Source organism: Pseudomonas sp. LBUM1645 (genome assembly GCF_059716185.1).
The window spans coordinates 5,001,693-5,059,363 of sequence record NZ_CP166811.1; the positions used below are offsets into that span (position 1 = coordinate 5,001,693).

At 59.7% G+C, this 57,671-nt stretch carries 41 protein-coding genes (1 of these 41 only partly in view); 17 read left to right on the top strand and 24 right to left on the bottom strand.

Translation table 11 applies throughout. From position 1 onward, the window contains the following. From ligA to ACA079_RS22610, 4 genes are all read right to left on the bottom strand, one after another. Window positions 1-1,649 carry the 5' portion of an NAD-dependent DNA ligase LigA gene (ligA, locus tag ACA079_RS22595; RefSeq protein WP_497701004.1) on the bottom strand. It extends 709 nt beyond the left edge of the window, so the window shows 1,649 of its 2,358 coding nt (coding positions 1-1,649); its start codon is at window positions 1,647-1,649; its stop codon lies off the left edge, out of view. A gap of 156 nt (window positions 1,650-1,805) precedes the next feature. Further along, window positions 1,806-2,660 carry a cell division protein ZipA gene (gene zipA / locus ACA079_RS22600; protein WP_497701005.1) on the bottom strand — a complete coding sequence of 285 codons (855 nt, stop codon included), beginning with the start codon at window positions 2,658-2,660 and terminating at the stop codon, window positions 1,806-1,808. 258 nt (window positions 2,661-2,918) lie between these two features. Continuing rightward, on the bottom strand, window positions 2,919-6,407 hold the full coding sequence (gene smc / locus ACA079_RS22605) for a chromosome segregation protein SMC (protein WP_497701006.1): 3,489 nt from the start codon (window positions 6,405-6,407) through the stop codon (window positions 2,919-2,921). 2 nt (window positions 6,408-6,409) lie between these two features. Next, window positions 6,410-7,069, bottom strand: coding sequence for a GntR family transcriptional regulator (locus ACA079_RS22610; protein WP_046053172.1), 660 nt, complete (start codon window positions 7,067-7,069; stop codon window positions 6,410-6,412). Between the two features lie 267 nt (window positions 7,070-7,336). Between ACA079_RS22610 and xdhA the strand changes: the two genes are divergently transcribed. The 4 genes from xdhA to guaD all read left to right on the top strand — a co-directional run bounded on the left by xdhA (window position 7,337) and on the right by guaD (window position 13,502). Continuing rightward, window positions 7,337-8,791 carry a xanthine dehydrogenase small subunit gene (gene xdhA / locus ACA079_RS22615; RefSeq protein WP_497701007.1) on the top strand — a complete coding sequence of 485 codons (1,455 nt, stop codon included), beginning with the start codon at window positions 7,337-7,339 and terminating at the stop codon, window positions 8,789-8,791. Then, window positions 8,784-11,183, top strand: a complete 2,400-nt coding sequence (gene xdhB, locus ACA079_RS22620; RefSeq protein ID WP_497701008.1) for a xanthine dehydrogenase molybdopterin binding subunit — start codon at window positions 8,784-8,786, stop codon at window positions 11,181-11,183. Before xdhA ends, xdhB begins: the two co-directional genes overlap by 8 nt. A 126-nt stretch (window positions 11,184-11,309) precedes the next feature. Then, complete coding sequence (gene xdhC, locus ACA079_RS22625; RefSeq protein WP_497701009.1) at window positions 11,310-12,155, top strand: xanthine dehydrogenase accessory protein XdhC; 846 nt, start codon at window positions 11,310-11,312, stop codon at window positions 12,153-12,155. Between the two features lie 42 nt (window positions 12,156-12,197). Further along, entirely contained in the window at window positions 12,198-13,502 is a 1,305-nt protein-coding gene (gene guaD, locus ACA079_RS22630) for a guanine deaminase (protein ID WP_033055675.1), read from the top strand. 154 nt (window positions 13,503-13,656) lie between these two features. Here the strand turns inward: guaD and ACA079_RS22635 are convergent, their stop codons facing one another. Next, a complete protein-coding gene (locus tag ACA079_RS22635) occupies window positions 13,657-14,421 on the bottom strand; it encodes a GntR family transcriptional regulator (RefSeq protein ID WP_046047886.1) in 765 nt (254 codons plus the stop codon). A 250-nt stretch (window positions 14,422-14,671) separates the two neighbouring features. Here ACA079_RS22635 and ACA079_RS22640 point away from each other — a divergent pair, with 250 nt between their 5' ends. Next, window positions 14,672-15,862 (top strand): benzoate/H(+) symporter BenE family transporter, encoded by a 1,191-nt coding sequence (locus ACA079_RS22640; RefSeq protein ID WP_497701010.1) that lies wholly within the window; start codon window positions 14,672-14,674, stop codon window positions 15,860-15,862. Window positions 15,863-16,029: 167 nt separating this feature from the next. Here ACA079_RS22640 and ACA079_RS22645 read toward each other — a convergent pair whose 3' ends face one another. After that, the gene (locus tag ACA079_RS22645) at window positions 16,030-16,374 is read right to left on the bottom strand and encodes a YggL family protein (RefSeq protein ID WP_007896965.1); all 345 of its coding nucleotides are present in this window, start codon (window positions 16,372-16,374) and stop codon (window positions 16,030-16,032) included. Window positions 16,375-16,608: 234 nt separating this feature from the next. On the opposite strand from ACA079_RS22645, the gene dacB reads away from it, so the two are divergent. Next, complete coding sequence (gene dacB / locus ACA079_RS22650; RefSeq protein ID WP_497701011.1) at window positions 16,609-18,069, top strand: D-alanyl-D-alanine carboxypeptidase/D-alanyl-D-alanine endopeptidase; 1,461 nt, start codon at window positions 16,609-16,611, stop codon at window positions 18,067-18,069. A gap of 135 nt (window positions 18,070-18,204) precedes the next feature. On the opposite strand, the gene ACA079_RS22655 is transcribed toward dacB, so the two are convergent. Next, window positions 18,205-20,607: a sensor domain-containing diguanylate cyclase gene (locus tag ACA079_RS22655; protein ID WP_497701012.1), complete on the bottom strand. Its 2,403-nt coding sequence runs from the start codon at window positions 20,605-20,607 to the stop codon at window positions 18,205-18,207. Between the two features lie 142 nt (window positions 20,608-20,749). Next, window positions 20,750-23,020, bottom strand: coding sequence for a bifunctional 23S rRNA (guanine(2069)-N(7))-methyltransferase RlmK/23S rRNA (guanine(2445)-N(2))-methyltransferase RlmL (gene rlmKL, locus ACA079_RS22660; RefSeq protein ID WP_497701013.1), 2,271 nt, complete (start codon window positions 23,018-23,020; stop codon window positions 20,750-20,752). A gap of 529 nt (window positions 23,021-23,549) precedes the next feature. Here rlmKL and rmf point away from each other — a divergent pair. Beyond that, entirely contained in the window at window positions 23,550-23,765 is a 216-nt protein-coding gene (rmf, locus tag ACA079_RS22665; protein ID WP_003223300.1) for a ribosome modulation factor, read from the top strand. Window positions 23,766-24,033: 268 nt separating this feature from the next. Here the strand turns inward: rmf and ACA079_RS22670 are convergent, their stop codons facing one another. After that, on the bottom strand, window positions 24,034-25,053 hold the full coding sequence (locus ACA079_RS22670; RefSeq protein ID WP_033055681.1) for a quinone-dependent dihydroorotate dehydrogenase: 1,020 nt from the start codon (window positions 25,051-25,053) through the stop codon (window positions 24,034-24,036). A 229-nt stretch (window positions 25,054-25,282) separates the two neighbouring features. Here ACA079_RS22670 and ACA079_RS22675 point away from each other — a divergent pair, with 229 nt between their 5' ends. The 8 genes from ACA079_RS22675 (at window position 25,283) to cobA (ending at window position 37,049) form a co-directional block, all read left to right on the top strand. Then, window positions 25,283-26,494, top strand: coding sequence for a CmpA/NrtA family ABC transporter substrate-binding protein (locus tag ACA079_RS22675; protein ID WP_497701014.1), 1,212 nt, complete (start codon window positions 25,283-25,285; stop codon window positions 26,492-26,494). Between the two features lie 15 nt (window positions 26,495-26,509). Further along, window positions 26,510-27,085, top strand: coding sequence for an ANTAR domain-containing response regulator (locus tag ACA079_RS22680; protein WP_008146285.1), 576 nt, complete (start codon window positions 26,510-26,512; stop codon window positions 27,083-27,085). A gap of 357 nt (window positions 27,086-27,442) precedes the next feature. After that, window positions 27,443-28,654 carry a nitrate/nitrite transporter gene (locus ACA079_RS22685; RefSeq protein ID WP_497701015.1) on the top strand — a complete coding sequence of 404 codons (1,212 nt, stop codon included), beginning with the start codon at window positions 27,443-27,445 and terminating at the stop codon, window positions 28,652-28,654. 7 nt (window positions 28,655-28,661) lie between these two features. Continuing rightward, window positions 28,662-30,332: a bifunctional protein-serine/threonine kinase/phosphatase gene (locus ACA079_RS22690; RefSeq protein WP_497701016.1), complete on the top strand. Its 1,671-nt coding sequence runs from the start codon at window positions 28,662-28,664 to the stop codon at window positions 30,330-30,332. Window positions 30,333-30,734: 402 nt separating this feature from the next. After that, on the top strand, window positions 30,735-33,188 hold the full coding sequence (gene nirB, locus ACA079_RS22695) for a nitrite reductase large subunit NirB (RefSeq protein WP_497701017.1): 2,454 nt from the start codon (window positions 30,735-30,737) through the stop codon (window positions 33,186-33,188). Beyond that, entirely contained in the window at window positions 33,185-33,502 is a 318-nt protein-coding gene (nirD, locus tag ACA079_RS22700) for a nitrite reductase small subunit NirD (RefSeq protein WP_008146292.1), read from the top strand. Before nirB ends, nirD begins: the two co-directional genes overlap by 4 nt. Next, the gene (locus tag ACA079_RS22705) at window positions 33,502-36,216 is read left to right on the top strand and encodes a nitrate reductase (protein ID WP_497701018.1); all 2,715 of its coding nucleotides are present in this window, start codon (window positions 33,502-33,504) and stop codon (window positions 36,214-36,216) included. Before nirD ends, ACA079_RS22705 begins: the two co-directional genes overlap by 1 nt. An 11-nt stretch (window positions 36,217-36,227) precedes the next feature. Further along, window positions 36,228-37,049, top strand: coding sequence for a uroporphyrinogen-III C-methyltransferase (gene cobA / locus ACA079_RS22710; protein ID WP_497701019.1), 822 nt, complete (start codon window positions 36,228-36,230; stop codon window positions 37,047-37,049). Window positions 37,050-37,111: 62 nt separating this feature from the next. Here cobA and ACA079_RS22715 read toward each other — a convergent pair whose 3' ends face one another. The 8 genes from ACA079_RS22715 to ppsA form a co-directional block, all read right to left on the bottom strand. Further along, window positions 37,112-38,146: an OmpA family protein gene (locus ACA079_RS22715; RefSeq protein WP_497701020.1), complete on the bottom strand. Its 1,035-nt coding sequence runs from the start codon at window positions 38,144-38,146 to the stop codon at window positions 37,112-37,114. Between the two features lie 107 nt (window positions 38,147-38,253). After that, window positions 38,254-38,844 (bottom strand): RNA polymerase sigma factor SigX, encoded by a 591-nt coding sequence (gene sigX, locus ACA079_RS22720; RefSeq protein WP_008146300.1) that lies wholly within the window; start codon window positions 38,842-38,844, stop codon window positions 38,254-38,256. 89 nt (window positions 38,845-38,933) lie between these two features. Further along, window positions 38,934-39,758 carry a mechanosensitive ion channel family protein gene (locus ACA079_RS22725; RefSeq protein ID WP_008027407.1) on the bottom strand — a complete coding sequence of 275 codons (825 nt, stop codon included), beginning with the start codon at window positions 39,756-39,758 and terminating at the stop codon, window positions 38,934-38,936. Between the two features lie 2 nt (window positions 39,759-39,760). Then, window positions 39,761-40,009, bottom strand: a complete 249-nt coding sequence (locus ACA079_RS22730; protein ID WP_008146303.1) for a hypothetical protein — start codon at window positions 40,007-40,009, stop codon at window positions 39,761-39,763. Between the two features lie 63 nt (window positions 40,010-40,072). Next, window positions 40,073-41,068 carry a divalent cation transporter CmaX gene (cmaX, locus tag ACA079_RS22735; protein ID WP_497701021.1) on the bottom strand — a complete coding sequence of 332 codons (996 nt, stop codon included), beginning with the start codon at window positions 41,066-41,068 and terminating at the stop codon, window positions 40,073-40,075. Between the two features lie 38 nt (window positions 41,069-41,106). Next, window positions 41,107-41,598: a ribonuclease E activity regulator RraA gene (gene rraA, locus ACA079_RS22740; RefSeq protein WP_497701022.1), complete on the bottom strand. Its 492-nt coding sequence runs from the start codon at window positions 41,596-41,598 to the stop codon at window positions 41,107-41,109. Window positions 41,599-41,719: 121 nt separating this feature from the next. After that, window positions 41,720-42,709, bottom strand: coding sequence for an alpha/beta fold hydrolase (locus tag ACA079_RS22745; protein ID WP_497701023.1), 990 nt, complete (start codon window positions 42,707-42,709; stop codon window positions 41,720-41,722). Between the two features lie 91 nt (window positions 42,710-42,800). Then, window positions 42,801-45,176, bottom strand: a complete 2,376-nt coding sequence (gene ppsA / locus ACA079_RS22750; RefSeq protein WP_095128801.1) for a phosphoenolpyruvate synthase — start codon at window positions 45,174-45,176, stop codon at window positions 42,801-42,803. 174 nt (window positions 45,177-45,350) lie between these two features. Here ppsA and ppsR point away from each other — a divergent pair, with 174 nt between their 5' ends. Further along, window positions 45,351-46,169, top strand: coding sequence for a posphoenolpyruvate synthetase regulatory kinase/phosphorylase PpsR (gene ppsR / locus ACA079_RS22755; RefSeq protein ID WP_497701024.1), 819 nt, complete (start codon window positions 45,351-45,353; stop codon window positions 46,167-46,169). Between the two features lie 124 nt (window positions 46,170-46,293). Here the strand turns inward: ppsR and ACA079_RS22760 are convergent, their stop codons facing one another. After that, window positions 46,294-47,703 carry an aminotransferase-like domain-containing protein gene (locus tag ACA079_RS22760; RefSeq protein ID WP_497701025.1) on the bottom strand — a complete coding sequence of 470 codons (1,410 nt, stop codon included), beginning with the start codon at window positions 47,701-47,703 and terminating at the stop codon, window positions 46,294-46,296. Between the two features lie 137 nt (window positions 47,704-47,840). Between ACA079_RS22760 and ACA079_RS22765 the strand changes: the two genes are divergently transcribed. Then, a complete protein-coding gene (locus ACA079_RS22765; protein ID WP_497704364.1) occupies window positions 47,841-48,728 on the top strand; it encodes a DMT family transporter in 888 nt (295 codons plus the stop codon). 117 nt (window positions 48,729-48,845) lie between these two features. On the opposite strand, the gene prpD is transcribed toward ACA079_RS22765, so the two are convergent. From prpD to ACA079_RS22795, 6 genes are all read right to left on the bottom strand, one after another. Continuing rightward, window positions 48,846-50,330 (bottom strand): 2-methylcitrate dehydratase, encoded by a 1,485-nt coding sequence (gene prpD / locus ACA079_RS22770; RefSeq protein WP_497701026.1) that lies wholly within the window; start codon window positions 50,328-50,330, stop codon window positions 48,846-48,848. 188 nt (window positions 50,331-50,518) lie between these two features. After that, window positions 50,519-51,709 carry a 2-methylaconitate cis-trans isomerase PrpF gene (gene prpF, locus ACA079_RS22775; protein WP_497701027.1) on the bottom strand — a complete coding sequence of 397 codons (1,191 nt, stop codon included), beginning with the start codon at window positions 51,707-51,709 and terminating at the stop codon, window positions 50,519-50,521. Between the two features lie 56 nt (window positions 51,710-51,765). Then, the gene (gene acnD, locus ACA079_RS22780; protein WP_497701028.1) at window positions 51,766-54,360 is read right to left on the bottom strand and encodes a Fe/S-dependent 2-methylisocitrate dehydratase AcnD; all 2,595 of its coding nucleotides are present in this window, start codon (window positions 54,358-54,360) and stop codon (window positions 51,766-51,768) included. Window positions 54,361-54,545: 185 nt separating this feature from the next. Continuing rightward, on the bottom strand, window positions 54,546-55,673 hold the full coding sequence (prpC, locus tag ACA079_RS22785) for a bifunctional 2-methylcitrate synthase/citrate synthase (RefSeq protein WP_056744199.1): 1,128 nt from the start codon (window positions 55,671-55,673) through the stop codon (window positions 54,546-54,548). 167 nt (window positions 55,674-55,840) lie between these two features. Further along, entirely contained in the window at window positions 55,841-56,731 is an 891-nt protein-coding gene (gene prpB, locus ACA079_RS22790) for a methylisocitrate lyase (RefSeq protein WP_008146328.1), read from the bottom strand. Beyond that, complete coding sequence (locus ACA079_RS22795; RefSeq protein WP_177327884.1) at window positions 56,728-57,447, bottom strand: GntR family transcriptional regulator; 720 nt, start codon at window positions 57,445-57,447, stop codon at window positions 56,728-56,730. The genes prpB and ACA079_RS22795 overlap by 4 nt, the downstream gene beginning before the upstream one ends. Between the last annotated feature and the right edge of the window lie 224 nt (window positions 57,448-57,671).

Genomic DNA, 57,671 nt, shown 5'->3' on the forward strand with positions numbered 1-57,671 from the left:
GAACGCGCCAGCACCTTGGCCGTCTCTTCACCGACATCGGGAATCCCGAGGGCGTAGATGAAGCGTGCCAGGCTCGGCTTCTTGCTGTCTTCGATGGCGCTGAGCAGGTTCTTGCTCGACAGTTCGGCAAAGCCTTCGAGGTCGACGATTTGCTCGAACGTCAGCGCGTACAAATCGGCTGGCGAATTTACCAGACCTTCATCCACCAGTTGCTCGACGCTCTTCTCGCCCAGGCCTTCAATGTCCATGGCGCGACGGGAGACGAAGTGAATGATTGCCTGCTTGAGTTGCGCACCGCAGGCCAGACGACCGACGCAGCGGTACACCGCGCCTTCGCTGACGGTCTCGCGACCCTTGCTGCGCTTGACCAGTTGCGTGCGCTCGACATGCGAGCCGCAGACCGGGCACTTCTCGGGAATCTGTACTGGCCGTGCGTTGTCCGGACGGCGCTCGATGACCACTTGCACCACCTGCGGAATTACATCGCCAGCGCGGCGGATGATCACCGTGTCGCCAATCATCAGACCCAGACGCGCCACTTCGTCCATGTTGTGCAGCGTTGCGTTGGCCACGGTGACACCGGCCACCTTGACCGGTTTCAAGCGCGCTACGGGCGTCACCGCGCCGGTACGACCGACCTGGAATTCCACGTCGAGCAATTCAGTGAGTTCTTCCATGGCCGGGAATTTGTGCGCGATCGCCCAGCGCGGTTCACGAGCACGGAAGCCCAGCTCACGCTGAGAGGCAATGCTGTTGACCTTGAACACCACGCCGTCGATTTCATAGGGCAGCGAATTGCGGCGTTCACCAATGTCACGGTAGTAATCCAGGCATTCATCAATGCCATGAGCCAGTTTCAACTCATGACTGATCGGCATGCCCCAGGCTTTGAGTTGCTGCAGATTGCCAATGTGCGTATCAGCAATATCGGCCGAAATCTGACCGATGCCGTAGCAGCAAAATTCCAACGGACGGTTGGCGGTGATCTTCGAATCGAGCTGGCGCAAGCTGCCCGCCGCTGCGTTGCGCGGATTGGCGAAGGTCTTGCCGCCGACTTCCAGCTGCGTGGCGTTGAGGCGTTCGAAACCGGCCTTGGACATGAACACTTCGCCGCGCACTTCCAGGGTCGCCGGCCAGCCGGTACCGTGCAGCTTGAGCGGAATGTTGCGCACGGTACGCACGTTGACGCTGATGTCTTCGCCGGTGGTGCCATCGCCGCGAGTCGCGCCGCGCACCAGCACGCCATCCTGATACAGCAAGCTGACCGCCAGGCCATCGAGCTTGGGTTCGCAGCTGTATTCCACCGCCGCACCGCCGCCGAACAAGTCACCGACCGGCAGGTCGAGACCTTCAGTCACCCGACGATCGAACTCGCGCATGTCGGTTTCTTCGAAGGCGTTGCCGAGGCTGAGCATCGGCACTTCGTGACGCACCTGAGTGAACGCCGACAGCGCCGCACTGCCGACGCGCTGGGTTGGCGAGTCGCTGGTGATCAGTTCGGGATTGGCCGCTTCGAGGGCCTTGAGCTCATTGAACAACCGATCGTATTCGGCGTCCGGAATGCTTGGCTCGTCCAGCACGTGATAGCGATAGTTGTGCTGATCCAGCTCAGCGCGCAGCTCTAGAATGCGGTTTTTGGCGGCGGTCATGGGTGTTCTCTCATAAAGCAAAAGAGCAGCCGAGGCTGCTCTATCTCATATCATCAGGATCAAGAGATCGCAGCCTCGTTTCACTCGACAGCTCCTACAGAAAATCGCGACCCCTGTAGGAGCTGTCGAGTGAAACGAGGCTGCGATCTTTTGACCTTAGCGCTTCTGGGTCAGGGCACGACGTTCGAATTCAACGATGCGCTGACGGTAATGCTCAATCGTCTGGGCAGTCAGCACGCTGCGCTGGTCGTCTTTCAGTTCGCCGTTCAGCTCCTGGGACAGTTTGCGCGCCGCGGCCACCATCACGTCGAAGGCTTGCTTCGGATGACGCGGGCCTGGCAGACCGAGGAAGAAGCTCACTGCCGGTGTGCTGAAGTGGTCGATGTCATCCAGATCGAAAACGCCCGGCTTGACCGCATTGGCCATCGAGAACAGGACTTCGCCGTTGCCGGCCATGCTTTCGTGGCGGTGGAAAATGTCCATCTCGCCGAAACGCAGACCGCTTTCCAAAATGTTCTGCAACAGCGCCGGGCCTTTGAAGCCGGCAGCGTCGCGGCAGATCACGCTGATCACCAGCACTTCTTCGGCTTGCGGTTGTTCCCTGTCGCTGGCCGAACTCGAAGCCTTGGTGTCATCCGGAAAATCGTCGTCACGGCTGCTGAAGCTCGGGCCGCCGTCCAGATCCAGACTGAGGTTCATGTCGCCTTGCGAAGGCTCGCCATGACCACGCTTGCCGCGCTTGGAACCCGACTCACGCTGCTCACGAGCAGGCATGCTCACCGACGGCAGATCGTGTTCGTCCAGTTGCGGCTCTTTATGCGTATCCAGCACGCGGGGCGGGCCCAACAGCTCGGCGCTGGTGTCCTCGTCCGGCAAATTGGACAAACTTCGGTCGAGACGGAATTTCAGTTTCCCCTTGCCGCCGCGCATGCGACGCCAGCCATCGAAAAGAATACCGGCAATGACAATAATGCCGATGACGATCAGCCACTCGCGCAGACCGATTTCCATGTAATCCCGTGCCTCTATAAAAAATGCTGAAAAATAAGTGGTTTACAACTCGCAAACCGCTTTAAAACGTGGCGCCAACTCTATGTTCTGACAGGCGTTTTGCCCACGTATACGAAAAATTGACATTAAACTAGCACGACCAAAGGCAACTTTACACCGTCTGTCACAATGGCTTGCGCGAATATGTCGATTGGCCAGCAAGTCAGGGCAGGTAATTAAGTCCTACAACTCAAAAATACCTCTCCTGAAAGCGCCGACTCAGGCATCCACCATCGCCATCGCCTCCTCGACATCCACTGCCACCAGACGCGAGCAACCCGGTTCGTGCATCGTCACCCCCATCAGTTGCTCGGCCATTTCCATGGCGATCTTGTTGTGGGTGATATAGATGAACTGCACCGTCTGCGACATCTCTTTGACCAGCCGTGCGTAGCGTCCAACGTTAGCGTCATCCAATGGCGCGTCAACTTCATCGAGCATGCAGAACGGCGCCGGATTCAACTTGAAGATGGCAAAAACCAGGGCCAATGCGGTCAGGGCTTTTTCGCCACCGGAGAGCAAGTGGATGGTGCTGTTCTTCTTTCCTGGCGGCTGCGCCATGATCGTTACCCCTGTATCGAGTAGATCTTCGCCCGTCAGTTCCAAATAGGCGCGTCCTCCACCGAAAACTTTTGGGAAAAGGGCCTGTAAACCGCCATTGATCTGATCAAAGGTATCTTTGAAGCGGTTTCGGGTTTCCTTATCGATCTTGCGAATCACGTTTTCGAGCGTATCCAGCGCCTCGACCAAATCGTCGTTCTGCGCATCCAGATAACGTTTACGCTCGGATTGTTGCTGGTATTCGTCGATGGCCGCCAGGTTGATCGCACCGAGACGCTGAATCCGCGCGGCGATGCGTTCGAGTTCTTCTTCGGCGTCTTTCTCGTTGGCCTCGGCCACCAGCGTGGCGAGTACGCCGTGGAGATCGTAGCCGTCTTCCAGCAACTGATCTTCGAGCGCCTTGCGGCGCACGGTCAGGGCCTGCCATTCCATGCGCTGGGTTTCCATCTGGCCGCGAATCAATTGCGATTGCTGCTCGGCCTGGCTGCGACGTTTTTCCGCGTCGCGCAATTCGCGATCAGCGTCTTCCAGGGCGATCTGCGCAGTCTTGAGTTCTTCGTCGACGGTCATGCGTTTGTCGAGCAGCTCTTCGAGCTTGAGGCGCAACTCCTCCAGCGGCGCCTCGCCCTCCTCCAGGTTGAGGCTGAGCTGTTCGCGCTTCTCGGTCAGGCGCTCGGACTGCATTTCCAGACGTTCCAGCGCCTGACGCGTGGAGTCGTGTTGCGCTTTGAGCGAGCCCAGACGCACCGCCAGCTGATGCGCGTGATCCTTGTGCTGCCGGGCTTCCTGCCGCACCCGATCAAGTCGCTCGCGCAAGCTGTCGCGCTGGGCCAGCAGCAACTCGCGCTGCTCGGTGTCCAGCGCCATGCTGTCGAGGGCATCCTGCAATTGCAGACGCGCCTCGCCGATATTTTCGTGTTCCAGAGCGCGTTGCTCAGCCAGCTCGGTGAGTTCTTCGTCCAGGCGTGTACGGCGCAAGGTCAGTTGTTCGGCCTTGGCTTTGCCGGCGGACAACTGGGCTTTCAATTCGCCTTGCTGACGCGCTTCGTCTTGCAGCAGACGGCGCAGATGTTCGCGACCGTTTTCCTGCTGACGCTGTTGCGCCCGCAGGTTTTGTAATTGGGTTTCCAGGGTTTCGACCGTGGCTTCGCGCTCTTCGCGTTCAAGGCCCAGACGCTGGATTTCCTGGCCGCGGGCGAGCACACCGCTTTCCGCTTCGCTTGCCCGGCGTACGCGCAAAAAGTGCCGACCGACCCAGTAACCATCGCGGCTGATCAGGCTCTGGCCGGCGGTCAATTGATTGCGCAGGGCCAACGCCTGCTCGAGGCTATCGACCGGTTTAACCTGCCCCAACCATGGCGCCAGATCGATCTGCGCTTCAACTTTATCCAGCAAGCTGCCGGGCACGCGCACGCCATCAGTGGCGGGGCTGAGCAAGCGCAAATCGCCTTGGGCAAAACCGGCCAGATCGAAATCACCGAAATCATCCACCAGCACCGCTTGCAGGTCGGCACCGAGCACGGTTTCTACCGCCAGCTCCCAACCGGCTTCAACTTTAAGACCTTCGGCCAGACGCGGACGGTCCGCCAAATGTTGTTCGCGCAGCCATTCGGCAGTGCCGGTGCCCGGATCGAGTGCGGCTTGCTGCAAGGCTTCAAGGGAGGCGAGGCGACCGTTCAGACGCTGCAAATCGCCCTGAGCTTGTTGCTGATTTTGCAGCGCTAATTGCAATTCCTGACGCAGTTGCTCGAGGCGTTCGACCTGGGCTTCTTCACTGGCCTGCAAGTCTTCGAGGGTCGCTTCACTCGCGGCCAGTTGCTCGCTGAGCTCCATGATCGCCGCGTCTTCCGGGTCTGCCGAGAGCAACGCGCGCTCTTCGCCGAGACGCTTCTGACGATCGGCCAGGCGCTCCATGCTGGTTTCCAGCTGCTGGATCCGCGACTGCTGAACTTCGGACTGGCGACGCGGTTCGGCGGCCGTCAGGTTGAAGGTGTCCCACTGCTCTTGCCAGGCGTGCATGGTGGTTTCGGATTCTTCCAGCGCGGCGGCAGCTTCTTCGGCGGCGGCGCTGGTAACTTCCTGTTCGGGGGTGAGCATGTCCAGCTCTTCGCCCAGGGTCAGGAGCAAGGTGCGGTCGTGGCCCAGGTGAGACTCGGTTTCCAGACGCGCGCGCTCGGCTTCTTTCAGGTCGTCCTGCAATTGGCGCAATCGCTGCTGACCGTGCTGGATGCTCTGCTCGACCCGGGCGATGTCGCCGCCGACCGAATAGAAGCGCCCCTGCACCAGATTGAAGCGCTCGGACAGGTCGTGGTGCCCGTCACGCAAGCGTTCGATCGCCGCATCGGCATTACGCTGCTCGGCCACCAGCGCTTCAAAGGTGACTTCCTGATTGCCGATGATCGCTTCGCGCTGACCAACCTGTTCATTCAACGCCTGCCAGCGTAGGGCCGACAGTTGGGCCTTGAGCTGACGCTCCTCGCCCTTGTATTCCTGATACTTCTTGGCGGCCTCGGCCTGGCGGTACAAGCGTTCAAGCTGACGCTCGAGTTCTTCGCGCAGGTCGGTCAGGCGGGCCAGGTTTTCGTGGGTGCGGCGAATGCGGTTTTCAGTCTCGCGCCGACGCTCCTTGTACTTCGAGATGCCCGCCGCTTCTTCAATGAAGTTGCGCAAGTCTTCGGGCTTGGACTCGATCAGCTTGGAGATCATCCCCTGCTCGATAATCGAGTAGCTGCGCGGGCCGAGGCCAGTGCCGAGGAAGATATCCGTGATATCGCGGCGGCGGCATTTGGTGCCGTTGAGGTAGTAGGTGGTCTGGCTGTCGCGGGTCACTTTGCGGCGAATGGAAATTTCCGCGTAGGCCGCGTATTCGCCGAGCAGGGTGCCGTCGGAGTTATCGAACACCAGCTCGATGCTGGCCTGGCTCACCGGTTTACGGCTGGTCGAGCCGTTGAAGATGACGTCGGTCATCGACTCGCCGCGCAGGTTCTTGGCCGAACTCTCGCCCATTACCCAACGGACGGCGTCGATGATGTTCGACTTGCCGCAACCATTGGGCCCGACCACCGCCGCCATGTTACTGGGGAAGTTCACCGTGGTCGGATCGACGAAGGATTTGAACCCCGCCAGCTTGATGCACTTTAGCCGCACGCTTAAGCGTCCGTCAGGGCAGAAACCACCAGATCACTGCTGCGCTGGGCATACGCCGTCAGCACGATGCGGATCTGCGGAAAATCACGGGCCAGCACGGCGGCGAGCAAGCGTTCGAACAGTTCGAGGAACTCGCTCATCGAGGCCTTGCGCTGTTCCAGGGCGAGGAAATACGCGCGGCTCATGGCCGGCTGCAGATTCTCGACGGTTTCCTGCAAGTACGGGTTGTTGGCGAACGGATACGCGGCGCGCATCACACTGAAGCTGTCGTCGACAAAGGTGCGAATGTCCTGGCGCTCGTAGCTGGCGGTCAGACGCTGCTGGATTTGTACGAACGGCGCCATGTCGGCCTGGACTTTCCAGCCGCTGGCCACTGCATTGCCCAGCAGGATGTAAAGCTCGCTCATCAGCGTGCACAGGCTCTGGACCTTGTGAACCGTGAGTTCGGTCACGTGGGCGCCACGTCGCGGCAGGATCGCGATCAGGTGGCGACGCTCGAGGATCAGCAAGGCTTCACGGACCGAACCGCGGCTGACATTGAGGGCCAGCGTGACCTTCTGTTCCTGGATGCGCTCCCCGGGCTTCATTTCGCCACGAATGATGCGTTCGGCGAGGTGGTGAGCAATTTGCTCGGCGAGGCTGTCCGGCGCCTTGAACGTCATGGTTGTCCCTTCAAACTCTTCGATCTGCACAAGCGGCGCAGTGTACCGCACATAAAGGGTCATGGCGGAGTGCCCACTCGGCGGTTTTTGGCACGATTCAAGCAAAAAGCAGGCTATCCCGTGAGGGTCAATAATGAAGGAACGAGTCGTTGATCGACAAAATGCTATTTCCTGACCTTTAAGTCAGAAAATCATTGACCGCAAAGTCAGACCTGATAAATTCGGTTCAAGTCGGTTAACAACAATAATGAGTCTGCGAGGCCTTCCGTGATCCAGTTTTTACTTAACCAGGAACTCCGTAGCGAGCACGCCCTGGACCCAAACCTGACCGTGCTCAATTATCTGCGCGACCATGTGGGCAAACCCGGCACCAAAGAAGGCTGCGCCAGCGGTGACTGTGGCGCGTGCACCGTGGTGGTCGGCGAGCTGCAAACGGATGACGATGGCCGCGAACACATTCGCTATCGCAGCCTCAACTCGTGCCTGACGTTCGTTTCGTCATTGCACGGCAAACAACTGATCAGTGTCGAAGACCTCAAGCACCAAGGCGAGCTGCACAGCGTGCAAAAAGCCATGGTCGAGTGCCACGGTTCGCAATGCGGCTTCTGCACCCCGGGCTTCGTGATGTCCCTGTTCGCGCTGCAAAAGAACAGCGATCAACCGGATGCTCATAAAGCTCACGAAGCGCTGGCCGGCAACCTCTGCCGCTGCACCGGCTATCGGCCGATTCTGGCTGCCGCGGAACAATCCTGCTGCGGCAAGCAAACGGACCAGTTCGACGCCCGTGAAGCCGACACCATCGCTCGCCTTAAAGCCATCGCTCCCACCGACATCGGCGAACTCAACAGTGGCGACAAGCGCTGCCTGGTGCCGCTGACCGTCGCCGATCTGGCCGACCTCTATGACGCTTATCCACAGGCTCGCCTGTTGGCCGGCGGTACGGACCTGGCGCTGGAAGTCACGCAGTTCCACCGCACCCTGCCGGTGATGATCTACGTCGGCAACGTCGCCGAGATGAAGCGCATCGAGCGCTTCGACGATCGCCTGGAAATCGGCGCTGCCACTGCCCTCTCCGATTGCTATGAAGCCTTGAAAGCCGAGTACCCGGACTTCGGCGAATTGCTGCAGCGTTTTGCCTCGTTGCAGATTCGCAACCAGGGCACCCTCGGCGGCAATATCGGCAACGCTTCGCCGATCGGTGACTCCCCGCCCCTGCTGATTGCACTCGGCGCGCAGGTCGTTTTGTGCAAAGGCGAAGTCCGCCGCACGATGGCGCTGGAAGATTACTTCATCGATTACCGGGTTACCGCGCGTCAGGAAAGCGAGTTCATCGAAAAGATCATCGTGCCGCGTGCCAGCGCCGAACAACTGTTCCGCGCCTACAAAGTCTCCAAGCGTCTGGACGATGACATTTCCGCCGTCTGCGCCGCGTTCAACCTCCGCATCGACAACGGCGTGATCGCCGACGCCCGCGTCGCCTTCGGCGGCATGGCCGCAATCCCGAAACGCGCAAAAAACTGTGAAGCCGTTCTGCTCGGCGCCACCTGGAACAACGACACCGTCGAACGCGCCTGCGCTGCATTGGCCGAAGATTTCACGCCGCTCTCGGACTTCCGCGCCAGCAAGGAATACCGCCTGCTCAGCGCGCAAAACCTGCTGCGTAAATACTTCATCGAACTGCAAACACCGCACATCGAGACTCGGGTGACCGCTTATGTCTAATCATCACGCCGTAGAGAAGACCCAGGCCGAACTGGCTGAACTGTTCGCCAAGGACCTGACCACCGGTGTCGGCCGCAGCGTCAAGCACGACAGCGCCGCCAAGCACGTGTCCGGTGAAGCGCAGTACATCGACGACCGGCTGGAATTTCCGAACCAGTTGCATGTTTACGCACGCCTGTCGGACCGCGCCCACGCGAAAATCATCAGCATCGACACCCAGCCTTGTTACGCCTTCGACGGCGTGCGTATCGCCATCACCCACAAAGATGTGCCGGGCCTGAAAGACATCGGCCCATTGATGCCGGGCGATCCGTTACTGGCCATCGATGACGTCCAGTTCGTCGGTCAAGTGGTGCTCGCCGTTGCGGCGAAGGATCTGGAAACCGCACGCAAAGCCGCGATGGCCGCGATCATCGAATACGAAGATCTGGAGCCGGTGCTGGACGTGGTCGAAGCGCTGCGCAAACGCCACTTTGTGCTCGACAGCCACACGCATCAGCGCGGTGATTCGGCCGGTGCCTTGGCCACCGCCGAGCATCGTATCCAGGGCACGTTGCACATCGGCGGCCAGGAACACTTCTATCTGGAAACCCAAATCTCTTCGGTGATGCCGACCGAAGACGGCGGGATGATCGTCTACTGCTCGACGCAGAACCCCACCGAAGTGCAGAAATTGGTGGCCGAAGTGCTTGATGTGTCGATGAACAAAATCGTCGTCGACATGCGCCGCATGGGCGGTGGTTTCGGCGGCAAGGAAACCCAGGCCGCGAGCCCGGCGTGCCTGTGCGCAGTGATCGCGCACCTCACCGGCCAGCCGACAAAAATGCGCCTGCCGCGGGTCGAAGACATGCTGATGACCGGCAAGCGTCACCCGTTCTACGTCGAATACGACGTGGGCTTCGACAGCACCGGTCGGCTGCACGGCATCGCCCTGGAACTGGCCGGTAACTGCGGTTGCTCTCCGGACCTCTCGGCGTCGATTGTCGACCGTGCAATGTTCCACGCCGACAACTCGTACTACCTGGGCGACGCGACCATCAACGGTCACCGCTGCAAAACCAACACCGCGTCGAACACCGCTTACCGTGGTTTCGGTGGCCCGCAAGGCATGGTCGCTATCGAAGAAGTGATGGACGCCATCGCCCGTCATCTGGCCCTCGATCCGCTGGCGGTGCGCAAGGCCAACTACTACGGCAAGACCGAGCGCAACGTCACCCATTACTACCAGACCGTCGAGCACAACATGCTCGAGGAAATGACCGCCGAACTCGAAGAAAGCAGCCAGTACGCCGAACGCCGCGAAGCGATCCGTCGCTACAACGCCAACAGCCCGATCCTGAAAAAAGGCCTGGCGCTGACCCCGGTGAAATTCGGTATTTCCTTCACCGCCAGCTTCCTCAACCAGGCCGGTGCGCTGATCCATATCTACACCGACGGCAGCATCCACCTGAACCATGGCGGCACCGAAATGGGCCAGGGTTTGAACACCAAAGTCGCGCAAGTCGTGGCGGAAGTGTTCCAAGTGGAAATGGACCGCGTGCAGATCACCGCGACCAACACCGACAAGGTGCCGAACACCTCGCCGACTGCGGCTTCCAGTGGCGCCGACCTAAACGGTAAAGCCGCGCAGAACGCAGCTGAGATCATCAAGAAACGTCTGGTTGAATTTGCCGCGCGGCACTACAAGGTCAGCGAAGAAGACGTGGAATTCCACAACGGACACGTGCGGGTTCGCGATCATATCCTGACGTTCGAATCGCTGATCCAGCAGGCGTATTTCGCTCAGGTTTCGCTGTCGAGCACCGGGTTCTACAAGACCCCGAAAATCTTCTACGACCGCAGTCAGGCCCGTGGTCGGCCGTTCTATTACTACGCCTTCGGCGCAGCGTGCTGCGAGGTGATCGTCGACACCCTGACCGGCGAGTACAAAATGCTGCGCACCGACATCCTCCACGACGTCGGCGACTCATTGAACCCGGCGATCGACATCGGTCAGGTCGAGGGTGGTTTCATCCAGGGCATGGGCTGGCTGACCATGGAAGAACTGGTGTGGAACAACAAAGGCAAACTGATGACCAACGGCCCGGCCAGCTACAAGATCCCGGCAGTGGCGGACATGCCGCTGGACCTGCGGGTGAAGCTGGTGGAAAACCGCAAGAACCCGGAAGACACGGTGTTCCATTCCAAGGCGGTGGGCGAGCCGCCGTTCATGCTCGGCATCGCGTCGTGGTGTGCGATCAAGGACGCCGTGGCCAGTCTGGGCGACTACAAGCATCAACCGAAAATCGACGCACCGGCGACCCCGGAGCGGGTGTTGTGGGGCTGTGAGCAGATGCGGCAGTTGAAGGCGGCGAAAGCTGTTGCGGCTGAGCCTGAGTTGGCTTCGCTTTAAGACCGCGGCGCGGCTATCGCGAGCAAGCTCGCTCCCACAGGGGTTTTGTGAACGCCACCAATCAATGTGGGAGCGAGCTTGCTCGCGATGGCGGACTGACAGACAACAAAGATGTCGAGGTGAAACATGTACAACTGGATCGACGCCCTCGCCGACCTGCAATCCCAGGGTGAACCCTGCGTGTTGGTGACCATCATCGAAGAGCTCGGCTCGACGCCGCGCAATGCCGGTTCGAAGATGGTCATCAGCGCCACCCAGACCTTCGACACCATCGGTGGCGGGCATCTGGAATACAAGGCCATGCAGATCGGCCGCGAGATGCTGGCCAGCGGTAAGCAGGACACGCACCTTGAGCGCTTCAGCCTCGGCGCCAGCCTGGGTCAGTGCTGCGGCGGCGTGACCGTGTTGCTGTTCGAACCGATGGGCCAGGTCCAGGCGCAGATTGCCGTGTTCGGTGCCGGCCATGTCGGCCGGGCGCTGGTGCCGCTGCTCGCCAGCCTGCCCTGCCGGGTGCGCTGGATCGATTCGCGGGAAGCGGAATTCCCGGAACAGATCCCCCACGGCGTCCGTAAAATCGTCGCCGAAGAACCGGTGGACGAAATCGACGACCTGCCCGCCGGCAGCTACTGCATCGTCATGACCCACAACCACCAGCTCGACCTCGAACTCACCGCCGCGATCCTCAAACGCAACGACTTCGCCTACTTCGGCCTGATCGGTTCGAAGACCAAACGGGTGAAGTTCGAACACCGCTTGCGTGACCGTGGTTTCGACAGCGCCGTGCTGCAACGCATGCGCTGCCCGATGGGCATCGGCGAAGTCAAAGGCAAGTTGCCTGTGGAAATTGCCATCTCCATCGCCGGCGAAATCATCGCCACCTATAACGCCAATTTCGGCCAGCACACCGCCAGCGCCGGATCATCGATTGCCAAACTGCTGCCTGCTTCACGCCGCAGCCAAGCTTCGAATTAAAAAGCCTCGAACTGAAAAGCTCCGAACTAATTGAGAACCCCCATGCCTCTGACTCGCAAAGCCTACCGCGCCGCCATTCTGCACAGCATTGCCGATCCTGCCGAAGTCGGTATCGAAGCCTCTTACGAGTATTTCGAAGACGGCCTGCTGGTGGTCGATAACGGCCAGATCAGCGCCCTTGGTCACGCCAGCGACTTGCTGCCGACCCTGCCGGCCGACATCGAGATCACCCATTATCAGGACGCGCTGATCACCCCGGGCTTCATCGACACCCACATTCACTTGCCGCAAACCGGCATGGTCGGCGCTTACGGGGAGCAACTGCTGGACTGGCTCAACACCTACACCTTCCCGTGCGAAAGCCAATTCGCCGACAAGGCTCACGCTGACGAAGTCGCGGGCATTTTCATCAAGGAACTGCTGCGCAACGGCACCACCACCGCGCTGGTGTTCGGCAGCGTGCACCCGCAATCGGTGAACTCGTTCTTCGAGGCCGCCGAACAGCTGGACCTGCGGATGATCGCCGGCAAAGTGATGATGGACCGCAACGCGCCGGACTACCTGACCGACACCGCGGAATCCAGCTACGTCGAAAGCAAGGCGCTGATCGAACGCTGGCACGGCAAGGGCCGTTTGCACTACGCGGTTACCCCACGCTTCGCCCCGACCAGCACCCCAGAACAGCTGACCCTCGCCGGCCAGTTGCTCAGCGAATTTCCTGACGTGTACATGCAGACCCACATCAGCGAAAACCTCAAGGAAGTCGAGTGGGTCAAGGAGCTGTTCCCTGAGCGCAAGGGTTACCTGGACGTCTACGACCACTACAAACTGCTCGGCGAGCGCTCGGTATTCGCCCACGGCGTGCACCTGTGCGACGACGAGTGTGCGCGGCTGGCGGAAACCGGCTCGGCGATCGCCTTCTGCCCGACGTCGAACTTCTTCCTCGGCAGCGGCCTGTTCAACCTGCCAATGGCCGAGAAGCACAAGTTGAATGTCGGCCTCGGTACGGACGTCGGTGGCGGCACCAGTTTCTCGCTGCTGCAAACGTTGAACGAAGCGTACAAGGTCATGCAGATGCAAGGCGCCCGGTTGAGCCCGTTCAAGTCGCTGTACCTGGCCACCCTCGGTGGTGCGCGTGCGCTGCGTCTGGAAGACAAGATCGGCACCCTGCAACCGGGCACTGATGCGGACTTCCTGGTGCTGGACTACAACGCCACGCCGCTGCTCAGCTATCGCTTGAAGCAGGCCAATAACATTGCCGAGACGTTGTTTGTATTGATGACGCTGGGGGATGACCGGACGGTGTTGCAGACATATGCGGCGGGGAATCAGGTGCATCAGCGTTAAGATTTTTCGGGCATAAAAAATCCCCCGTCGCCGTACAGCGCGGGGGATTTTTATTGCCTGTCCGATCGCTATCGCGAGCAAGCTCGCTCCCACAGGGGAATGCATTTCAAATGTGGGAGCGAGCTTGCTCGCGATGGGTGCGACTCGGTCTGACTTATAGCTTCGCGACCGGCCGCCCTGGTTTCTTGGTCTGCAACAAATGCGAGAACACCGCATGCAAATCATCCGACGCGCTTTCTTCGTCGAGGTTGAGTTTGCTGTCGATGTGATCCATGTGATGCATCATCAGGTCCACCGCCAGCTCAGCGTTGCGCGCTTCGATGGCGTCGATCAGCTGCGTGTGCTCGTCGTAGGAACAGTGGGAGCGGTTGCCGCTTTCATACTGGGCAATGATCAACGAAGTCTGGGACACCAGGCTGCGCTGGAAGCTGATCAGCGGCGCGTTTTTCGCCGCTTCAGCCAGTTTCAAGTGGAACTCGCCCGACAGACGAATACCAGCGCCGCGATCGCCACGGGAGAAGCTGTCGCGCTCGTCGTTGACCATCTGGCGCAACTCGGCAATCTGCTCGGCAGTGGCGTGCTGCACCGCCAATTCAGTGATCGCACGCTCCACCAGACGCCGGGCCATGAACACCTGGCGAGCCTCTTCGACACTCGGGCTGGCGACGACAGCGCCACGGTTCGGACGCAGCAGCACGACGCCTTCATGGGCCAGGCGCGACAGCGCGCGGCGAATGATGGTGCGACTGACCCCGAAAATTTCCCCCAGCGCTTCTTCGCTCAACTTGGTACCGGGCGCCAGACGCTGTTCGAGGATGGCCTCGAAGATATGCGCATAGACAATATCGTCCTGGGTACCGCTGCGGCCGGCTTTACCTGCTCGCGGTTGTTTCTTTAGGGGTTGCAACTGTTCGTTCATGGGCACTCGAGTCGGAAGAACTGCGGCGAATTGACCGTGACTGTAATACGGCACAGTGGGTCGCTGGCAAGTATCGCGTAAAAAACACTGCGATTGTACACAATGGAGGGTGGCAACACGACTGTACGGCTGTTTGTCACTTCCGCTGTATTGCAACGACTGGTTACTTTTGAGTTTAGGCTTGAACGCAGAATCCATTGGAAGACTTCACTTCGGAACATCTTCATACGTAAAAAGGAACACCGCTGTCATGAACGACGCCACGCACACGCAACTCCGCCCCTTGGCCGATACGTCGCCTTCTGCGATCGTCGCCGGCTTCATCGCGATGATGACCGGCTACACCAGCTCGCTGGTCCTGATGTTCCAGGCCGGGCAAGCGGCGGGCCTGACCAGCGGGCAGATTTCCTCGTGGATCTGGGCGATTTCGATTGGCATGGCGGTGTGCTCGATTGGCCTGTCTCTGCGTTACCGCACGCCGATCACTATCGCCTGGTCGACCCCCGGCGCGGCGTTGCTGATCACCAGTCTGGGCGGCGTGACCTACGGCGAAGCCATTGGCGCCTACATTACCTGTGCGGTGCTGGTGACGATTTGTGGTTTGACCGGCAGCTTCGAACGGCTGGTGAAAAAGATTCCGGCGTCATTGGCCGCCGCCCTACTGGCGGGGATTCTGTTCAAGATCGGCAGCGAAATCTTCGTCGCCGCGCAGCATCGCACCGCGCTGGTATTGGGCATGTTCTTCACTTATCTGGTGGTCAAACGCCTGTCGCCGCGTTATGCCGTGCTGGCCGCACTGTTGATCGGCACGGCGCTTTCCGGGTTCATGGGCCTGCTGGATTTCAGCGGTTTTCATCTGGAAGTGGCGACGCCGGTCTGGACCACGCCGCACTTCTCTCTCGCCGCGACCATCAGCATCGGCATTCCATTGTTTGTGGTGGCGATGACTTCGCAAAACATGCCCGGCATCGCCGTATTGCGCGCCGACGGCTACACCGTGCCGGCCTCGCCGCTGATCACCACCACCGGCATCGCCTCGTTGCTGCTGGCGCCGTTCGGTTCCCACGGGATCAACCTGGCGGCCATCAGCGCGGCGATTTGCACCGGGCCGCATGCCCATGAAGATCGCAACAAGCGCTACACGGCGGCCGTCTGGTGCGGGATTTTCTACGGGATTGCCGGGGTGTTCGGCGCGACACTGGCGGCGCTGTTTGCCGCGCTACCGAAAGAGTTGGTGCTGTCGATTGCGGCGCTGGCGCTGTTCGGCTCGATCATCAATGGCTTGAGCATCGCCATGAGCGAGGTGAAGGAACGTGAAGCGGCACTGATTACCTTTATGGTCACGGCGTCGGGGCTGACGCTGTTTTCCATCGGTTCGGCGTTCTGGGGGATTGTGGCGGGGGTGTTGACGCTGGTGATTCTGAACTGGCGTAAAAGCTAAAAACTCGCAGCCTCGTTTCACTCGACAGCTGCTACAGGATGAATGCATTCCAATGTAGGAGCTGTGTAGGAGCTGTGTAGGAGCTGTCGAGTGAAACGAGGCTGCGATCTTTTGATCTTCCGGACATAAAAAAACGGCGACCCTTGGGTCGCCGTTTTTTTACAACATCAAGCTACCGGATTGATCGGCTTTTCCGGGTACCAGACGTCGATCAGCGGGCTGACGGTTGCTTCAGTCAGTTCGCTGCGGCCTTTGAGCCAGGCTTCAACAGCAGCACGCTGCTCTTCGGACACCGAGCCACGCTTCTGCAGGCAAACCAGACCGAAGTCGTCGCCGCCCACATAACCCAGACCGTTGGCTTCCATGGCTTCTTTCAGGAACGCGTCGAGGAAAGCATCAATGGCTTCATCAGCCAAATCTTCTTTGAAATCCAGGTTCAGTTCGAAACCCAGCTCTTGAAATTCATCGACGCACAGTTTTTTGCGCAGACGCTGGGAACGGTTAGTCGCCATTGGAACAATCCTCATAAGTAATAACGGGCGGCACTTTAGCAGTTTAAGGCGCCGATTGCCCGTCTCTCTGGGTTGCAGGCCCTACCGTCGGTAAAAAAATAGCGGATTAGAGGACCAGGGTACGGCACAAGCCGCTACACCTTGGGGCATAATGCCGACACTTTCATGACCGCTGAGGGAATTTATCTTCATGCCCTCGTCTTTTTTCCCCTCGGCTGTAGGGTTTTATTTCACATGATCAAATCTTTGCGTCCATTGTTACTGGCCGGTTTTCTGCTCCCTCTGGCCTTCTCTGTTTCCGCCGCCCCGATCAACACCTCGCTGTCGCCCAACGTTGAAAAAGCCCTCAAGGCCAGCAAGATGCAGGACAACGCCCTGTCGCTGGTGATGATCCCGCTCAATGGCCCTGGCACCCCGACGATTTTCAATGCTGACGTCTCCGTCAATCCGGCCTCGACCATGAAACTGGTCACCACTTACGCGGCGCTGGAAATGCTCGGCCCGAACCACCAGTGGAAAACCGAGTTTTACACCGACGGCACGCTCAGCGGCGGCATCCTCAACGGTAACCTCTACCTCAAGGGTGGCGGCGATCCGAAGCTGAACATGGAAAAACTCTGGTTGCTGATGCGTGACCTGCGCGCCAACGGTGTGACGCAAATCACCGGCGACCTGGTGCTGGACCGCAATTTCTTCGTACAACCGCAATTGCCGCAGTTCAACGACGACGGCAATGACGATAACAAGCCGTTCCTGGTCAAACCTGACGCACTGATGGTCAACCTCAAGGCCTTGCGCTTTGTGGCGCGTAACGACAACGGCCGGGTGCTGGTGTCGGTGGAACCGCCGATTGCCACCATTCGCATCGAAAACCAGGTCAAAGCCGTCAACTCCAAGCAATGCACCGGTGGCGTGCGTTACAACCCGGTGACTCAGGCCGATGGCAGCGTGACCGTGACGGTCGGCGGCCAGTTGGGCGAGGGTTGCAGCTCCCAGACTTATCTGTCGCTGCTCGACCACGCGACCTACACCGCAGGCGCCGTGCGAGCGATCTGGAAGGAACTGGGCGGCAGCATTCAGGGCGTGGACCGTTTGGCGCCAACGCCTAAAGACGCCAAGGTCCTGGCTCGGGCCTTCTCGCCAGACCTGGCGGAAATCATCCGCGACATCAACAAATACAGTAACAACACCATGGCCCAGCAGCTGTTCCTGAGCCTGGGCGCGCAGTACCGCACCGATGCCGACGGTGACGATGCCAAGGCTGCACAGCGTGTCGTGCGTCAGTGGCTGGCGAAGAAAGGCATCACCGCGCCGCACCTGGTGATGGAAAACGGTTCCGGCCTGTCCCGTGCGGAACGGGTGAGTGCGCGTGAAATGGCCGGCATGCTGCAAGCGGCCTGGAAAAGCCCGTATTCGGCCGAGTTCATCAGCTCGATGCCGATTGCCGGCACCGACGGCACCATGCGCAAACGCCTGAAGACCACGGCGATGCGCGGTGAAGCGCACATCAAGACCGGCACCTTGAATACGGTGCGGGCGATTGCCGGTTTCAGCCGCGACATCAACGGCAATACCTGGGCGGTGGTGGCGATCCTCAACGACAAGGCACCGTTTGGCGCGTCGTCGGTGCTGGATCAGGTGCTGCTGGACCTGTATCGCCAGCCGAAACTGCCGGAAACAGCTTCGGTGCTCTAACCCGATCTACAAAACACCACAGATCCAATGTGGGAGCGAGCTTGCTCGCGATGAGGACCTGACATTCAACATTGATGTCGATTGTCATACCGCTATCGCGAGCAAGCTCGCTCCCACAGGGGTGAGCATGCAGCTCTAGCTCATCTCTCCTTCTACCCGATCCCGTCCTGCCTGTTTCGCCGCATACACCCCCGAATCCGCCCGCAGCAGCAGCGAATCCGCGCCCTCCCCGACTCGCCAGCTGGCAATCCCGAAACTGGCGGTCACTGTCCCGACGCCTTCGATCGGCGAACTGCGCAGCCCTTGCCATAGCTGCAAGGCCAGGACATGGGCATGCTCGCCGTTGATATCCGGGCAGAGCACCATGAACTCCTCGCCACCCAGGCGACAGAACACGTCGGTGCGCCGCAGCCGATGGCCGATGCGTTCGCACACGATCTGCAACACCCGATCGCCGACCGCGTGGCCGTGCTGGTCATTGATACGTTTGAAGTGGTCAATATCGAGCATGATCACCGACAGTTCGCCGCCACCACGTTCGACCCGGGCCATTTCGGTGGTCAGGCGTTCCTGGAAATAGCGGCGGTTATGGATCCCGGTCAGAGAGTCGGTGATCGACAGCGCCCGCAGTTCTTCTTCCACCCGTTTCAAGTCGGAGATGTCCGAGACATAGCCGTGCCAAAGCACGCCGCCGCCGGGCAATTCCTCCGGCGTCGCCTCGCCACGAACCCAGCGCAGGCCACGTAGCGGCAGCTGCACGCGGTATTCCTCGCGCCAAGGGCTGAGGGTGTCCGCCGACGCCCGGATCGAGGCACGGACCCGGGTGGTGTCCTGCGGATGAATCCGCGTGAAAATCGCTTCGGCGTTGAGCAACATCACATCCGGTTCAAGTTCGTAGATATCGCGAATACCGTCGCTGGCGTAGATCACGCTGAAGCGCCCATCGAATTCCATTTTGAACTGGTAGATCCCTCCGGGCACATGGGCGCTGAGTTTCTTCAACAACAGGTCCCGTGCCGCCAGAGCCTCGTGGACCCGTTTGCGTTCAGTGATGTCGATACAGATCGCCAGGTGCCCGACCCACAAGCCTTGCTCGTCGAGGACCGGGGTCGCCAGCATGTTCACCGTCAAATGGCTGCCGTCGCTACGCAGCAGCGTCCATTCCCGCGCTTCGTGACCGCCCTCCTCGCCGCCCTCGACCAACATCGCCTGACAGGTCGGAATCGGTTTGCCATAACGCGCGCTCAGCTCCGCCGAACGTGCCAGGAGTTCCCGGGGCAGGTGCAGGTTTTCCAGGGTCATGTGGCCCACCACCTCGGTGCTGGTGTAGCCAAGCATTTGCTCGGCACCGGCATTAAAGGTCTGGATAACCCCGCGCAGGTCAGTGGCGATGATCGCCACTTGGGTCGCAGCATTCAGCACGCCACGCAACTGGCCATGGGTGCCGCGCAACTCCTGCTCGCGGGCGCGCAGTTCCTGGGTCCGTTGCTCGACCATTTTCAGCGCCCGTCGACGCTGACTGACCAGCACATAAAGCAAGGCACTGAGCAACAGACTGAGCATGCCGCCCAGCACCATCAGGGTGGTCACCGAAGAGTGATTGGCTCGCAGGAAGGCATCGCTGGGCTGAATGTCGACTTGATAGTCATGGTCGGCAAGCCGCAGCAGGCGGGTCGCGGACAACTCACTGGGCGCCGGTGTGTTGGGGGATTCATAAAGCACTTCGTGCTGATCGTCGTCTGTGGATAAGTCGAGGATGCGTACCGAAAGGTAGTCACGGCCAGCCTCCGGCAGCCCGTCCGCCAGCAACTGATGCATGCTGATCACGGCCATGACATAACCGTACGATTTCAACCCCGCCGTAGCCGGACTTTTGCGCAGCAACACCGGTGCGACCAGCAGCACGCCGCGCGCATAGGCCGGCTCGATACTGACCAGATGCATCGGCTGCGATACCGCCATGCCGCCGTGCTGATCGGCCCGTTCAAGGGTGGCACGGCGCAAGGGTTGAGCCCACAAGTCGTAGCCCAGCGGCGAACCCAGTTTGCTTTGGGTCTGGCTATACAGCACCGCCACGTACTCATCCCGTTCGGCCGCCAGTTGCAGTTGGCCGTCGGCATTGAGTTCGCGCAGGGTGAAGTCGGGTAAACCCTCTGCACGCACCTGGCGCTCAAATACCGCCCGTTCGGCACCGGTTACCCGCTTGGCGAAGGAATAGGCCTGAGTCCGGTGCAACAGCGGTTGGGTGTAACCGTCGAACTCCGCGCGGGAGACCGAATCGGAATTGGCAAAGAACCGGCGCAGGCCATCGAGGCGCTGCTCCTGATCTTCGAAGCGTTCTTCGATACGGCTGTAACGTTCACTGGCCAGCAGTTGGAAACGTTGCCGCAATTGATGGTGAAACAGATTCAGCGTCGACCACGCCAGCAATCCCGTGAGAATCCCGCCGACGATCAATACCAGCAGCGCGACCAGCCAGGCCGAGACATCTTCACTGATAAAACCCAGGATCTTCGGGCGCACGGCGTGCAACGACATAGACGCAACTCAAAACGCCAGGTGCGGGAAAGCCCATTGGCCATGCGTTGAGTTATAGCTATTAGCCATCAATTTGACCAGCACAGAAAGAAGCCAAGAGCCTTTAAAAATCAAGGCTCTGTGGATCCAATTCCTTCAAGTGTCAACGAGCCGTGATTTTCCATGCACGGTGGATCTTGCCATTACGGGCGAAATCCGGATCGATGGTCTGGGCAGTGATTTCCTCGACCGCATAACGCTCGGCAAGGTTTTCCTCGAGCTGGAACTTGCGGAAGTTGTTGGAGAAGTACAACACGCCGCCCGGGGCCAGACGCGCCATGGCCAGGTCGATCAATTGCACCTGGTCACGCTGCACGTCGAAGATCCCTTCCATGCGCTTGGAGTTGGAGAACGTCGGCGGATCGATGAAGATCAGGTCGTACTCGTCACGGCAGGCATCGAGCCAGGCCATCACGTCGCCCTGCTCCAGACGGTTCTTCTCGGAGAAACCGTTCAGCGATAAGTTGCGACGCGCCCAGTCCAGATAGGTTTTCGACAGGTCGACGCTGGTGGTGCTGCGCGCGCCGCCCTTGGCTGCGTGAACACTGGCGGTTGCGGTGTAGCTATACAGGTTGAGGAAGCGCTTGCCGGCCGCCTCTTTCTGGATCCGCATGCGCATCGGCCGGTGATCGAGGAACAGCCCGGTGTCGAGGTAATCCGTGAGGTTCACCAGCAGCTTCACGCCACCTTCGTTGACCTCGACGAACTTGCCCTGTGCCGCTTGGCGTTCGTACTGCTTGGTGCCGCTCTGACGCTCGCGACGCTTGACCACCACGCGGCTCTTGTCGATGTTCAAAGCCTGCGGAATGGCCGCCAGGGCATCGAACATGCGCGCCGAGGCTTTTTCCGGATCGATGGATTTCGGCGCGGCGTATTCCTGGACGTGGACCCAATCCTGATACAGGTCGATGGCCATGGAGTATTCCGGCATGTCGGCATCGTAGACGCGGTAGCAGTCGATGCCTTCACGCTTGACCCACTTGCCGAGGGCCTTGAGGTTCTTTTGCAGACGGTTGGCAAACATCTGCCCGCCTTCGCTCAAGCGCGGCTGCTCGATCACCACCGGTGCCGGTTTGATCGGGTTGCCGTTCTTGTTGTATTTCTCGTACTTGCCGGGTGCTACGTCGTTGTCTACGACTTCGACTTCGGCCTGCTCGCGCTCGACCTGACGCTGTTCCGGAGTGCGGCGTTCGCCGGTGACGAACTGGTCCGGCGTGACCTTGATCAGCAGCAATTTGCACGGCAACGCGCCGTTCCAGAACGAATATTGTTTGTGGCTGCGGATGCCCATGCGCTTGCCCAGGTCCGGGGCGCCGGTGAATACCGCGGCTTCCCAGTTCAAGCAGGCCTGACGCAGACGTTCGCCGAGGTTCTGGTAGAGATAGAGCAAGCTCGCTTCGTCACCCAGACGTTCACCGTACGGTGGGTTGCAGATCACCAGGCCTTTCTGGTTCTGGTCCGGACGCGGCTCGAACGTCCCGACTTCGCCCTGGTAGATCTTGATCCACTCGCTCAGGCCGGCACGTTCAACGTTGTTGCGGCCCGGTTGAATCAGGCGCGGATCGGCTTCGTAACCGCGAATCCACAGCGGTGGCTTGGCCAGACCGGCCGCGCAACGCTCAGTGGCTTCTTCGTGAAGCTTTTTCCACAGCGCCGGAACGTGACCGAGCCAGGCCGTGAAACCCCACTGCTCGCGACGCAGGTTCGGCGCCATGTCGGCGGCGATCATCGCAGCTTCGACGAGGAACGTACCGACACCGCACATCGGGTCAGCCAGCGCGCCGCCCTCGGCCGCAATGCGTGGCCAGCCGGAACGGATCAGGATCGCGGCCGCGAGGTTTTCCTTCAGCGGCGCCGCGCCCTGCTGCAAGCGATAGCCGCGCTGGTGCAGGCTGTGGCCGGAGAGGTCGAGGGACAGGATCGCTTCGCCACGGTCCAGGCGCAGGTGAATGCGCAGGTCCGGGTTGAGCTTGTCGATCGACGGACGATCGCCCTGAGGCGTGCGCAGTTTGTCGACGATGGCGTCCTTGACCTTCAAGGCGCCGAAGTGGGTGTTGTCGATGCCCGAGCCGTGACCGCTGAACTCAACGGCCAGGGTGCCATCGTTGAGCATGTGGTCTTGCCACTCGATATCCAGCACGCCGTGATAGAGGTCTTCAGCGTCTTTCATCGGGAAACGCTTGAGCACCAGCAGCACCCGGTTCGCCAGACGCGACCACAGGCACAGGCGATAAGCGGTTTCCATGGTTGCCATGCCGCGCACGGCAGAGGTGTGCTCACGCGCTTCTTCAAGGCCAAGCCCGACGGCTTCCTCGATGAGCAGGCCTTCAAGGCCTTTTGGGCAAGTGAGGAAGATTTCGAATTGATCGGACATTGGAATTTCAGAGCCTTTAGCTAAGTGAACCGGCAACGCATTGCCGGCCCGGTTTTCAATCAGGCGCTTTTCTAAAAGAGCGCCCGCGTGGCACGAAGGTGTGCCGTCCCACCCTTGCTGCTCGGGTTAAAAGAGCTTAGATGCAAAGACAGATAAAAAAGTTGATGCAACAAAATGTCATAAGTCGACCCTTCGTCGAATAGTCCCCCTGCTCAACAGGAGGCATTCTCACTAAAGGATTAACCCCATCATGCAGCGCGGGGCTGATCATACCGGGGTTTTGCCAATAAACACGGGACAACATCGTGTTACTTATCGCCATACCATCTTTATCGTTACGTCCTTATGACAAAACGATCATTCCCTCGATGTGACGCATTGGTTAGAACTCAATACAGGTTGACGCCGCAATGACGTCAACACCTTGGCTCGCGACGCCGGCAGCGAGCCCCAACGGCAGGAGTTTTTCTGCCAGACCTCGATTGAGGTCGACGCGATAAATACAGTCAACAAGTGAGGGCAACACCCTATGAGAAGACTTAAGCGTGATCCGTTGGAAAGAGCATTTTTGCGCGGATATCAATATGGCGTTGGTGGCAAATCCCGTGAGCTTTGCCCATTTACTCTACCGTCGGTACGCCAAGCCTGGATTAACGGCTGGCGAGAAGGACGCGGCGACAACTGGGACGGTATGACCGGCACTGCGGGAATCCATAGACTCAACGAACTTCACGCCGTCGGCTAACACAGGGCACACACTCCGACACGACAATCTGATTACGTAACGACTTACCACGCACGCCCCATCCGGGCGGCGGGCTTCGGCCCAGGGGCTCCTTCGAGGAGCCCTTTTTTATGCCTGCTCTCTGGCTAAACACAACTTCATGCCTGCGGCACTGACTAAACACTCTCTCACTGTAGGAGCTGCCGAAGGCTGCGATCTTTTGATTCTTGCTTCCTGGCAATCAAGATCAAGATCAAAAGATCGCAGCCTTCGGCAGCTCCTACGGGATTTAGCGCAAGGCGGCGATGGCGTCTACGGATTCACGAATCAACGCCGGGCCTTTATAGATGAAGCCGGAATAGAGCTGCACCAGGCTGGCACCCGCAGCGATTTTCTCAGCCGCGTGCTTGCCTTCGGTGATGCCACCCACGGCGATGATCGGTAAACGACCGGCCAACTCGGCCGCCAGCACCTTCACGGTGTGGGTGCTCTTGTCGCGAACCGGTGCCCCGGACAGACCGCCCGCCTCGTCGCCGTGCTCCATGCCTTCTACGCCGACGCGGCTCAGGGTGGTGTTGGTGGCGATCACCGCGTCCATCCCGGTTTCGATCAGCGCTTGCGCGACCTGAGCGGTTTCTTCGTCGGTCATGTCCGGCGCAATCTTGATCGCCAGTGGTACATGTTTGCCGTGGCGCAGCGCCAGTTCTGCGCGGCGCGTGGCCAGGTCGGCCAACAATTGCTTCAGCGAATCGCCGAATTGCAGGCTGCGCAGGCCCGGGGTGTTTGGCGAGCTGACGTTGACCGTCACGTAGCTGGCGTGGGCGTAGACCTTGTCCAGGCAGATCAGGTAGTCATCGACCGCCCGCTCAACCGGGGTATCGAAGTTCTTGCCGATATTGATGCCCAGCACGCCCTTGAACTTGGCCGCCGCCACTCGGGCCAGCAGGTGATCGACGCCGAGGTTGTTGAACCCCATGCGGTTGATGATTGCCTCGGCATCCGGCAGACGGAAAATCCGTGGCTTCGGGTTGCCCGGCTGCGGACGCGGGGTGATGGTGCCGATTTCGACAAAGCCAAAACCCAGTTGCGCAAAACCGTCGATGGCCGCGCCATTCTTGTCCAGACCCGCCGCCAGACCTACCGGGTTCGGGAAGTCGAGGCCCATGACGGTCACCGGCATTTTCGCCGGCGCCTTGCACAGCAAGCCGTTGAGGCCCAAACGCCCGCCCGCGCCGATCAGGTCCAGGGACAGATCGTGGGAGGTTTCCGGGGAAAGTTTGAACAACAGCTGACGGGCCAGGGTGTACATGGGCGGGTTTGACTCTGGGCTACGAAAAGTGGCGGCGATTATAGCCGGGCATCGGGGTTGCAGGCGAGGCGCACGACAAAATCAGCGAGCGATGGCATATGCCTTGCACCGTCACTGACATCAGCACTCATGCCAACGGCGGGATGAGTCGAAAGACAAAGGCGTCGACACTTGGCCTTGCTCTGGCAAGCAGCCCGGTCCGGCGCTTTTTTATGGAAGGTGTTTACTGATGATTGAAGTTCCAGCCAACCCTCTGGCCTGGGTCAACGGCAGCGATGCCCCGGAAAAGACCGAAATCAACCTCGGCTTTATGGCCCTGAGTGACTGCGCCTCCGTGGTGGTCGCGGCCACGCAGGGCTTTGCCCAACCTTATGGCCTGACCCTGAACCTCAAGCGCCAGTCGTCCTGGGCCAACCTGCGGGACAAACTGGTCAGTGGCGAACTCGACGCCGCCCACAGTCTGTACGGTTTGATCTACGCCGTGCATTTGGGCATCGGCGGTGTCGCGTCGACCGACATGGCGGTGCTCATGGGCCTGAATCAGAATGGCCAGAGCATCAACCTTTCCCATGGCTTACAGACTTTAGGCGTGACCAGTCCTGAAGCACTGGACCGACACGTGCACCAAAGTCGCCCAAAACTCACCTTCGCCCAGACATTTCCTACCGGCACCCACGCCATGTGGCTGTATTACTGGCTCGCGAGTCAGGGTATTCATCCGTTGCAGGACGTCGACAGCGTGGTCGTGCCGCCGCCGCAAATGGTCGCGCACCTGCAAGCCGGGCGCATCGATGGCTTCTGCGTCGGCGAGCCATGGTCCGCCAGCGCGGTGCAGCAAAACCTGGGGTTCACGATGGCCACCACCCAGACCATCTGGCCCGATCACCCGGAAAAAGTCCTCGGCTGCACCCGCGCCTTTGTCGAGCAATACCCCAACACCGCCCGGGCGCTGGTGATGGCGATACTGGAGGCCAGCCGCTTCATCGAAGAAAGCACCGAGAATCGCCGCAGCACCGCGAAGCTGTTGAGTGCGCCCGAATACCTCGACGCGCCACTCGACTGCATCGAACCGAGGTTACTCGGTGACTACGCCGATGGCCTGGGTAATCGCTGGCAGGACCCGCACGCGCTACGTTTCCATGGTGATGGCGAGGTCAACTTGCCGTATCTGTCCGATGGCATGTGGTTCATGACCCAGTTCCGCCGTTGGGGCTTGCTGCGCGACGACCCGGACTACCTGGGCGTGGCCCGTCAGGTCCAGCAACTAGACTTGTATCGAGAGGCCGCCACCGCTGTAGGTGTGGCCACGAGTGATCAGCCAATGCGCAGCAGCCAGTTGATCGATGGCAAGGTCTGGGATGGCCTGGACCCCGCCGGCTATGCCCGCAGTTTCAAGCTGCACGCCATGAGCGACAGCTCGCCCCTTCTCGCCAGCCGCTGACAGGAGACTGCGAATATGTTGCGTATCCTGCTGATCAACGACACCGCGAAGAAAGTCGGTCGCCTGAAGGCGGCCCTGACCGAAGCCGGCTTCGAGGTGATCGACGAGTCGGGCCTGACCATCGACCTACCCGCGCGCGTCGAAACGGTGCGGCCGGACGTGATTTTGATCGATACCGAGTCACCGAGCCGCGATGTGATGGAACAAGTGGTGCTGGTGAGCCGCGACCAACCGCGGCCGATCGTGATGTTTACTGACGAACATGACCCCGATGTGATGCGTCAGGCGATCAAGTCCGGGGTCAGTGCCTACATCGTCGAAGGCATCCACGCACAGCGCTTGCAGCCGATTCTCGACGTGGCCATGGCGCGCTTTGAAAGCGACCAGGCCTTGCGCGCCCAGCTAAACGCCCGTGACCAGCAACTGGCCGAGCGCAAGCGGATCGAGTTGGCCAAAGGGCTGCTGATGAAAATGAAGGACTGCAACGAGGAAGAGGCCTACACCCTGATGCGCCGCCAGGCCATGAGCCGGCAGCAGAAGCTGATTCAGGTGGCGGAGCAGATCATCGCCATGAGCGAGTTGCTCGGTTGAACCTCTGTAGTGCCTGAAAGGACGCCATCGCGGGCAAGCCTTGCTCCTACAGTTTTTTGTGTCGTTCACAGCATCTGAACTCACCCAAACCCCGTAGGAGCAAAGCTTGCTCGCGATTGGCCGCAACTCGGTCTCACTTATTGGCACAGATCTCGCTAGGTAATCACTACAGGTAACCAACGGCGGTTGCCCCACCTACGACAAAGACGTCGCTCACCTCATTTGCCCTTTGGCGAATCCGGTGGCGGCGTTTTTTTGTTTTGGCCCCACAGACCGGGGCCGGTGGTGCGGCCGATGCGGCGCCCCACCTGCAAGCTCATGACTCCTTCTCGAGACTCCTAACAGCTGAGGTGCGCGATGAATTCAAGCTTCTGGAAATCCGGCCATACCCCGACATTGTTCGCGGCCTTCCTCTATTTCGACCTGAGTTTCATGGTCTGGTACCTGCTCGGCCCGCTGGCAGTGCAGATCGCCGCCGACCTGCACCTGACCACCCAGCAGCGCGGGCTGGTGGTGGCCACGCCGATTCTGGCCGGGGCGGTATTACGCTTTGTAATGGGCTTGCTGGCTGATCGCCTGTCGCCGAAAACCGCCGGGCTGATTGGCCAGGTGATCGTCATCTGCGCACTGTTCGGCGCCTGGAAACTCGGCATCCACAGCTACGAGCAAGCGCTGGTGCTGGGCCTGTTCCTCGGCATGGCCGGCGCGTCCTTCGCCGTCGCCCTGCCGTTGGCGTCGCAATGGTATCCACCACAACACCAAGGCAAAGCCATGGGCATCGCCGGTGCCGGTAACTCGGGCACTGTGCTCGCTGCACTGATCGCCCCGGTGCTGGCGGCTGCGTTTGGCTGGAGCAACGTGTTCGGCTTCGCCCTGATCCCGCTGATCCTGACCATCATCGTCTTCGCCTGGCTGGCCAAAAACGCGCCTGAGCGTCCAAAAGCCAAGTCGATGTCCGACTACTTCAAGGCCTTGGGCGACCGCGACAGCTGGTGGTTCATGTTTTTCTACAGCGTGACCTTCGGCGGCTTCATCGGCCTGGCCAGCGCCCTGCCCGGCTATTTCAACGACCAATATGGCCTGAGCCCGGTGACCGCCGGTTACTACACGGCGGCCTGCGTGTTCGGTGGCAGCTTGATGCGTCCGTTGGGCGGCGCTCTGGCCGACCGCTTCGGTGGCATTCGCACCCTTTTGGGGATGTACACGGTGGCAGCGGTCTGCATCGCAGCGGTGGGTTTCAATTTGCCGAGTTCCTACGCGGCGCTGGCACTTTTCGTCTGCACCATGCTCGGTTTGGGTGCCGGTAACGGTGCTGTTTTCCAATTGGTGCCGCAGCGTTTTCGTCGCGAGATCGGTGTGATGACCGGTTTGATCGGCATGGCCGGCGGTATCGGTGGTTTTGCACTGGCAGCGGGCATGGGCGCGATCAAGCAAAGCTCCGGCAGCTATCAATTGGCCTTGTGGTTGTTCGCCAGCCTTGGCGTTCTAGCCTGGTTCGGTCTGCACGGCGTGAAACGTCGCTGGAGAACCACTTGGGGTTCGGCAGCCGTGACCGCTGCTCGGGTGTGAGGGCTGAATGAGCCTGCAACTGAGTTTTGCCGAAGCGAGCGCCATCGGCCCTCGCGAGGAGAATCAGGACGCCCTGCGTCTGGTGACTCCGGCCCCGGCGCTGGCGGCGAGCAAGGGTTACCTGTTCGCCATCGCCGACGGTGTCAGCCAGTGCGCCGATGGTGGTCTCGCCGCCCGCTCGACGTTGCAGGCCCTGGCGCTGGATTACTACGCCACGCCGGAAACCTGGGGCGTCGCGCAGGCATTGGATCGCCTGCTGCTGGCACAAAATCGCTGGTTGCAGGCCAATGGTGGTGGGCAACCGTTGCTCACCACCGTCAGTGCTTTGGTCATGCGCGGTAGGCGTTTTACCCTGGCCCATGTCGGCGATTGTCGGGTTTATCGCTGGCACGCCGACACCTTGCAGCGGGTCAGCGAGGATCACGTCTGGGACCAACCAGGCATGCAGCATGTGCTCAAACGGGCACTGGGGCTCGATCAGCATTTGGTGCTGGATTTTCTCGATGGCGAACTGCGGCTGAACGAAAGTTTCGTACTGCTCAGCGACGGCATTTGGGCCGTGCTGGGCGACACCGCGATTGCGGCAATTCTGCGCGATCAACCGGATCTGAACAGCGCTGCGCAGACCTTGGTCAGTGCGGCGCATCTGGCCGGCAGCCAGGACAACGCCAGCGCCTTGCTGGTGCGGGTCGATGCCCTTGGTGAAACGAGCATCGGCGATGCGTTGATTCATTTGCAGCAATGGCCGCTGCCGCCAGCCTTGAAACCAGGTCAGACTTTCGAAGGTTGGCAGGTCGAAGGGATACTCGGTCAGAGCCAGCAGTCGCTGCTCTATCGGGTACGCGATGGGCAACAACAACCCTGGCTGCTTAAAACCTTGCCGGGCGCGCTGCGTGACGATCACTTGGCCGGGCAGGCGTTGCTGTCGGAAGAATGGTTTCTCAAGCGCGTGGCCGGGCGGCATTTCCCTGAAGTCCATGCCGCCAGTCAGCGTCAGCATTTGTACTACGTGATGCGGGAATATTCCGGATCTACTTTGGCGGAACTGCAAGCAGATGTCGGACCGCTGCCTCTGCCGCAATGGCTGGATCTGGCCGAACGCCTGCTGCGCGCCGTTGGCATACTGCATCGACGGCAGATTCTCCATCGCGACATCAAACCGGAGAACCTTCTGCTGGGGGACGACGGCGAATTACGCCTGCTGGATTTCGGTCTCGCCTACTGCCCTGGCCTGTCTGAAGATCAGCCTTCTGCCTTGCCCGGAACGCCCAGCTATATCGCGCCGGAAGCCTTTCGCGGGGAAGCACCGACACCGCAACAGGATTTGTATGCCGTCGGCGTAACCCTGTATTTCCTGCTCACTGGGCATTATCCCTACGGCGAAATCGAAGCCTTCCAGCGTCCACGGTTCGGGGTTTCTGTCAGCGCCAGTCGCTATCGACCCGACCTCCCGGAATGGATTGCGCAAAGTCTGGAGCGCGCCGTGGCAGCGGATCCGGGTCAGCGCTTTGAAACGGCGGAAGAATGGTTGCTGCTGTTGGAACAGGGCGAGCGGCGCAGTTTGAGCGTGCGACCCAGACCGTTGCTGGAGCGCGAACCGTTGAAAGTCTGGCGAACCTTGGCGCTGGTGTCGCTGCTGGTGAACCTGGTGCTGCTGTTTTTACTGTTTCACACCTGAGTTTTTCACTGCCCCCAAAAGATCAAAAGATCGCAGCCTGCGGCAGCTCCTACGGGTGCCCACGATCTCCTGTAGGAGCTGCCGTAGGCTGCGATCTTTTGACTTTCTGCTTCAAAACCGGGCATCGCGCATTGAACCGGTGCACGGAAACACCCTCCTCCCATGACAAGAGCCCATTAATTCGGCATTTGTGCGACTTGGCACAACCACTGCATTACCTCTCTCACCATACATAAAGCCCAACCTTCAACGTAGAAGGCTGCGCTGCCCGAGAGAACGGGACAAGGACAAAGGCGTCCTCGCTAGGCAACTAGCGGGACGCCTTTTTTTGTTTGCGCAAAATTTGTCGAGCAAGACCTGAAAGCCCTGATGAGGCGGGTCCGAGCTCCCCCGGAGAACCTGATGAAAAAATTAAAACTGGTGATGATCGGCAACGGCATGGCCGGGGTCCGTACCCTGGAAGAACTGCTCAAGCTGAGCAATGAGCTGTACGACATCACGGTCTTCGGCGCCGAACCCCATACCAACTACAACCGCATCCTGCTCTCGCCCGTGCTGGCCGGCGAACAGACCTTCGAAGAGATCGTGCTCAACGATCTGGACTGGTACCTGGACAACAACATCAAACTGCTGCTCAACCGCAAAGTGGTGGAGATCGACCGAGTCAAACGCCGGGTCATCGCCGAAGACGGCAGCGAGGCCGAATACGATCGCCTGCTGATCGCCACCGGATCGACTCCGTTCATCCTGCCGATCCCCGGCAACACCTTGCACGGCGTGATCGGCTACCGCGACATCGCCGACACCCAGGCAATGATCGACACAGCGAAAACCCACAAACACGCCGTTGTGATCGGCGGCGGCCTGCTCGGCCTGGAAGCCGCCAACGGCCTGATGCTGCGCGGCATGCACGTCACCGTGGTGCACATCGGTGAATGGCTGCTGGAACGGCAACTGGACAAAACCAGCGGCCAGTTGCTGCAAACCGCCCTGGAAGCCCGGGGCCTGCACTTTCGTCTTTGCGAGCAAACCCAGGCCCTGCACGATGCCGGTAATGGCCGGGTCGGCTCGGTTGAGTTCAAGAATGGCGACATCATCCCCGCCGACCTGGTGGTGATGGCCGCCGGCATTCGCCCCAACACCGAACTCGCGGAAAAATCCGGCATTCCCTGCAACCGCGGGATTCTGGTCAACGACACTCTGCAAACCTACGACCCACGCGTCTACGCCATCGGCGAATGCGCCAGCCATCGCGGCATCGCTTACGGCCTGGTGGCGCCGCTGTTCGAACAGGCCAAGGTCTGCGCCAACCACCTCGCCCAACTGGGCTTCGCCACCTACAAGGGCTCGGTGACGTCGACCAAGTTGAAAGTCACCGGCATCGACCTGTTCTCCGCCGGCGACTTCATGGGCGGCGAAGGCACCGAAACCATCACCCTCTCCGACCCTATCGGCGGGGTCTACAAAAAACTGGTGATCAAGGATGACGTGCTGGTCGGGGCCTGTCTGTACGGCGATACGGCAGACGGTGGCTGGTATTTCCGGCAGATCCGTGAGAATCACGCCATCGACGAGATCCGCGATCACCTGATGTTCGGCGAAAACGCTTTAGGCGATGTAGGACACCAGGGTCAGGACAAAGCCATGAGCATGGCCGACACCGCCGAAGTCTGCGGCTGCAACGGTGTGTGCAAAGGCACCATCGTCAAGGCGATTCAGGAACACGGGTTGTTCAGCGTCGACGACGTCAAGAAGCACACCAAGGCTGCCAGCTCCTGCGGTTCCTGCGCAGGGTTGGTGGAACAGATCCTGATCAACACCGTGGGCGGCGCGGCGGACGTCAAACCGAAAAGCGAAAAAGCCATTTGCGGTTGCAGCGACTTGAATCACGGGCAAATCCGCCAGGCCATCCGCGAGCAGCATCTGCTGACCATCGCCGGCACGATGAGCTATTTGAACTGGCGCACGCCGAACGGCTGCGCCACGTGCCGCCCGGCGCTCAACTACTACCTGATTTCCACCTGGCCCGGCGAAGCCAAGGACGACCCGCAATCGCGGCTGATCAACGAACGCGCCCACGCCAACATTCAGAAAGACGGCACTTACTCTGTAGTCCCACGGATGTGGGGCGGTGTGACCAATCCTTCGGAACTGCGGCGCATTGCTGACGTGGCCGACAAATACAACGTGCCAATGGTCAAGGTCACCGGCGGCCAGCGTATAGATTTGCTGGGGATCAAGAAGCAGGACCTGCCGGGCGTCTGGAAGGATCTCGACATGCCGTCCGGCCACGCCTACGGCAAATCCATCCGCACCGTGAAGACCTGCGTCGGCAGCGAGTTTTGCCGCTTCGGCACCCAGAACTCCACGCAACTGGGCATCGAGCTTGAGCACGACCTGTTCAACATGTGGTCGCCGCACAAAGTGAAACTGGCCGTCTCCGGTTGCCCACGCAACTGTTCGGAAGCGGGCATTAAGGACGTCGGAATTATCGGCGTGGATTCGGGCTGGGAGATGTACATCGGCGGCAACGGCGGGATCAAGACCGAAGTCGCGGAATTCTTCGTCAAGCTCAAGACCGCCGAAGAAGTGCGTGAATACAACGGCGCGTTCCTGCAGCTCTATCGCGAAGAAGCTTTCTACCTCGAACGCACCGTGCACTACCTGCAACGGGTCGGCATGGAGCACATCAAGAAAGCCGTGCTGGAAGACCCTGAGCGGCGCAAGGCGCTCAACGATCGCTTGCAATTCTCCTTGTCGTTCGAACAGGACCCGTGGAAGGAACGCCTGGAACAACCGCTGCTGAAGAAAGAATTCGACGTTATCGCAGTGAAGAACCTGGAGGTGTCGGCATGAACTGGCTGGATATCTGCGCACTGGAAGAAATCAATGCCCTCGGCTCGCGGATCATCGCCGGCCCGAAGGGTGACATCGCGATTTTTCGTACCAGCGACGATGAGGTTTTCGCACTCGACGACCGTTGCCCGCACAAGGGCGGGCCACTGTCCCAAGGTTTGATCTACGGCAAACGGGTCGCCTGCCCGCTGCATAACTGGCAGATCGACCTTGAGACCGGCGAGGCCCAGGCCCCGGATATCGGTTGCGCTCACCACCATTCAGCACGGGTCGAGAATGGCCGGGTGTTGCTGGCCCTGCGGGAAGCAAGCTGATGAACCAGATCACCGCTTCCACCTGCTGCTATTGCGGGGTCGGCTGCGGCGTGCTGATCGAGCATGACGGCGAGCGCATTCTCGGCGTCAGCGGCGATCCGGCCCACCCGGCCAACTTCGGCAAACTGTGCAGCAAAGGCTCTACATTGCACCTCACCGGCGACCTCACGGCTCGGGCATTGTATCCCGAGCTGCGCCTGGGCAAAGGCCTGGCTCGCAGCCGCACCGACTGGGACACCGCCCTCGATCATGCCGCCAGTGTTTTTGCCGAGACCATCGCCGAACACGGCCCGGACAGCGTGGCGTTCTACATTTCCGGGCAATTGCTGACCGAGGATTACTACGCCTTCAACAAACTGGCGCGAGCGTTGGTGGGCACCAACAACATCGACAGCAATTCGCGCCTGTGCATGTCTTCGGCAGTAGTCGGCTACAAGCGCAGCCTGGGCGCCGACGCACCGCCGTGCAGCTACGAAGACCTGGAATTGAGCGACTGCGTGATGATCGTCGGCAGCAACATGGCCTACGCCCACCCGATACTTTTCCGTCGTCTGGAGGAAGCGAAATCCCGCCGGCCGCAGATGAAAGTCATCGTCATCGACCCGCGTCGTACCGACACCTGCGATCTGGCTGACCTGCACTTGGCGATTCTGCCAGGCACCGATGTCGCCTTGTTCCATGGGATTTTGCACCTGCTGCTGTGGGAAGACTGGGTCGACCGCGACTTCATCAAGGCCCACACCGAAGGCTTGGCCGAACTGAAAAACCTGGTGCGCGATTACACGCCGCAGATGGTTTCGCAGCTCTGCGGGATCAGCGTCGAGCAACTGCAGCAGTGCGCCGAATGGGTTGGCACTTCACCGAGCTTCCTGTCGCTGTGGTGCATGGGCTTGAACCAGTCCACCGCCGGCAGCGCGAAAAACAGCGCACTGATCAACCTGCACCTGGCCACCGGGCAAATCGGCCGCCCCGGTGCAGGACCTTTCTCCCTGACCGGTCAGCCAAATGCCATGGGTGGCCGCGAAACCGGCAGCTTGTCGAACCTGCTACCAGGTCATCGCGAGGCTGCCAATGCCGAACATCGCGCGGAAGTGGCGACGTATTGGGGCGTGGATCAACTGCCCGCAAACACCGGGCTCACCGCAATCGAATTGTTTGAGCAGGTGCGCAGCGGAAAAATCAAGGCACTGTGGATCGCCTGCACCAACCCCGCGCAATCAATGCCGGATCAAACCGCCGTGCGCGAGGCACTGCAAGCCTGCCCGTTCGTGGTGTTGCAGGAGGCCTTCCGCACCACCGAAACCGCCGCGTTTGCCGACCTGTTGCTGCCCGCCGCCAGTTGGGGCGAAAAGGACGGCACGGTGACCAACTCCGAACGGCGCATTTCCCACGTTCGCCGAGCCATCGTCGCACCCGGTGAAGCCCGCTCTGACTGGTCCATCACCGTGGATTTCGCACAGCGCCTGGAAAAACATCTGCGTCCCGGGCAAACCAGCCTGTTTGCCTTTGAAAACCCGGCACAGGTCTTCGACGAGTACAAGCAATTGACCCGCGGGCGTGATCTGGACTTGTCCGGCATCAGTCATGCACTGATCGACCACCTCGGCCCGCAGCAATGGCCCTTCCCCACTGGCGCCAGCGAAGGCACGGCCCGGCTGTACCTGGACGGAATTTTCCCGACGGCCAGTGGGCGTGCGCACTTCGTGGCCGACCCGTATCGCGCCGCCAAGGAACAACGCGACGCGCGCTTTCCGCTGACCCTGATCACCGGCCGCCTGCGGGATCAATGGCACGGCATGAGCCGCACCGGCACCGCCGCGCAACTGTTCGGCCACGTCAGCGAAGCCGTGTTGAGTTTGCACCCGGATGAACTGCGCCGGCATCGGCTGCAATCGGGCGACCTGGTCAGCCTGAAAAGTCGCCGTGGTGCGGTGATTGTCGCCGTCGGCGGTGACGACAGCGTGCGACCCGGTCAGGCCTTTCTGCCGATGCATTGGGGTGACCGCTTCCTCAAGGGTGGCGTAAATACCCTCACTCTTCCCGCCTTCGACCCGCTATCGAAACAGCCCGAACTCAAACACAGCGGCGTGCGCCTGGAACCGGTGCAACTGCCGTGGAACCTGTTCGCCCTGATCGAGGGCAATGTTCAACAGCATTTTGAGACGCTACGACCGCTCTGTGAGGCGTTTTCCTACGTCAGTCTAGGCTTGGCCGGTCGCGAACGCCCCGCGCTGCTGATACGCGCTGCTAGCGCCGTCGCGCCAGATCCGCAATTGCTGCGTGATATCGATCAATGCCTGGGACTCAACGATGGCCCGGTTTTGGCCTACGACGACCCACGGCGCTCCATTGGTAAACGGGTGCGGATCGAGAATGGCCGGATCACCGCGATTCGTCTGGCAGGCGAAACCCTTGCCCAACACTGGCTGCAAAGCCTGTGGCTGGAAGGTCGCGCTGACGAACAGCTGCGGCGCTGGCTGCTGGCACCGCTGAGCGCCCCACCGGGCAACGCCAATACGCCGACCGCCGGTAACAAAACCCTGTGCAACTGCAAAAACGTCAGCCAAAGCGCGGTCTGCGCCGGCATTAGCCGCGGCCTGGACCTGCAGGGTTTGAAACAAGAATTGGGCTGCGGCACGCAATGCGGCTCCTGCGTCCCGGAAATCAAGCGTTTGCTGGCCACCACTGCGCAGCCGGTTGCCGTCACCTCGTGAGGAAAAACACTATGAGCGCAAAAGTCTGGCTGGTGGGTGCGGGTCCTGGCGATCCGGAATTGTTGACCCTCAAGGCCGTGCGGGCGTTGAGCGAAGCGGATGTGGTGCTGATCGATGACCTGGTCAACGATGCGGTGCTGGAGCATTGCCCGCAGGCGCGGATCATTCCCGTGGGTAAGCGCGGCGGCTGTCGCTCCACACCTCAGGCATTCATTCATCGCCTGATGCTGCGTTATGCCCGCCACGGAAAATGCGTGGTGCGGCTCAAGGGTGGCGACCCGTGCATTTTTGGCCGGGGCGGCGAAGAGGCGCAGTGGCTGCGTGAACATGGGGTTGAAGTGGAACTGGTCAACGGCATCACTGCCGGGCTTGCCGGCGCAACTCAATGCGATATTCCGTTGACCCTGCGAGGCGTTGCGCGCGGCGTGACACTGGTCACCGCCCACACTCAGGATGGCAGCAGTCTGAACTGGCAAGCCCTGGCCCAAGGTGGCACGACGCTGGTGGTGTATATGGGTGTCGCAAAACTGAGCGAGATTCGTGAGCAGTTGCTCGCCGGAGGAATGGCGGCGGATACACCGGTGGCAATGATTGAAAACGCTTCCCTGCCGCACCAACGGGAATGTCGGAGCGATCTGACAGCGATGGAAGAAGATGCCTACGCCTTTGAGTTGAAAAGCCCGGCAATCCTGGTCATCGGCGCGGTCGCAGGGTGTGATGAGATCAAAAGATCGCAGCCTTCGGCAGCTCCTACGGGATTGGATTTGCACACGGTCAATGTAGGAGCAGCCGAAGGCTGCGATCTTTTCGCCACAACGCAAATCTCCCGCTAAAACCCAAATCGCAGACAAAGAAAAGCCCGGCCTAAGCCGGGCTTTTCAGAGCTGCGCGCTAATTACTTAGCGTTAGCTTCAACCTGCGCTTCTACGCGACGGTTTACAGCGCGACCAGCTTCAGTTTTGTTGTCAGCAACTGGGCGGGATTCGCCGTAGCCAACAGACTGAACGCGGGACGATTCAACACCGTACTGGTTGGTCAGAACTTGCTTAACGGCGTTTGCACGACGCTCGGACAGTTTCTGGTTGTAAGCGTCAGGACCGACGGAGTCAGTGTGACCTTCAACAGTAGTGCTGGTGGATGGGTACTGCTTCATGAAGTCAGCGAGGTTTTTGATGTCGCCGTAGCTGTTAGGCTTGACTACCGACTTGTCGAAGTCGAATTTCACGTCCAGCTCAACACGAACAACTTCAGCAACTGCTGGGCAGCCATCAGCGTCAACAGTTACGTTGGCTGGGGTGTCCGGGCACTTGTCAACGTTGTCGCAAACGCCATCGTTGTCGCTGTCGGAGCAGACTTCAGCTGGTGCTGGAGCTGGAGCTGCAGCAGGCTTGGAGCCGCCACCGAAGTTCACACCGATACCGACGCTTGGAGCCCACTCGGTGTCGCCCTGGTCGATGTTGTATTGAGCTTCAACGCCAGCACGGGCGTAGAAGTTCTCGGTGAAGTACAGCTTGGCACCGCCGCCAACGTTGGCGAAAGTGGAACGGTTACGACCGCTGGAGCCGTTCTGACCGATGCTTTGATCGGAGAAGCCAGCCGAAACGTACGGACGCAGCATGTCGCCCGGGTTGTTGAAGTGGTACAGAGCATCCAGAGCGGTGTTAGCGCCCTTGATGTTACGACCGTCGTCGGAACGCACGTTGTGCACTTCGTCGTAGCCCAGACGCAGTTCAACGTCGTCGGTCAGGAAGTAACCAACCGAACCACCGAAGAGGTTGCCGTTGTTCTTGAAGTTACGAGCGCTGTCGAATTGTTCTTTCTTTGCGAAGCCTTCGATTTCAACTGCGCCTTGGCCTTGTGCCAGAGCGCCGAAAGAAGTGGCGGCAATCAAAGAACCAATGGCCAAGCCCAAGGTGTTTTTCAGTTTCATCCGTTAAATCCCCATCTGGTGATTGTGAAGCAGTCCCGCAAACCGGGGGACAACTCGGCGGCAAGTCTATCAGAACTTGCCTACACGTAAGAGATATTTGCGCCGAACTAAGTTTCAGCAATGCCTGCAAATTTCTCACGCAATTTATCTAGAGCACGTTTGTAACGCATTTTTGTCGCACTCAAACCCATGTGCATGATATCCGCGATCTCTTGAAATTCCAGCTCTGCGACAAATCGTAGCACCAGAATTTCACGGTCAATCGGGTTCACATACACTAACCAGCGATCAAGTCCACCCTTGTCCTCAGGTTTCGGCGCCTTTTCTTCAGACGCTTCCTCGAGGGGGTCCAGACTCAAAGCATCCATCAAGCGACGCTTTCGCCGTTCTTTCCGATACTGCGTGATGCACTCGTTGTACGTGATGCTATATAGCCATGTCTTGAACTTCGATTTCCCCTCGAAGTTCTTCAGGCCATACAGCACCTTCAACATCACTTCCTGACAGACATCGTCTGCGTCGCGATCGTTCCCAAGATACCGCGCACAGACGTTAAATAATGTTCGCTGGTAACGCCGCATCAGTTCTTCATAGGCGCGAGTTACGTGAAACAGCTCGGTATGCGAGCGCGCGACCAACTCCTCATCAGAGAGCTCGCGGGGGTCGTAGCGCGTGGACAGCGATTGAGCTTTATTCAAAACAAGTCGGGCCGACAGTCAGGTCAATGTCCGCCGCAGCCCTTTTCAGGGCATTTCTGCGGCGGCATACATTAGCAGGGTTTGCCGGGTTAGCGGCTACTCACATGCTGTTCCAGGAGGATCCGATTGGAGAGAGAGACTAGCTCACCCTCATCGGTCAGCAATGTGGTCTTAACCGTGCCGATCTCTTCGATCTGACCTTCGACCTCGCCAACACGCACTTGTTGCCCAACCTGATACAACTCACGCACATAGATTCCCGCAAGAATCTGACCGGCAATTTCCCGGCTTCCCAACCCCATGGCCAGCGCAACCGCCAGACCAACGGTAATCAATACGATCACAATCACGTGGTTGAGCAGGTCAGTCTTGACCTCCAACTGGCTGATTGCGACCGAAATACTGATGATAATCACCAGGCCCTGGGCAATTCTCCCCAGGCCCGCAGCGTAGTCCAGCCCTACGCCCTCTGCAGCCCCCCGCACCAGCCCATTGGCCAATTGCGCGAGCAAAACACCCACCAGCAGCACCAGCGCGGCGCCGAATACTTTCGGCAAATACAGCGCAAGCATATCAAGCGTAGCCGAAACTCGCTCAAGTCCAAGGGATTCTGCGGCAGAAACCAGAAAAATCAGCAGAACGAACCAATAGACAATCTTGCCAATCAAGGTCGAGATCGGCACTTGAAGGCCGGCCCGGGACAGCAATTTTGTCAGACCGGTGCCGCCCATCAGGCGATCGAGTCCCAGCTTGGCGAGCAACTTGGACAACAAAGTGTCCAAAAGTTTCGCAACGACGAAACCCAACAGCAGCACAACCAGTGCGCCGAACAGATTCGGGATGAAATTTGCAACCTTGGTCCATAACGCAGTCATTGCAGTGACGAGGCTCTGAGTCCAGAGATCAAGTTCCATATTCAATCAGCCTTATCAGCAGTGCGAACGGTAGGTTTACGGTGGCGGGAAACCGGAGCGACATGGGCCGATCCGTTATTCAAGGCAATCATCAGCGCGGGCAACCAGCGGCCCAGCAGGCTGAACAGATCACCGGCGCCGACCTGGCGGTTGGCGGTTTTCAGTACACGCCCAAGGCACGCATCGTCGTCCCGGGTGGACGGTGATGCCTTGAGCATGTCACGCAAAGACTGTTCAAACGGATCGTGCATACGCACCTCTCGTGATGTCTGTGAAAGACGCGGTCAAATTTGCTCGGGTCACATGGCTCACCCTCAGACCCAGCGCAAACGTCGGAATAACCACCACTGCCCCAGCGCCACCGAGACCATCATCAGACACGCAATCAGGAAGCCATAGGGGCTCGCAGAGAACGGAATCCCACCGACATTGATACCTAAAAGACCCGCCAGAAAACTCATCGGCAAAAAGATCCCGGTGATGATCCCGAAGCGGTACATCGTGCGGTTCATTCGCACGCTCAAACGTCTATCTTCGGCCTCAAGGACCAACCCCACCCGCTCCCGGGTCAATTCCAGCTCCTCGAGATAGCGGGTCAGGCTGTTGTTCAATTCGTTCCAGTAATCACCGTCGTCTTCGACGAACCAAGGCAGTTTTATCCGTGTCAGCTGCCCGAATATTTCCCGCTGCGGCGCAAGAAAACGTTTCAGCGCAGCGGCCCTGCGACGGATCTGCAAAACGGCGCCGTGCTCGGGTGTATACCGTTCGTCGGCATCCAGCTTTTCTTCTTCCTCATCGACCACTTCCGAGAGGCAACTGACCAGATCCTGCACCTTGTTGGTGAGGTTTTGCGCCATATAAAGGATGAGTTCTGACGCCGTTTTCGGTCCTTTGCCTTCGGCGAGCTGCACCAGCAATTCATCGGTGGCGCGCAATGGACGCAAACGCAGAGAAATAACCCGCTGGGCTGACCCAAAAATCCGCACCGAGACCATATCTTCCGGCTCGGCGCCCGGGTTCAGGTTGACCCCACGCAAAAATAGCAGCAGTTCGCTGTCCGAAAGCTGTAAAAGACGCGGTCGGGTGTTTTCTTCAAGCAACAGGTCACAGCTGAATTCACTCAGACCACTGGATTTGCGCAGCCAGGTCTGGGTTTGCGGGTGACTGCGGTCCCAGTGCAGCCACAGGCTTTCATGGGCCTGCAGCTGCAAGTCATCGAGTTCAGTCCGGGCTATCGAACGCGCACCGCCTTTACCGTCCAGCACCAGGGCATGCACCAGCCCCCACTGCGCGTTTTCTTCCTCGAACATCCTCATCCCTATTCTTGAAACAAAAAGTCAGCGGTGCTTTATTCAGGCATCGCAAGCGGACTTGGCGAGATGATCACGCCATTGTTGTCCGCATAGATGTAGTGACCTGGATGGAAGGTCACGCCAGCAAAGGTTACGGCTATGTTGAGATCGCCGATGCCGCGTTTGTCGGTTTTCATCGGGTGGCTGGCCAGCGCCTGAACACCCAGATCGGTTTGCGCAATGACGTCGACGTCACGGATGCAACCGTAGATCACCAGCCCTTCCCAACCGTTTTTCGCGGCTTTCTCGGCGATCATGTCGCCCAGCAGCGCACGACGCAGGGAACCGCCACCGTCGACCACCAACACCTTGCCATTGCCCTTGAGCTCGGCTTGTTCCTTGACCAGCGAGTTATCTTCGAAGCATTTGATGGTCACGATTTCGCCGCCGAAGGAATCACGGCCGCCGAAATTGTTGAACATCGGTTCCAGCACCTGCACCAGCTCCGGGTAGGCGTCGCACAGGTCAGGCGTGAGGTAATGGTTCATCGAGAAACTCCTGTAAAGAGGAAGACAATCGAGGGTGTCAAAACGTGACCAGAACAGCTCAATGCGTCATATCTTAGCCGCAAGCCGAACAGAGCGAAATGCCCTTGTTAGAGCATCTGGCTCAGACCGCCGCAGCCAGATCCGGTTTTTCACCCATCAATGGCGTTTGCTGATCTGCCAACCAGCGCGCCACCAGCGGCCAGACTTCAGTCTGGGCGGCTTTGCTGACGAGCATCTCCACATGACCGAAATTATCGCCAAAGCCCTGCTCGCGACCCAGGTTGATAAATTGCTTATGCTCGGAACCCACCTGATCGAACAGCTTGCGACAAGCCCAGGTCGGGTCCTGATGGTCACCTGCGGCACTCACGGCCAATACCGGTAACTGAACGTCGGCCAATCCGGCCCACCAATCCTTGTCGGCATCGCCAAAGCGCCCGAACAGGCCATACCAGCGCATGCTTTCCAGGGCCAGGCCAATGGGCTCGTCCTCCGGGCCGCGCTTGAGCCGTGAACCGGACAGCTGGGCAAAACGTTTGAGAATGAAGCGCCCGCTCCACTCCACCGGCGGAATTTTCAACGGCCAATAGGTGCGGCTGACTTGAGTGCCGAAAAACGCCGCGGAAGCCACTACCGGCTCGCCGATGTACTCACCGCCCAATGCCGCCGCCAGGGTAATCCCGCCCAGCGAGTGACCGATCCAGTGCGGGATCTGGCCGCTCTGCTCGCGCACGAACGCGCCAAGGGCCGGCAAATCGTAACGGGCGTAGTCGGCAACGCGGTTCTTGCGGTAGTTCTGGTTACGCTGGGACAGGCCGTGACCGCGCATTTCGGGAATCCATACATCGAATCCCAGACGCGTCAGATAGGCGCCCAGTCCGAGCCCCTTCGGGGAAAACCAGAACCGGCGATTGGAAAAGCTGCCGTGAAGCAAAATAACCGGAACGCCACGCGCGTCAGAGCCATCCGCCATGCCCAGGCGCGTCACAGCCAGTTCGACGGTGCCGTCAGGGCTGTTGCCGGGTTTCAGACGATACACGTCTTCGCTCAGATCGCCGCGCCGCTCGGCGCTGATCAGGGCGACAGGAAATAGGTTGCTGCTGCTTTGCATAATGCTCTTGCACAAAAAAGGGCGGCTTCCAGAGGAGCCCGCCCTACTTGATTCTTAAAGCCTCGGCCACATGACCGAGGCTTCATTCACATCAAGCCGAAGCTTGACCTTCAGCCAGGAAGAACCAGGTTTCCAGTACGGAATCGGGGTTCAACGAAACGCTTTCGATGCCCTGCTCCATCAGCCATTTGGCCAGATCAGGGTGGTCCGAAGGGCCCTGACCGCAAATGCCGATGTACTTGCCAGCCTTGTTGCACGCCTGAATCGCGTTGGCCAGCAGTTTCTTGACCGCCGGATTACGCTCGTCGAACAGGTGCGCGATGATCCCGGAGTCACGGTCCAGGCCCAGGGTCAGCTGGGTCAGGTCGTTGGAGCCAATGGAGAAGCCGTCAAAGAACTCGAGGAACTCTTCGGCGAGGATCGCGTTGGACGGCAGTTCGCACATCATGATGATGCGCAGACCATTCTCGCCGCGGGCCAGGCCATTTTCGGCCAACAGATCGATCACTTGGCTAGCTTCGCCCAATGTACGGACGAACGGCACCATGATTTCAACGTTGGTCAGGCCCATCTCGTTGCGCACACGCTTGAGGGCGCGGCACTCGAGCTCGAAGCAGTCACGGAACGCTTCGCTGATGTAACGCGAAGCACCGCGGAAGCCCAGCATCGGGTTTTCTTCTTCCGGCTCGTAGAGCTTGCCGCCGATAAGGTTCGCGTATTCGTTGGACTTGAAGTCCGACAGACGCACGATGACCTTTTTCGGGGTGAACGCAGCGGCCAGGGTGCTGATGCCTTCAACCAGTTTGTCGACATAGAAGCCAACCGGATCGTCGTAGCCGGCGATGCGCTTGTCGACGCTGTCCTTGATGTCCTGCGGCAGACCGTCGTAGTTCAACAGCGCTTTCGGGTGAACACCGATCATGCGGTTGATGATGAACTCCAGACGGGCCAGGCCCACACCGGCGTTCGGCAGCTGAGCGAAGTCGAAGGCGCGGTCCGGGTTGCCGACGTTCATCATGATCTTGAACGGCAGATCCGGCATGGCGTCCACGGAGTTTTTCTTGATGTCGAAGCCCAGTTCGCCTTCGAAGATGTAACCGGTGTCGCCTTCAGCGCAGGACACGGTCACGCCCTGGCCGTCTTTCAACAGCTGGGTGGCGTTGCCGCAACCGACCACGGCCGGGATGCCCAGCTCGCGAGCGATGATCGCCGCGTGGCAAGTACGGCCGCCACGGTTGGTGACAATGGCGCTGGCGCGCTTCATGACCGGTTCCCAGTCCGGGTCGGTCATGTCGGAGACCAGAACGTCGCCTGGCTGGACTTTGTCCATCTCGGACACGTCCTTGATGATGCGGACCTTGCCGGCGCCGATGCGCTGGCCGATGGCGCGACCTTCAACCAGCACGGTGCCGGTTTCTTTCAACAGGTAGCGTTCCATGACGTTGGCCGAGGTGCGGCTCTTCACGGTTTCAGGACGGGCCTGAACGATGTAGAGCTTGCCGTCGTCGCCGTCTTTGGCCCATTCGATGTCCATCGGGCACTTGTAGTGCTTCTCGATGATCATCGCTTGCTTGGCCAGTTCGCTGACTTCAGCGTCGCTCAGGCAGAAACGTGCGCGATCAGCCTTGTCGACGTCGATGGTCTTGACCGATTTACCGGCCGTGGCGACTTCGCCGTAGATCATCTTGATGGCTTTGCTGCCCAGGTTGCGACGCAGGATGGCCGGACGACCGGCTGCCAGCGTGCCTTTGTGGACGTAGAACTCATCCGGGTTCACCGCGCCTTGTACGACGGTTTCACCCAGGCCGTAGGCGCCGGTGATGAACACCACGTCACGGAAGCCCGATTCGGTATCGAGGGTGAACATCACGCCGGCGGTGCCGGTTTCAGAGCGGACCATGCGCTGCACGCCAGCCGACAGGGCAACCAGCTTGTGGTCGAAGCCCTGGTGGACGCGGTAGGAAATCGCGCGGTCGTTAAACAGCGAAGCGAACACCTCTTTGGCGGCGCGAATAACGTTTTCGACACCACGGATGTTCAGGAAGGTTTCCTGCTGACCGGCAAAGGAAGCGTCCGGCAGGTCTTCGGCGGTAGCGGAAGAGCGCACGGCCACGGCCATGTCAGGGTTGCCGGCCGACAGCGTGGCGAACGCGGTGCGGATCTCGGCGTTGAGCTTCTCAGGGAATTCGGCTTCCATGATCCATTGACGGATCTGGGCGCCGGTCTTGGCCAGGGCGTTGACATCGTCGACGTCCAGGGCGTCGAGGGCGGCGTGGATCTGATCGTTCAGGCCGCTCAGCTCGAGAAAATCACGATAAGCCTGAGCTGTCGTGGCGAAGCCACCGGGCACCGATACACCGGCACCTGCAAGGTTACTGATCATCTCGCCCAGGGATGCGTTCTTGCCCCCTACGTGCTCTACATCATGGACGCCGAGCTTATCGAGGGAAACTACGTACTCTACCAAGGTGATCTCTCCACTAACTGTGTTGGAAAAGCTCAGAAGCCGGCTGCTCTATGGAGCATTTGCCAGCTGTATGGCCTGGACCTGGAAAATAAGTGAGAATGCGGGCCACTGGCGGCCGGCAAATCGCGCCTATCATATCCAAGATTCGTCACTAGCTTAAGGCCCAAGGTGCAAATGAAACGATCTGCTTTCTTTATCTCCGATGGCACCGGCATCACAGCCGAGACCCTCGGCCAAAGCCTCCTGGCGCAGTTCGAAAACATTACCTTCAGCAAATTCACGCGGCCATACATCGACAACGTGGATAAAGCGCGGGCCATGGTACAACAAATCAACAAAGCCGCCGAAACCGACGGCTTTCGGCCGATCATCTTCGACACCATTGTCAATCAGGACATCCGTGAGATCCTCGCAACGTCCAATGGTTTCATGATCGACATTTTCTCGACCTTCCTGGCGCCTCTTGAACAGGAACTGACCGAGCATTCTTCCTACACCGTCGGCAAGTCCCACTCGATTGGCAGCAACTCCAATTACATGGAGCGAATCGAGGCGGTGAACTTCGCCCTCGACAACGACGACGGTGCGCGTACGCAATATTATGACAAGGCGGACCTGATCCTGGTGGGCGTGTCGCGTTGTGGCAAGACGCCGACGTGCCTGTACATGGCCATGCAATTCGGCATCCGCGCGGCCAACTACCCGCTGACCGAAGACGACATGGAACGCCTGCAACTGCCAGGTTCCCTGCGTGCCCACCAGCACAAACTGTTCGGCCTGACCATCGACCCGGACCGCCTCACCGCGATCCGCAACGAGCGCAAGCCCAACAGCCGCTATTCGAGCTACGCCCAGTGCGAATTCGAAGTGCGCGAGGTGGAGAATCTGTTCCGCCGCGAGAACATTCCGCACATCAATTCCACGCATTTCTCGGTGGAGGAGATTTCGGCGAAGATTTTGGTGGAGAAAGGGGTCGAGCGGCGGTTCAAGTAGATTTTTCGGCGACAGTAACACCGCTATCGCGAGCAAGCTCGCTCCCACATTAAATCGTTGTCGTACACAAATTTTGTGTTCACTGAAGATCACCTGTGGGAGCGAGCTTGCTCGCGATGAACGATCACACGGTCTCCGCCAATGCCCCCGCCAGCGCTTCAAACCCTCGAAGCAACAACCGATCATCCCCCGCCGAATTACACACACTCGCCCTGATGAACTGCGGCACCGCCCCATGCCCGACCGCAAACATCTCGGCAGTAGCCACCAGATAATTATTCGCCTTAAGCTCCTCAGCAATTTGCGAGGCCCGCCACGGTTCAGGCACTTCGATCCAGAAGTGCGGGCTATGGGGATGGGTTTTGTACGCCAAGCCCTCCAGCACACTACTCACCAACGCCTTGCGCCGACCGATCTCCGCAATCTGCTGGCCCAGCAACTGCTCGGCAATGCCGTTTTCTATCCACAGACTCGCCACTTCCAGCGACAACGGGCTGGCCATCCAGCACGTCCCGCGCACGGCTGCGCTCAAGCGTCCGATCAACGGTTGCGGCGCATGCAGGTAACCGACTCGCAAACCCGCCGAAACCGCCTTGCTCAGGCTGCCGATCAGCACCGAGCGCTCCGGGGCGAAATGGCTCAAGGGTAACGGTCGCTGTTGAGCCAGTACCGCGTGGGCTTCGTCTTCAAAGATCAACAGATTGTGCTGCCGACAGACCTCTGCAATCGCCTCGCGCCGTGCGACGGACATCACTGCAGCCGTAGGATTCTGGATCGTCGGCGTGCAATACAGTGCCGAGACACGATGGTTGCGGCAAACCTCCTCCAGGGCATCGGGCATCAGTCCTTCATCATCCATCCCGACACCGATGAGTTTTATCCCGAGCTGACGTGCGACGCTGATCAACCCCGGGTAAGTCAGGTGCTCCGTCACCAACGTATCGCCCGCCTTGAGCAACCCCATCAAGGCACACAACAGACCGTGCTGGCCGCCGTTCACGCAAACGATCTGCTCGACGGTCGGGACAAATTCTTTATGCCTGAGCCAGTGCGCGCCCGCCGCGCGATAGCGTGGCAATCCAGCCTCGGCGCTGTAGCCCCCGAGGTGTTGCAAGGCCTCAGGATCAAGGGACAACGCTTGCAGGCTCTGACTTAAAAAAAGCGCTTCCTGCCCCGGAATCGGTTGATTGCGGCTCATGTCAAAAAACGCCCGCGGTTCATCACTGACATTGCGAAAGCCACTGTCCCGCGGTCGTTCCATCCCTCGCTGACGCACATACGTGCCGTCTCCTACGCGAGCGACCACCAATCCCACACGTTCGAGTTCACCGTAAGCGCGACTGATGGTACCGATGGTCACGCCGAGGCTATCCGCCAGCAACCGATGAGGCGGCAATTTGCAGCCGGGCTCGATCAGTCCTTCCGCGATGCCTTTTTCGATCCCGTCGGCGAGGCGTTTGTATTTCACACCCAGACCATTGGCGAGGCCGTCGCGCAGGATTGACACCATGGCAATACTTGTTTTGACAGTCATTGCAGCCCCGAATAGCGTGCTTGAAACAGGTTCAATCAGGGATAGACCTTTTGCAGAAGGAGGTCAATCCCGACGATAAAAGGAGTTCGATCATGTCCATCGCCATCAGCGCACCTTCACGTACTGCCAAACCCTGGCTGGCCGCCCTGATCACCAGCGCGTTGTTCCTGATCGTGTGCCTGAGTTGGGGCACCACGTGGCTCGGGATCAAGATTGCCGTGGAAAGCGTGCCGCCGCTGACCGCTGCCGGCCTGCGGTTCCTCATTGCCTTCCCGCTCTTTCTCGGCTTCGCCCTGATACGTCGTGAGCCGCTGCTGTTTCCCAGAGAAAGTCGCTGGTTCTTTGTCTTCGTCACGTTGACGTATTTCAGCCTGCCGTATTACTTGCTCAACTACGGCGAGATGCACGTTTCGTCCGGCCTGACGGCGCTGCTGTTCAGCTGCATGCCGGTGTTCATCCTGCTGTTTTCCGCGCTGTTTCTGCGGGAGAAAATCTACCCCTCGCAAGTGCTCGGTATCGCCATCGGCTTCGGCAGCCTGTTCATGATCATCCGCAGCCAAGGGTTGCATCTGGACCATGCCGAATTGTTCGGGGTCTTGGCGATTCTCTGCGCCGCGGTGATGCATGCGCTGTGTTACGTGGTGACGAAAAAACACGGTACGGCGATCAGCGTCATCACCTACAACACGCTGCCGATTGGCATTGCCGGGCTGATGCTGTTTGTCGCAGGATTGAATGTCGAAGCACCGGTGTTCGATGCGATCACCGCGCGTTCGTGGAGCGCCCTGCTCTATCTGGGGCTTGTGGCGTCGGTGGGCGGGTTTATCGTTTACTTCCTGCTGCTCAAGCGACTGAGCCCGATCATTCTGTCGTTTGTGTTCATCATTTTTCCGGTGTTCGCGGTGATCATCGGTGCCTGGTACGAAGGGCAAACCTTGTCCCGGGAACTGATGCTGTACTCGGCGATTTTGCTGACGGGGTTTGCGATCACCAAATTGCCTGTGGAAAAGTGGCTCAACGGATAAACACGGTCACGCGTAGGAGCTGCCGAAGGCTGCGATCTCTTGATTCTGCTTTTAAAAGCGAAGATCAAAAGATCGCAGCCTTCGGCAGCTCCTACGGGGGGATTGGTGTTTATCCGATCAAATGACGAAGAGGTCGACAAAGCGGTTCACCGGTGTTGCCTCAAGCGCAGCCTGATCCTTGCACAGCGCAAAAATCTCGGCGCTGCGCTGGGCGTTGAAGCGCGTCGCCAGATTGGCCTTGAACTTGTCTTCCAGCAGCGGAATGCCGTCGGTGCGACGACGGCGATGGCCGATCGGGTATTCCACCAACACGTTTTCGGTGCTGGAGCCGTCCTTGAAGAACACCTGTATCGCATTGGCGATGGAGCGTTTGTCGGCCTCCAGGTATTCGCGGGTGTAGCGTGGGTCTTCGACGATGACCATTTTTTCGCGCAGCACATCGATGATCGGATGCGCCGCGTGGAAGTCGTCCTCGTACTGCTCGGCCACCAGATTGCCGAACGCCAGCGGCACGGCGGTCATGTACTGAATGCAATGATCGCGGTCCGCAGCGTTGGCCAGCGGGCCGACCTTGGAGATGATGCGGATCGCCGATTCGTGGGTGGTGATGACGATTTTGTCGATTTCGTGCAGGCGATTTCGGACTTGCGGGTGCAGAGTCACCGCCGCTTCGCAGGCCGTTTGCGCGTGGAATTCGGCGGGGAAGCTGATTTTGAACAGCACGTTTTCCATCACGTAGCTGCCGTACGGCCGGGAGAAGCTGAACGCGCGTTTGTCTTCGGGCTTGAGCGCCAGGTCGTTGTTGGTGTGGCTGAACAGCACGTCGTAGAAGCCCCATTGTTTGGCGGTCAGTACGCCGGGGATGCCCATTTCGCCGCGCATCGCGATGTCCGCCAGACGCACGCCACGGCTGGACGCATCGCCTGCCGCCCAGGATTTACGTGACCCGGCATTCGGCGCATGACGATAAGTGCGCAGCGCCTGACCGTCGGCGAACGCATGGGACAACGCGGACAACAACTGCTCACGGTTGGCGCCCATCAGCTTGGCGGTCACAGCGGTCGAGGCGACTTTCACCAGGATGACGTGATCAAGACCTACGCGATTGAAGGAGTTTTCCAGCGCGATCACGCCTTGAATCTCGTGGGCCATGATCATGGCTTCGAGTACCACGCGAACGGTCAGCGGTGCTTCGCCATTGGCGAGGCGTTTTTGCGACAAGTGATCGGCCACCGCGAGAATGCCGCCGAGATTATCGGACGGATGGCCCCACTCGGCCGCGAGCCAAGTGTCGTTGTAGTCGAGCCAGCGGACGATGCAACCGATATCCCACGCCGCCTTGACCGGGTCGAGGCGATAACTGGTGCCAGGGACGCGGGCGCCGAACGGGACGACGGTGCCTTCCACCATGGGGCCGAGGTGTTTGGTGCATTCGGGAAAGCGCAGGGCCAGCAGGCCACAGCCCAACGTGTCCATCAGGCAGTTGCGGGCGGTGTCGAGGGCTTCGACGGATTGGATCTTGAAGTTGAGGACGTAGTCGGCAATGTCCTGCAGGACCGTGTCGTAGTCGGGGCGGTTGTTCTGGTCGACGTTGGTGCTCATGTTCGATTCACTCTTGAAGTGGTTCGTTGATGGGACCTCGGTTCAGGGCAAACTCATTCTTATTATTGAAATGCGAACCTCTGTAGGAGCCGAGCTTGCTCGCGATAGCGGTGTATCAGTCGACATCAATGTTGAATGTCATTCCGTCATCGCGAGCAAGCTTGGCTCCTACAGGGAATAGGTGTCAGTTAGAAGGAATCACCCGGCACACGGACGTAACCTTCCATCAACACCCGCGCACTGCGGCTCATGATGGCTTTGTTCACGGTCCATTCACCGTTGACCTGGCTCGCCTCAGCACCCACGCGCAACGTGCCGGACGGATGCCCAAAGCGCACAGCATTGCGCTCAACACCACCCGCTGCAAGGTTCACCAGCGTGCCGGAAATCGCCGCCGCCGTACCAATCGCCACGGCCGCCGTGCCCATCATCGCGTGGTGCAACTTGCCCATGGACAGCGCGCGCACCAGCAGATCGACATCACCCGCCGCAATCGCTTTGCCACTCGAAGCAACGTAGTCCGCAGGCTTGGCCACAAAAGCAACCTTAGGCGTGTGCTGACGCTTGGCCGCTTCGTCCAGATCCTTGATCAGGCCCATGCGCAATGCGCCGTAAGCCCGAATGGTTTCAAACATCAGCAGCGCTTTCGGATCGCTGTTGATCGCGCCTTGCAGCTCGGTACCGGTGTAACCGATGTCTTCGGCATTGACGAAGATGGTTGGAATACCGGCATTGATCATGGTTGCCTTGAAGGTCCCGACGCCGGGCACTTCGAGGTCATCCACCAGATTGCCGGTAGGAAACATCGAACCACCGCCGCCCTCTTCTTCCGCCGCCGGGTCCATGAATTCGACCTGCACTTCAGCGGCCGGAAAGGTCACGCCGTCGAGTTCGAAATCGCCAGTTTCCTGCACTTCACCGTTGGTGATCGGCACGTGGGCGATGATGGTCTTGCCGATGTTGGCCTGCCACACACGAACCACGGCAATGCCGTTCTGTGGGATGCGACTGGCGTCCACCAAACCATTGCTGATGGCGAACGAACCGACCGCTGCCGACAGGTTGCCGCAGTTGCCGCTCCAGTCGACGAAAGGCTTGTCGATGGACACCTGACCGAACAGGTAATCGACGTCGTGATCGGCCTTGATGCTTTTCGACAGGATCACGGTTTTGCTGGTGCTGGAAGTCGCGCCGCCCATGCCGTCGATTTGCTTGTCATACGGGTCGGGGCTGCCGATCACGCGCAGCAACAAGGCATCGCGAGCAGTCCCTGGAATCTGTGCCGCTTCAGGCAGGTCTTTCAGGCTGAAGAACACGCCTTTGCTGGTGCCGCCACGCATGTAGGTGGCGGGGATTTTGATCTGAGGTGCGTGAGCCATTGGTGCTCCTTCAAAGCGGGCAAGGGACTTGAAATCCCCTGCCCGCACATCGTGTTTTAGACGGCAACCGCCGATTCTTCGAGGAAGTCCTGAGCGAAGCGTTGCAGCACGCCGCCAGCCTCATAGATCGACACTTCTTCGGCGGTGTCGAGGCGGCAGGTCACCGGCACTTCGACGCGTTCGCCGTTCTTGCGGTTGATCACCAGCGTCAGCTCGGCACGCGGGGTGCGCTCGCCGATCACGTCGTAGGTTTCGCTGCCGTCGATGCCCAATGTCTTGCGGTCGGTGCCCGGTTTGAATTCCAGCGGCAACACGCCCATGCCCACCAGGTTGGTGCGGTGAATGCGCTCGAAGCCTTCGGCCGCAATCGCTTCCACACCCGCCAGACGCACGCCCTTGGCCGCCCAGTCGCGGGACGAACCCTGACCGTAGTCGGCGCCGGCGATGATGATCAGCGGCTGCTTGCGTTCCATGTAGGTTTCGATGGCTTCCCACATGCGCATCACTTTGCCTTCCGGCTCGACGCGAGCCAGCGAACCCTGTTTGACCTTGCCGTTTTCCTGAACCATTTCATTGAACAGTTTCGGGTTGGCGAAGGTGGCGCGTTGCGCGGTCAAGTGATCACCGCGGTGCGTTGCGTAAGAGTTGAAGTCCTCTTCCGGCAGGCCCATTTTCGCCAGGTATTCGCCGGCGGCGCTGTCGAGCATGATCGCGTTGGACGGCGACAGGTGATCGGTGGTGATGTTGTCCGGCAGCACCGCCAGTGGGCGCATGCCCTTGAGCGGACGTGCACCGGCCAACGCGCCTTCCCAGTACGGCGGACGGCGGATGTAGGTGCTCATCTCGCGCCAGTCGTACAGCGGCGTCACTTTCGGGCCGGTGTCTTCGTGGATGGCGAACATCGGAATGTAGACCTGACGGAACTGCTCCGGCTTAACCGACGCCTTGACCACTGCGTCGATTTCTTCGTCGCTTGGCCAGATGTCTTTCAGGCGGATTTCCTTACCGTCGACCACACCCAACACATCTTTTTCGATGTCGAAGCGGATGGTCCCGGCGATGGCGTAAGCGACCACCAACGGCGGCGAAGCGAGGAACGCGTTCTTGGCGTAGGGATGGATCCGGCCGTCGAAATTGCGGTTACCGGACAACACGGCAGTGGCGTACAGGTCGCGGTCGATGATCTCTTGCTGAATCACCGGGTCCAGCGCGCCGGACATGCCATTGCAGGTGGTGCAGGCGAAGGCGACGATGCCGAAACCGAGTTGCTCCAGTTCGCTGGTGAGGCCGGCCTCGTCGAGGTACAGCGCCACGGTTTTCGAACCCGGCGCCAGGGACGATTTGACCCACGGCTTGCGAGTCAACCCGAGCTTGTTGGCATTGCGCGCCAGCAGGCCGGCGGCAATGACGTTGCGCGGGTTGCTGGTGTTGGTGCAACTGGTGATGGCGGCGATGATCACCGCGCCGTCCGGCATTTGGCCGGGCACTTCGGTCCACTGGCCGGAAATGCCTTGGGCGGCGAGGTCCGAGGTCGCAACGCGAGCGTGCGGGTTGCTCGGGCCGGCCATGTTGCGCACCACCGAAGACAGGTTGAAGCTCAACCCACGCTCGTATTGCGCATTCTTCAAGCTGTCAGCCCACAGACCTGTGGTCTTCGCATAGTTCTCGACCAGTTGCACCTGCTCGTCTTCACGGCCGGTGAGTTTCAGGTAGTCGATGGTCTGTTGGTCGATGTAGAACATCGCTGCCGTGGCGCCGTATTCCGGGGCCATGTTGGAGATGGTCGCACGGTCGCCAAGAGTCAACGCGGAGGCGCCTTCGCCGAAGAACTCCAGCCAAGCGCCAACGACTTTTTGCTGACGCAGGAACTCGGTCAGCGCCAGCACCATGTCGGTGGCGGTGATGCCCGGTTGCAGCTTGCCGGTCAGTTCGACGCCGACGCTTTCCGGCAGGCGCATCCAGGACGCGCGGCCGAGCATTACGCTTTCAGCTTCCAGACCGCCGACACCAATGGCGATCACGCCCAGTGCATCGACGTGCGGGGTGTGGCTGTCGGTACCGACGCAAGTGTCGGGGAACGCCACGCCGTCGCGCACCTGGATCACCGGAGACATTTTCTCCAGGTTGATCTGGTGCATGATCCCGTTGCCCGGTGGAATCACATCAACGTTCTTGAACGCTTTTTTGGTCCAGTTGATGAAGTGGAAACGGTCTTCGTTGCGACGGTCTTCGATGGCGCGGTTCTTCTCGAACGCCTCCGGATCGAAACCACCGCGCTCAACGGCCAGGGAGTGATCGACGATCAATTGCGTCGGCACTACCGGGTTCACTTGAGCCGGGTCGCCACCTTGCAAAGCGATGGCGTCACGCAGGCCGGCGAGGTCGACCAGCGCGGTCTGGCCGAGAATGTCGTGGCACACCACACGGGCCGGGAACCATGGGAAGTCGAGGTCGCGTTTGCGCTCGATAAATTGCTTCAGGGATTCGGTGAGCGTGGCCGGGTCGCAGCGACGCACCAGGTTTTCCGCCAGCACGCGGGAGGTGTACGGCAGAGTGTCGTAGGCGCCGGGCTGGATGGCTTCGACAGCCGCACGGACGTCGAAGTAATCCAGATGGCTGCCGGGCAGCGGTTTACGGAATTCAGTGTTCATCGTCAGGACTCGGTCACGGTAGTTTCAAAAGGTGGGGCCTGGCATTTGAATTGAGACCGGTCCCCTGTAGGAGCCGAGCTTGCTCGCGATAGCGATATATCAGTCGACATCGATGTTGAATGTCAGTCCGTCATCGCGAGCAAGCTCGGCTCCTACTGGTTCCCGGTTCAGCCGGCCCTCCCCGGTCAGCGTTGTTCGATTGGCACGAACTTGCGCTGTTCGACGCCGACGTACTCGGCGCTCGGGCGGATGATGCGGTTGTTGGCACGTTGTTCGAACACGTGCGCCGCCCAGCCGGTCAGGCGCGAGCAGACGAAAATCGGTGTGAACAACTTGGTCGGAATGCCCATGAAGTGGTACGTCGACGCGTGGTAGAAGTCGGCGTTCGGGAACAGTTTTTTCTGCTCCCACATGGTCTTGTCGATGGCTTCTGAAACCGGGAACAACACGGTGTCGCCCACTTCGTCAGCGAGTTTTTTCGACCAGCCCTTGATCACCTCGTTGCGCGGATCGTTGTCCTTATAGATCGCGTGGCCGAAGCCCATGATCTTGTCCTTGCGCTCAAGCATGCCGAGGGTGCCTTTGATCGCCTCTTCCGGCGACGAAAAACGCTCGATCATTTCCATCGCCGCTTCGTTGGCGCCGCCATGCAGCGGACCGCGCAGCGAGCCGATGGCCGCCGTTACGCAGGAATACATGTCCGACAGGGTCGAGGCGCAAACCCGTGCGGTGAAGGTCGAGGCGTTGAACTCGTGTTCCGCGTAGAGGATCAGCGAAACGTTCATCACTTTGACGTGCAACTCGCTCGGCTTCTTGTCGTGCAGCAGGTGCAGGAAGTGGCCGCCGATGGATTGTTCGTCGCTCACGCAGCTGATGCGTTTGCCGTCGTGGCTGAAGCGATACCAGTAGCACATGATCGCCGGGAACGCGGCCAGCAGACGGTCAGTCACGTCGTGTTGTTCGGAGAAGTCTTTCTCCGGCTCGATGTTGCCCAGGAACGAGCAACCGGTGCGCATCACGTCCATCGGGTGGGCGTCGGCGGGGATGCGCTCCAGCACTTCTTTCAGCGCTTGCGGCAGGTCGCGCAACTTGCCCAGTTTGCTGATGTAAGCGGCGAGTTGAGTTTTGGTCGGCAGTTCGCCGTAAAGCAGCAGGTAGGCCACTTCTTCGAATTGTGCGTCAGCCGCCAGTTCGCGAACGTCGTAGCCACGATAGGTCAGGCCTGCGCCCGACTGGCCCACGGTGGACAGTGCGGTTTGCCCGGCAACCTGGCCACGGAGCCCGGCGCCACTGAGTACTTTTGCTTCGGCCATTGCTGTCTCCAATCTTGAATTTGTTAGGGAATCGGCAAGTTGTGATTCATCAGGTCTTTTGGGTGTTGCCGAAAAGATCGCAGCCTTCGGCAGCTCCTACATTGACCGCGCTCGACAACAACCCTGTAGGAGCTGTCGAGTGAAACGAGGCTGCGATCTTTTGATCTTTACTTCTTCGCGGCAAATAACGCATCGAGCTTCTGCTCGAAGGTGTGGTAGTCGATGCGATCGTAAAGCTCCATGCGGGTCTGCATGGTGTCGATAACGTTCTGTTGCGTGCCATCGCGGCGGATCGCGGTGTAGACGTTTTCCGCGGCTTTGTTCATCGCGCGGAACGCCGAGAGCGGGTACAGCACCAGCGACACATCGGCAGCGGCGAGTTGCTCGGTGGTGTACAGCGGGGTCGCGCCGAATTCGGTGATGTTGGCCAGGATCGGTGCTTTCACGCGGCTGGCGAACAGCTTGTACATGTCCAGTTCGGTGATGGCTTCCGGGAAAATCATGTCGGCGCCGGCCTCGATGCACGCGGCGGCACGATCCAGCGCAGATTCCAGACCTTCCACCGCGAGGGCGTCGGTGCGGGCCATGATCACGAAGCTGTCATCGGTGCGCGCATCAACAGCAGCCTTGATCCGATCGACCATTTCCTGCAGGGACACGATCTCTTTATTAGGGCGGTGACCGCAGCGCTTGGCGCCAACCTGGTCTTCGATGTGAATCGCCGCCGCGCCGAACTTGATCATCGACTTGACGGTACGCGCCACGTTGAACGCCGAGGAACCGAAACCGGTGTCCACGTCCACCAGCAGCGGCAGGTCGCAAACGTCAGTGATGCGACGCACGTCAGTCAGCACGTCGTCCAGGCCGGTGATGCCCAGGTCCGGCACGCCGAGGGAGCCAGCAGCCACCCCGCCACCCGACAGATAAATAGCCTTGAAACCGGCGCGCTTGGCCAGCAGCGCGTGGTTGGCGTTGATCGCGCCAACGACTTGCAGCGGATGTTCGCTGGCGACCGCATCGCGGAAACGCTGGCCTGGAGTGCTCTTGTTGGAACTCATGACTCACCTCGTTCAGTGGCTGTCTGGTTAGCGCCGTCCTGGTAGTGACGGGCGATATTGCGTTTGGAGGCGCCGATGTGGCGGCGCATCAACAACTCGGCTAGCTCACCGTCACGGTCGGCGATGGCGTCGAGAATTCGGTGGTGCTCGGCAAAGGCCTGACGCGGACGATTGGGCGTGGTGGAAAACTGGATGCGGTACATGCGCACCAGTTGATAGAGCTCGCCGCAGAGCATCTGCGTCAGGGTGCGGTTGCCGCTGCCCTGGATGATTCGGTAATGGAAGTCGAAATCGCCTTCCTGCTGGTAGTAGCCGACACCGGCCTGAAACGCCGCATCGCGCTCATGGGTTTCGAGGACCCGGCGCAGTTCGTCGATTTCTTCAAGAGTCATGCGTTCGGCCGCCAGACGGCAGGCCATGCCTTCGAGGGATTCGCGGATTTCGTAGAGTTCCAGCAGCTCGGCATGGCTCAACGAAACCACCCGCGCCCCGACGTGCGGTACGCGAACCAGCAGGCGCTGGCCTTCCAGACGGTGGATCGCCTCGCGCAACGGCCCGCGGCTGATGCCATAGGTGCGCGCCAGTTCCGGCTCGGAGATCTTGCTGCCCGGGGCGATCTCGCCCTTGACGATGGCCGCCTGAATGCGCCGGAAGACGTTCTCGGAAAGTGTCTCTGAATCGTCTTGGGCAATGACCGGGGGATCGAGTTGATCCAGCATATTGTCGACACCTTGAAAGCTGATGCCGCAAAAACTAGCGAATACAGACCTTTTAGTCAAAGGATAAATAGGTATTGTCGACAATCGTCTAATAACCGACTGCACCAGAACGACGCAGTCCCTCTGTTTATAGCCGCCTCCCGGCGCTGGCGCCATAAAACCACCGTGCTAGAATGCCGGCCGCATTTGTTTGTGACATCTGCACTGCTTGTCATAAACAG

Coding starts and splice junctions, on each gene's coding strand:
- nirB (WP_497701017.1), top strand. CDS start 30,735: ATGAAAAAATTAAAACTGGTGATGATCGGCAACGGCATGGCCGGGGTC.
- prpB (WP_008146328.1), bottom strand. CDS start 56,731: ATGAGTTCCAACAAGAGCACTCCAGGCCAGCGTTTCCGCGATGCGGTC.
- ACA079_RS22645 (WP_007896965.1), bottom strand. CDS start 16,374: ATGGCGACTAACCGTTCCCAGCGTCTGCGCAAAAAACTGTGCGTCGAT.
- prpD (WP_497701026.1), bottom strand. CDS start 50,330: ATGAGCACCAACGTCGACCAGAACAACCGCCCCGACTACGACACGGTC.
- rlmKL (WP_497701013.1), bottom strand. CDS start 23,020: ATGTCCGATCAATTCGAAATCTTCCTCACTTGCCCAAAAGGCCTTGAA.
- ACA079_RS22685 (WP_497701015.1), top strand. CDS start 27,443: ATGAATTCAAGCTTCTGGAAATCCGGCCATACCCCGACATTGTTCGCG.
- ACA079_RS22760 (WP_497701025.1), bottom strand. CDS start 47,703: ATGACTGTCAAAACAAGTATTGCCATGGTGTCAATCCTGCGCGACGGC.
- ACA079_RS22655 (WP_497701012.1), bottom strand. CDS start 20,607: ATGTCGTTGCACGCCGTGCGCCCGAAGATCCTGGGTTTTATCAGTGAA.
- ppsR (WP_497701024.1), top strand. CDS start 45,351: ATGAAACGATCTGCTTTCTTTATCTCCGATGGCACCGGCATCACAGCC.
- ACA079_RS22675 (WP_497701014.1), top strand. CDS start 25,283: ATGATTGAAGTTCCAGCCAACCCTCTGGCCTGGGTCAACGGCAGCGAT.
- nirD (WP_008146292.1), top strand. CDS start 33,185: ATGAACTGGCTGGATATCTGCGCACTGGAAGAAATCAATGCCCTCGGC.
- prpF (WP_497701027.1), bottom strand. CDS start 51,709: ATGGCTCACGCACCTCAGATCAAAATCCCCGCCACCTACATGCGTGGC.
- rmf (WP_003223300.1), top strand. CDS start 23,550: ATGAGAAGACTTAAGCGTGATCCGTTGGAAAGAGCATTTTTGCGCGGA.
- ACA079_RS22745 (WP_497701023.1), bottom strand. CDS start 42,709: ATGCAAAGCAGCAGCAACCTATTTCCTGTCGCCCTGATCAGCGCCGAG.
- acnD (WP_497701028.1), bottom strand. CDS start 54,360: ATGAACACTGAATTCCGTAAACCGCTGCCCGGCAGCCATCTGGATTAC.
- ACA079_RS22670 (WP_033055681.1), bottom strand. CDS start 25,053: ATGTACACCCTGGCCCGTCAGCTGTTGTTCAAACTTTCCCCGGAAACC.
- cmaX (WP_497701021.1), bottom strand. CDS start 41,068: ATGTTCGAGGAAGAAAACGCGCAGTGGGGGCTGGTGCATGCCCTGGTG.
- cobA (WP_497701019.1), top strand. CDS start 36,228: ATGAGCGCAAAAGTCTGGCTGGTGGGTGCGGGTCCTGGCGATCCGGAA.
- ACA079_RS22725 (WP_008027407.1), bottom strand. CDS start 39,758: ATGGAACTTGATCTCTGGACTCAGAGCCTCGTCACTGCAATGACTGCG.
- rraA (WP_497701022.1), bottom strand. CDS start 41,598: ATGAACCATTACCTCACGCCTGACCTGTGCGACGCCTACCCGGAGCTG.
- ACA079_RS22635 (WP_046047886.1), bottom strand. CDS start 14,421: ATGAACGAACAGTTGCAACCCCTAAAGAAACAACCGCGAGCAGGTAAA.
- ACA079_RS22680 (WP_008146285.1), top strand. CDS start 26,510: ATGTTGCGTATCCTGCTGATCAACGACACCGCGAAGAAAGTCGGTCGC.
- ACA079_RS22690 (WP_497701016.1), top strand. CDS start 28,662: ATGAGCCTGCAACTGAGTTTTGCCGAAGCGAGCGCCATCGGCCCTCGC.
- xdhC (WP_497701009.1), top strand. CDS start 11,310: ATGTACAACTGGATCGACGCCCTCGCCGACCTGCAATCCCAGGGTGAA.
- xdhB (WP_497701008.1), top strand. CDS start 8,784: ATGTCTAATCATCACGCCGTAGAGAAGACCCAGGCCGAACTGGCTGAA.
- dacB (WP_497701011.1), top strand. CDS start 16,609: ATGATCAAATCTTTGCGTCCATTGTTACTGGCCGGTTTTCTGCTCCCT.
- ACA079_RS22610 (WP_046053172.1), bottom strand. CDS start 7,069: ATGACGTTCAAGGCGCCGGACAGCCTCGCCGAGCAAATTGCTCACCAC.
- ACA079_RS22640 (WP_497701010.1), top strand. CDS start 14,672: ATGAACGACGCCACGCACACGCAACTCCGCCCCTTGGCCGATACGTCG.
- ACA079_RS22730 (WP_008146303.1), bottom strand. CDS start 40,009: ATGCACGATCCGTTTGAACAGTCTTTGCGTGACATGCTCAAGGCATCA.
- guaD (WP_033055675.1), top strand. CDS start 12,198: ATGCCTCTGACTCGCAAAGCCTACCGCGCCGCCATTCTGCACAGCATT.
- zipA (WP_497701005.1), bottom strand. CDS start 2,660: ATGGAAATCGGTCTGCGCGAGTGGCTGATCGTCATCGGCATTATTGTC.
- prpC (WP_056744199.1), bottom strand. CDS start 55,673: ATGGCCGAAGCAAAAGTACTCAGTGGCGCCGGGCTCCGTGGCCAGGTT.
- ACA079_RS22715 (WP_497701020.1), bottom strand. CDS start 38,146: ATGAAACTGAAAAACACCTTGGGCTTGGCCATTGGTTCTTTGATTGCC.
- ACA079_RS22705 (WP_497701018.1), top strand. CDS start 33,502: ATGAACCAGATCACCGCTTCCACCTGCTGCTATTGCGGGGTCGGCTGC.